Raw genomic sequence first — 57,671 nt, forward strand, 5'->3', positions numbered from 1 at the left:
CCGTTTTTGTAGGAGCGAGGCTTGCCCGCGATGACGACCTGGAGCACGCCCCGCAAGCCCGGCGATAAGGCCTTGGCGGGCCTCAGAACTGGTAGCTGAGGGCGGTCTGGACCTGGCCCTGATTCACTTCGCCGCGCTCGCGCACCAGGGTGCTGTCGGCCGCCGAACCCGTCAGGTGAATCCAGCTGGCGCTGGTCATCCACGACCAGTTGCCGCCCAGGGGCACCTGCAGGTTCTGGGTCAGGGTCAGGTTCTGCAAACCGCCGCCGGCGCTGTAGCGGCCGATGCCCGTGGCCTGGGCCTCGGCGTCGCTGATACCAAAGAAGGTCTGGGTCTGCCGGGCGTCGGCGAAATGCGCGGTGAGGTTGTTGCTGCCAATGATCCCCAAGCCCAGGGGATAACCGATTTCACCGCCGACCTTGCCCAGCAGGCCACCCTGGCCCTCGCCCGCAGCCACCGCGCTGCCGAGGGAGGCGAACAGGCGCCAAAAGTCGTCCGGCGCGTACTGGATGTAGCCGCCGACATCGGCCATGTTCGGCACGTCCCGCAGGCCGCGCAGCGAGCCGTTGGCGTTACGTCCCGGCAAATAGTTGATATAGGGCCCGGCGCTGAAACCCTTGCCCTTGAAGGCATCCCAGGTCAGGCCGTCGTCGGTGTCGAGGCTGACATCGCCCCACTCCAGATCGACATAGGGCAAGGGCACGGTGTCATGCCGGCTGCCGCTGGGGTCATGGGGTTGGTAGCCGATGCCCAGGCCCAGCGAACCGCCCAATCCATCCTGGCCCCCCTCCTCGGCGAAAGCCCCGCAGGCAGCCCCTAGCGACAGCAGGACGGCAAGCAGGGCGGAGCGTGTGAAGCTGAACATGGCGCGGGTTTCCTGGAGTGAAGATGCGCGCATCAATCACCACCCCGCCCCCTCCCTGCAAGCACTGATGTTGTTTGTAGCGAGCTACAAAATTTGTAGCTCCAGCCGCCCCACCGAACGCCTTTTTCCCGCGCAGAGCCCGGCCCGCCTGGGCCGAAGGCAGTTGGCACAGTCCCTGCTCCAGTGCCTGGCATGCGCAAAGTGCGCTCCTCTCCAACAGGTAACTGCAGATGATGCACTGGCATATCGTGTGTGACTTCGACGGGACCATCACCCGCACCGACGTGATCGACAACGTCCTCCAACGCTTCGCCGACCCGAGCTGGGAAGACATCGAGCAACAATGGCTGGATGGCCATATCGGCTCCCGGGAATGCCTCAGCCGCCAGCTGGCGCTGGTCAAGGCCTCGCCCGCCGAACTGCTCGCCTGTTTCGACAGCGTCGAGATCGATCCCGACTTCCCCGACTTCGTCGATCATGTGATCGGCCTGGGCGCTTCCCTGGAAGTGGTCAGCGACGGCATCGAGCAAGGCATCGCGCGGATCCTCGCGCGCCACTACGTGAGCCTGCTGCCGATCCTCGCCAACCGCCTGCGCCAGGTCGACCAGAACAGCTGGCGCATCGACTTCCCGCACGCCAGCGACGCCTGCCGCGCCGCATCCGGCAACTGCAAATGCAAATCCACGCCCAAGGGCAAGCGGGTGCTGGTGATCGGCGACGGCCAGTCCGACATGTGCGTGGCCGCCAGCGCCGACTTCGTGTTCGCCAAGGGCCGCCTGGCCGAGTACTGCCAACGCAATGCCATCCCCCACGCGACCTTCGATTCCTTCGCCGAACTGCCGGCACTGCTGGCCCTGTTGCCCAACGAAGCGGCCAATGCCGGCGCCTTCGCCCTCGACAACACCACCGAACATTGCGTCCCCACTCAGGAACTCTTCCACCATGTCTGACATTCGTATCGCAACCGCAGAAGACCAGGTGCTTCTGGAAAAAGAAGCCAAGTACTGCTCCTACGGCGACACCGTCCACTACATCGAGCCGCCACGGATTTTCAGCCGCTGCGAAGGCTCCTGCGTCTGGGACACCAGCGACCAGGCCTACCTCGACCTGCAGATGTGGTACTCGGCGGTGAACTTCGGTTATGCCAACCCGCGCCTGAACAATGCCCTCAAGCAACAGATCGACACCCTGCCGCAGATCGCCAGCCAGTACCTGCACAAGGGCAAGATCGAGCTCTCGGAAATGATCGCGGTGGATGCCAAGAAGAAGTTCGGCCTCGACGGCCGCGTGCACTTCAACGTCGGCGGCTCGCAGTCCATCGAGGACTCGCTGAAAGTCGTGCGCAACGCCACAAATGGCAAGAGCCTGATGTTCGCTTTCGAGGGCGGCTACCACGGCCGTACCCTCGGCGCTTCGTCGATCACCTCCAGCTACCGCTACCGTCGCCGCTACGGCCACTTCGGCGAGCGCGCCAACTTCATTCCTTTCCCCTACCACTTCCGCGGCCCCAAGGGCATGACCAAGGAAGAGTACGGCAGCCACTGCGTGCAGCAGTTCGCCCGGCTGTTCGAGACTGAATACAACGGCGTGTGGGACCCGAAAGTCGGCCAGAGCGAATACGCCGCCTTCTACGTCGAGCCGATCCAGGGCACCGGCGGCTACGTGATCCCGCCGATGAACTTCTACAGCGAGCTCAAGCATGTGCTCGACCAGCACGGCATCCTGATGGTGGTCGACGAGATCCAGATGGGCTTCTACCGCACCGGCAAGCTGTGGTCGATCGAGCACTTCGACGTCAAGCCGGACGTGATCGTCTTCGGCAAGGCCCTGACCAACGGCCTCAACCCCCTGGGCGGCATCTGGGCCCGCGAAGAGCTGATCAACCCCAAGGTGTTCCCGCCGGGTTCGACCCACTCCACCTTCGCCTCCAACCCGCTGGGCACCGCGGTGGGCCTGGAAATGTTCAAGATGACCAGCGAGATCGACTACGGCGCGATGGTCATGGAGAAGGGCAAGTATTTCCTGGCCGGCCTGCAGGACTTGCAAAAGCGCTACCCGATCATCGGCGACGTCGACGGCCTGGGCCTGGCGCTGCGCTGCGAGATCTGCACCAGCGACGGCTTCACACCGGACAAGGCGACCCTGGACTACATGGTCGAGGAAGGCATGAAGGGCGACATCGAGATCAATGGCCAGCGCCTGGGGCTGATTCTCGATGTCGGCGGCTACTACAAGAACGTCATCACCCTGGCCCCCTCGCTGGAAATCAGCTACGCGGAGATCGACCTCGGCATCGCCCTGCTCGACCGTCTGCTGGACCGGGCCATGAAACGATGACAGCACAGATCGATCCGGGCGCCGGCATCGACCTGGGCCAGGGCGACGCCGGCTTCATCCTCGGCAATGGCGAGGTCGCGGTGTTGTTGATCCACGGCCTCACCGGCACCCCGACGGAACTGCGTCGGGTGGCCGTCGGCCTGGCCCAGGCCGGGTGCACGGTGTACGTGCCGACCCTGGCCGGGCATTGCGGCAACAACGCCGACCTGCAGGCCACCGGCTGGCAGGACTGGTACGAGGGCGTGCGCCGGACCTTCGTCGGCATCCGTCAGCGTCACCGGCAGGTGTTCGTCGGCGGCCTGTCGATGGGCGCCGTCATGTCCATGTACCTGGCCTCGGAACACCCGGGGCAGGTCAGCGGCCTGCTGATGTATTCGACCACCCTCAAGTACGACGGCTGGAGCATCAACAAGCTGGCGTTCCTCACCCCGCTGCTGATGAAGATTCCGTTCGGCGTGCACATCTGCAGCTTCGAGGAGAAGCCGCCGTACGGCATCAAGAACAAGCGCCTGCGGGCGGTGGTCGAGCGACAGATGAAGGCCGGCGAAAGCAGCAGTGCCGGCCTGCTGACCATGGAAGGGGTGACCGTGCGCGAGTTGCACCGGATGAACGCTGTGGTGAAAAAACGCATGCCGTCGATCACCACCCCGGCCCTGGTGCTGCACTCCATCGAGGACGATATCACCAGCCGCTGGAACGCCGACTATGTCGAGCGCAAGCTCGGCGGCCCGGTGGTCAAGGTGCTGCTCGACAACTGCTACCACATGATCACCGTCGACCTGCAGTACCGCCGGGTGGTGGAGTTGAGCGCGGACTTCATCGAACGCCAGGCGGGCCCGCGGCCCGCGGTGTATGACGACCAGCGCCAGTTCGCCTGATTCAAGGACCGCACGTGATCACCAGCCAAGTCTTTTCGAGCATCCAGGCCATCGACCGCAGCGCCTGGAACGATTGTTTTCCCGGTGCCCTGGAGAATTGGGACTATTACCTGGCAGTACAGGACGCCGGCATCGAGGACTTCACCTGGCGCTACCTGGCGGTGTTCGAAGACGAGAAGCTGGTGGCCGCCGCCCCGGCCTTCATCACCCGTTATCGCCTGGACACCACCGTCTCGGGCCCGGCCAAGCGCCTGAGCGAACGCCTGCAACGCTGGTGGCCGGGGCTGCTGCAACTGCCGCTGTACGCCATCGGTTCGCCGGTGGCCGAACAGTGCCACGCCGGCACCGCCAGCCATATCCCCGCGGTGCGCCGCCAGGCCCTGCTCGGGCAACTGCTGCACCTGGCCCGGCGCGACGCCGACGCCCAGGGCATCGGCCTGCTGGCGGTCAAGGATGCCGCCAGCCAGGACCGGCAATGGGCCGCCAGCTGCCAGGCATTCGGCCTGCAAGCCATGCCCAGCCTGCCCAGCGCCCTGCTGCCGGTGCCCTTCGGCTCGCAGGATGCCTACCTCGGCACCCTGGGCAAATCCACGCGCAAGGACCTGCGCCGCAAGTTGCGTGCGCCCGGGCCGCGGATCGAATGGCGACGCAACATCGACGACGTCCTGCCCCAGGTCATGCGCCTGTATGAAGCCACCCTGCGGCGCAGCGACCTGCAATTCGAACGCTTACCCGCGCCCTACTTCACCGGTATCCTCCAGCACTTGGGAGAGCGTGCCGCCTGCGTGCTGTACTGGGTCGACCAACAACTGGTGGCCTTCAACCTGGTGCTGCTGGACGAGCACCGGTTGATCGACAAATTCTTCGCCCACGACCTGGAGATCAGCCGTGAGCACAACCTGTATTTGCGCAGTTGGATGGCCAATGTCGACTACTGTATCCAGCACCGGATCGCGCTCTACGAATGCGGCCAGGCCGGTTATGCCAGCAAGCTGCGCCTGGGTTGTAGCTTCAGCGGCAACAGCCTGTTCTTCCAGCATCGCAACCCGCTGCTCGACACCCTGCTCAAAGGGCTGAAATATGTTCTCCGGCCGGATCGCACCGACCCCGCCATGGCCGCTGCACTAAGCGAAAGTTCATGACCAGAAAAGACCGCCGCACCCCTCGCCCTTTCGCCATCTCCCGCTGGAGCCTGCAGCGCAAGCTGGTGCTGGCGTTCTGGATGGTCAGCGTGATCCCCACGATGATCGCCGCCGAGCTGGCGGCCACCACCCTGTCGCAGATCTTCGACAGCAACGTGCGCATCTGGCTGCAGGAATCGACCAAGATCGTCGAGGACGAAATCACCGAGACCCTGCGCGACAACGCGCGCATCGCCCAGCTGTTCCTGCGTTATGCCAGGCCGCCCACCGACCGCAACGCAGCCAGGCACGACAAGCTCACCGCCGACATCGCCGACTCCATGGGCATCGATGTGGTGGCGCTGATCCGCAAGCGCGACCACCAGGTGGTGTTCAGCACCGCCGCCGACGATATCGTCGGACAGATCAGCCTGGCCCATAACGCCGTGCTACAGACCCTGCAGGTCGGCGGCGTGGCCACCGGCGCGGTGGTCTCGACCTTCCAGACCACCCTCGACGGCATCGACTACCAGCTGCTGATCGCCACCTACCTGGACGCCAGCTTCCTCACCAGCGTGGCCGACGTGCACTCCCTCGACCTGCGCCTGTACCTGGCCAAGGCCAACGACTTCGCCGAGATCTTCGCCACCCAGCGTTTCGAGGACCACCCGACCCAGGTGCCGGAAAAGATCGAGAACATCCTGCGCGACACCCGCCAGCCCACGGAGCAGTTCACCAGCCGCTACAGCGGGCTGTACCGGCCGATCTTCAACGACAGCGGCGAACTGGTGGGGGTGATTTTCAGCGGCCTGCTGCGCCACAGCAGCCTGGTGGGGCTGGTCAACCAGAGCAACCTGTTCATCCTGATCTTCCTGCTCAGCTCGGCGGCGTCGCTGGCCGTCGGCTGGCTGGTGTCGAAACGCCTGACCATGCCCCTGCGCGGCTTGTCCAAGGGGGTCCAGGCGGTGATCGCCGGTGACTACCGGCAACGGGTGCCGGTGATTGGCGGCGACGAGCTGGCGGAGCTGAGCAGCACCTTCAACCACATGAGCGAACGCCTGGGCGAACTGCAGCACCTGGAAGCCCAGTTGCGCCGTCGCGACCGCCTGCACGCCCTGGGCGAAGTGGCCATGGGCCTGGCCCACGAGATCCGCAACCCCCTGGGCATCATCAAGACCGCCACCCAACTGCTGCACCGCCGTGCGGATCTGCCCGAAGGCGACAAGCGTCACCTGGAATACGTGATCAGCGAAGTCAGCCGGATCAACGACCTGATCACCGACTTCCTCGACTTCGCCAAGCCCAGCGCGCCGATCCGCTCGACCCTGCTGGCGCGGCCGCTGGTGGAGGAGCTGATCGGCTTCTGCGAGCCGGAACTGGCCAGCCACAAGATCGACGCGCAGATCGACGACCAGGCGCCGGGCGCGACCCTGTACGCCGACGCGCGCCAGCTCAAGCAGGCCTGCCTGAACCTGATCCTCAACGCCATCGACGCCATGCCCGCGGGCGGGCGCCTGACCCTGGGCATCGCCCAGGACGCCGAGCACACCATCCTGCGGGTCACCGACACCGGCCAGGGCATCGAGCCGGACATGCTCGAACGCATCTTCACCCCCTTCGTCACCACCAAGGCCTCGGGCACCGGGCTGGGCCTGGCCAAGGTGTTCTCGATCATGGAAAACCATGACGGGCACATCGAATGCAGCAGCGAAATAGATGCCGGCGCCACCTTCAGCCTGTACATTCCGGCCAAGGGTGAGGATGACGAAGAGGATGATGAAAATGAGCAAAAGGCCCAGCCATGACGCATAACCTGCTGGTGGTCGACGACGAGCCCAAACTCTGCGACCTGCTGTCCTCGGCGCTGAGCCAGGACGGCATCCAGGTGTTCACCGCCGGCAATGGCCTGCACGCGCTCAAGGTGCTGGAACAGGAAGAGATCGACCTGGTGATCAGCGACTGGCGCATGCCCGGCATGGACGGCCCGCAGCTGCTGGCCGAGGTCAAGCAGCGCTACCCGCAGATCCCGGTGATCGTCATGACCGCCTACAGCACGGTGAAAAACGCCGTGCAGTCGATGCGCAACGGCGCCTACGACTACATCGCCAAGCCCTTCGATATCGACGAACTGGACATCACCGTCAGCAAGGCCCTGCAGTTTCGCGACATCCTCAAGGACAACCAGCGCATGCGCGCCGAGCTCGACGAGCACCGGCAGATCGACAGCCTGGTGGGCGACAGCCCGACCTTCCGCCGGGTCCTGCAAGCGGTGGACTCGGTGCGCGAAAGCAACGCCACCATCCTGCTGACCGGCGAAAGCGGCACCGGCAAGGAGATGGTCGCCCGGGCCATCCACCAGCACGGCAACCGCGCCAACAAACCCTTTGTCGCGGTCAACTGCGCGGCGATCCCCGAAGGCCTGCTGGAAAGCGAAATGTTCGGCCATCGCAAGGGCGCCTTCACCGGCGCCGTGGCGGACCGGGTCGGGCGCTTTCAGCAGGCGGACAAGGGCACGCTGTTTCTCGATGAGGTCGGCGACATGCCGCTGGCCCTGCAGGCGAAGATCCTGCGCGCCTTGCAGGAACGGGTGATCGAACCGGTGGGCGACCCGCGCGAGCGCAAGGTCGACGTGCGGGTGATTGCCGCCACCAACAAGAACCTGCTGGAGGCGGTGGCCAACAAGGAGTTTCGCGAAGACCTGTATTACCGCCTCAATGTCTTCCCGATCCCGCTGCCCGCCCTGCGCGAGCGGGTCGAGGATATCGCGCCCCTGGCCCGGCACTTCGCCCACACCCTGGGCGCCACCGCCGGCAAACGCATCACCGGCTTCAGCCCCCAGGCCTTGCAGGCCATGGCCAACTACGCCTGGCCGGGGAATATCCGCGAACTGCAGAACTGCGTCGAACGCGCGACCATAGTCGCTGCGGGCGCGGTGATCGAGGAAAGCGACCTGCCGGGTTATCTGTTCAGCTCACCGCCGCTGAACGCCGGGGCCAGCGCCCTGCCCGGCGACAGCCTCAGCGTGCCCAGCGACCTGGACGCGGCCCTGGCCGAAGTGGAGAAGGCCTACATCCTCGCCGCCCTGCAACAGAGCAACGGCGTGCAGGCCGCCGCCGCGCAGTTGATCGGCATTTCCGAACGCAGCTTCTGGTACCGCCTGAAAAAACTCGGGATCCAGGTCGACAAGATCGTCCGCTGATACACGCCCATCCCCTAGAGCCAAGGCCACCACGGATCTGTAGGAGTGAGGCTTGCCCGCGATAGCGGTACCTCAGACACACCACATTGCCCCAATCGCCGGCAAGCCTGGCTCCTACAGAAGCCAAGGCCACCACGGACTTGTAGGAGCGAGGCTTGCCCGCGATAGCGGTGCATCAGACACACCGCATTGCCCCAATCGCCGGCAAGCCTGGCTCCTACAGAAGCCAAGGCCACCACGGACCTGTAGGAGCGAGGCTTGCCCGCGATAGCGGTACCTCAGACACACCGCATTGCCCCAATCGCCGGCAAGCCGGGCTCCTACAGAAGAAGGCCGCCACGGACTTGTAGGAGCGAGGCTTGCCCGCGATAGCGGTGCATCAGACACACCGCATTGCCCCAATCGCCGGCAAGCCTGGCTCCTACGCAAGCCTAGGTCAGAGCAGGTTCGGCGCGGGCAGCGGATCGATCTGCGCCCAGTGCGAGGTGTCTTCGCGATGGCTTTGCAGGTAGGGCAGCACCGCCGCCAGCAACGGCGCCTTGAAGGCTTCCTGGAAACGATGGGCCAGGCCCGGGATCAGCTTCAATTGGCTGCCCTGGATATGCGCGGCCAGGTGTACGCCGTGCATCACCGGCAACAGCGGATCGGCGGTGCCATGCACCACCAGGGTCGGTACGCGCAGTTGGTTGAGCAGGGCCACCCGGCTCGGTTCGGCGAGGATCGCCATGATCTGGCGCTTCACCCCTTCCGGGTTGAAGGCACGGTCATAGGCCTCCGCCGCCTGGTGCAGCAGCGCCTGCCGATCGTCGGTGACCTGCGGGCTGCCAAGGGCGGCCAGCAGGTCGGCCTGCTGCTCCAGCGCCACCTCACGGTTCGGCGCGCCGCGCCGCGACAACAGCTGCACCAGCGCCGCGTTGGGCGCCGGCAGGCCTTCGGCGCCGGAGCTGGTCATGATCAGGGTCAGGCTCTCGACCCGTTGCGGCGCCATGGCCGCCAGGTGCTGGGCGATCATCCCGCCCATGCTCGCACCCAGGACATGGAACTGCTCGACCTGCAGGGCATTCATCAGGCCCAGGGCGTCGTCGGCCATGTCGGTCAGGCTGTAGGGCGCGGCCACCGGCAGGCCGAGCTTGTAGCGCAGCACCTCGAACGTCAGGTTGGCGTTGGCCGGTGCCTGGCGCCAGGTGGACAGGCCAACATCGCGGTTGTCGTAACGGATCACCCGGAACCCCTGCTGGCACAGGGCAACGACCACTTCGTCCGGCCAGTGGATCAACTGCCCGCCCAGGCCCATCACCAGCAGCAGCGCCGGATCGGAGGCACGGCCGATGCTCTGGTAGGCCAGGCTCACCTGCTCCAGTTCGACCCTTTGGGTCGGTACGTTGACATCACAGCGAGACGCCGCCTGAGACGGCAGGCCGAGCAGCAGCGCGGCCAGGAAAACAGTCGTTGAAAAAAATCTTGCCCACATGAAGAAACACCGAAACGCAGAAGCCCAGTAGAGCGCGAGTCTGATGAACTTTGATCGAGCGCGCTGCCACAGTTACGTGACAGTTTGATGAAGATTGCCGAGTGGTCATAAAACCCTGTAGCCGCTGCCGAAGGCTGCGATCGGCCCGAAGGGACGCAGCGATCTTGAACCCGCTGAAGGCCTTCGGCCTTATCGCAGCCTGCGGCAGCGGCTACAAAAGCCCGCAGCATCGTGCCCCGGCCCACTGTAGGAGCGAAGCTTGCTCGCGATGGTCGTGAACGATGACGCGGTGTTCCTGAAGCAGCGCGGCGCCTGTGGGCTCATCGCGCGCAAGCTGCGCTCCTACAGGGATTGGCGTTGGCTGGGATCAGGCCTGTTGGTTACGCAACTGACGGGCGGCGGCGACCATGTTGACCAGGGCGGCTTCGGTTTCCGGCCAGGCGCGGGTCTTCAGGCCGCAGTCCGGATTGACCCACAAACGTTCGGCGGGGATGCGCCGGGCCGCCTTGCTCATCAGCTTGACCATCTCGGCGGTGTCCGGCACCCGCGGCGAGTGGATGTCATACACCCCCGGGCCGATGTCGTTCGGGTAGTCGAAGGCCTCGAACGCCTCCAGCAGCTCCATGTCCGAACGCGACGTCTCGATGGTGATCACGTCGGCATCCATGGCGGCGATGGCCTGGATCACGTCGTTGAACTCGCTGTAGCACATGTGGGTGTGGATCTGGGTGTCGTCGCGCACCCCAGAGGCGGTCAGGCGGAAGGCTTCCACCGCCCAGTCCAGGTACGGCTGCCAGTCCGCCCGGCGCAGCGGCAGGCCCTCGCGGAATGCCGCTTCGTCGATCTGCACGATCTTGATCCCGGCCTTCTCCAGGTCCACCACCTCATCGCGCAGGGCCAGCGCCAGTTGCCGGGCCTGCACCTCGCGGGACACGTCCTCGCGGGGGAAGGACCACATCAGCATGGTCACGGGCCCGGTGAGCATGCCCTTCATCACCTTGTCGGTCAGGCTCTGGGCGTAGCTGATCCAGTCCACCGTCATGGCCTGCGGGCGGCTCAGGTCGCCGTAGATCACCGCCGGTTTCACGCAGCGCGAACCGTAGCTCTGGACCCAGCCGAAACGGGTGAACAGGTAGCCGTCCAGTTGCTCGGCGAAGTACTCGACCATGTCGTTGCGCTCGGCCTCGCCATGCACCAGCACGTCCAGCCCCAGGCGCTCCTGGACCTGCACCGCATGGCGGATTTCGCAGCGCATGGCGTCGGTGTAATCGTTGTTCGACAGCTTGCCCTGCTTGAATGCCTGGCGCGCCAGGCGGATCGACGCGGTCTGCGGGAACGAACCGATGGTGGTGGTCGGGAACACCGGCAGCTTCAAGCGGGCGTGCTGCTGGGCAATGCGTTGGGCAAAGGGCGAGTGACGCTGGCTGTCGGCGGCGCTGACCGCCTTGAGCCGCGCCTGGACCTCGGCCTTGTGAATGCGCGGCGATTGCGCGCGGCTGGCCTGCACCTGGCGGCTTGCGGCCAGGGCCGCCTGCACCGCCGGGGCCTGGGGATCGTTCAGGGCGTCACGCAGCACCGAGATTTCGCCGCATTTCTGCACGGCGAAGGCCAGCCAGCTTTTCAGCTCGGCATCCAGCTGGTCTTCCCGGGCCAGGTCCACCGGGCTGTGCAGCAGCGAGCAGGAACTGCTGACCCACAGGTTGTCGCCAAAACGCTCCTGCGCCGCTTGCAGCTGCTGCAGCGCCTGCTCCAGTTCGCAACGCCAGACGTTGCGGCCGTTGACCAGGCCCACGGAAAGAATCTTGTAGGTCGGCAGGCGGTCGAGCACCTGGGTCAGTTGCTCCGGTGCCCGCACGGCGTCGATGTGCAGGCCGTCCACCGGCAGGCCGACGGCCAGCCCGAGGTTGTCCTGCAGGCCGCTGAAATAGGTGGCCACCAGTTTTTTCAGCGGCGAGTACTGGAGGATGTGGTAGGCCCGCTCGAAGGCGCCCTTCCATGCCTGCGGCAGGTCGAGGGTCAGGATCGGTTCGTCGATCTGCACCCACTCCACGCCCTGGGCCTTGAGGCGGTTGAGGATTTCACCGTAGACCGGCAGCAGGCGCTCCAGCAGCTCGAGCTTGTCGAAGTCATTGCCCTTGGCCTTGCCCAGCCACAGGTAGGTCAGCGGACCGATGATCACCGGCTTGACCCGATGGCCCAGGGCGTGGGCTTCGTCGACCTCGTCGAACAGCTGCTCCCAGCTCAGCTTGAACGACTGGTCGGCGCTGAATTCCGGGACCAGGTAGTGGTAGTTGGTGTCGAACCACTTGGTCAGTTCCTGGGCGTACTGGGTCTTGGCCTGATCGCCGCCACAGCAGCCAGCCGAGGCACCGCGGGCCATGGCGAACAGGGTGTCGAGGGTCGGCCGGCCCTGGGCGTCCTTGCTGCTGTCGAAGCGCTCGGGAACCACGCCGAAGGCCAGCGAGTGAGTCAGCACCTGGTCGTACCAGGCGAAGTCGCCCACCGGCAGCAGGTCGATGCCGGCGTCCTTTTGCAGCTGCCAGTGCCTGGCCCGCAGCTGGCGTCCGACGTCTTGCAGCGCCTGCCGGTCGAGGTCGCCCTTCCAGTAGGCTTCGAGGGCTTTTTTCAGTTCGCGGTCGGCGCCGATGCGCGGAAAACCAAGGGTGTGGGCCAAGGCCATGAGTGGGTTCCTCCCGGTAAAAGATGGCGCTATTGTCGACAGCCAAGCCAACATGAGACAAACTCAACCTTTTCGTGTTGATCACAAAATTCATTCATGGAGACCCTGGTGCTCGAAATCCGTCACCTGAAGACCCTGCACGCCCTGCGCGAAGCCGACAGCCTGGTCGAAGCCGCCGAACGCCTGCACCTGACCCAGTCCGCCCTGTCCCACCAGTTCAAGGAACTGGAAGAGCGCATGGGCATGCCGCTGTTCGTGCGCAAGACCAAGCCGGTGCGCTTCACCAGCGCCGGCCTGCGCCTGCTGCAACTGGCGGACGCCACCCTGCCGTTGCTGCGCGCCGCCGAGCGGGACATTTCCCGCCTGGCCGGCGGCACCGCGGGCCGCCTGCACATGGCCATCGAATGCCACAGCTGCTTCCAGTGGCTGATGCCGACCATCGACCAGTTCCGCGATGCCTGGCCGGAAGTCGAGCTGGACCTGGCCTCGGGTTTCTCCTTCGCCCCGCTGCCGGCCCTGGCCCGCGGCGACCTGGACCTGGTGGTGACCTCCGACCCGGTGGAACTGGCGGGCATCACCTACGTGCCGCTGTTCACCTACGAAGCCATGCTGGCAGTGGCCAACCAGCACCGCCTGGCCAGCAAGCCCTACATCGTTCCGGAAGACCTGCTCAGCGAAACCCTGATCACCTACCCGGTGGAGCGCGACCGCCTGGATATCTTCACCCGCTTCCTGGAACCGGCCGACATCGAGCCGGCCCAGGTCCGTACCTCGGAACTGACGGTGATGATGATGCAGCTGGTGGCCAGCGGCCGTGGTGTGTGCGGCATGCCTCACTGGGCGCTGCATGAATACAGCTCACGGGGTTATGTGAAGGCCAAGCGCCTGGGGGAAAAAGGCCTGTTCGCCACGCTGTACGCGGCGATCCGTGCCGACATGCTGGATGCGCCCTATATGCGCGACTTCCTGCTGACCGCCAAGGACACTTCGTTCTCGACCCTGGACGGGGTCAGCGCGGTACGTTGAAAAGCCGCATCAGCCTGGAGGAGTGGGGGAAATTCAGAGAGGGGAGACGACTTCACGCCACAGGTGGAGTTTGTCGAAGTACTCGACGCCCACCCGAACCGCCAGCGGCTCCAGGCCGAACTGGACGAAACCGCAGCGCTGGTACAGCGCCAGGGCTGCGTCGTTGCCAGCGGTGACGGTCAGTTGCACCAGCCGCACCCCGGGGCGTTGGCGTGCCTCCTGCAGCAGCGCCTGGACCAGCCGGTAGCCCAGGCCGCCGTGGCGATAAGGCTGCGCCACATACAGGCCGAACAGCGTGGCCTTGTGTCGGGCTTTCTCCCGGACCTCGAACGCCAGCCCGACGATGCCCACCAGCTCGCCACCCTCGAAGGCCCCCAGCAACAGGTCCAGCGGGCTGCTCAGCCGCGACTCCCACCAACTCAGGGGCATCGCCGCGCGTTCGGCGACGCTGGAGGTAAAAGCCTGCGGATGCCGTTCATAGGCTTCGAGCATCAGCGCGCGGTAGGCGGCGGCGTGACTGGCATCGAGGTGCTGGATGGACATGGTTGGTCGAGGCCCCGGGCTCGCGGGTGAATGAAAGGATCAGGCCGTCTGGCGTTGTTCCAGCAGCAGACGCACCGCCAGCCCGGCCAGCACGAAGCCCATGAAATAACGCTGGGTCGCCAGCCACAGCGGGTTGTGCACGAACCAGGCGGCGATTCCCGAAGCGAACAGCGCGATCAGCAGGTTGACGCTGAAGCTCACACTGATCTGGGTCAGGCCGAGGATGATGCTCTGGGTGAACACCGAACCGTGTTCCGGGCTGATGAACTGGGGAAAGACCGAGAGGTAGAACACCGCGATCTTCGGGTTCAGGGCGCTGGTGAGAAACCCCATCAGGATCAGCTTGCGCGACGAGTCCGGCGGCAGCTGCTGCGCCTCGAACGGCGAACGCGCGCCCGGCTTCAGGGCCTGCCAGGCCAGCCACATCAGGTACAGGGCGCCGACCCACTTGAGCACCTCATAGGCCACCGGCACCGCCATGAAGACCGCGGTCAGGCCGATCGCCGCGGCGAACAGGTGGACGAAGAAACCGGCCACCACGCCGACCAGCGAGGTCACGCCTGCCCGGCGGCCCTGGCAGATCGAACGGGAAATCAGGTAGATCATGTTGGGGCCGGGGGTCAGCACCATCAGCAAGGCTGCGGCGATGAAGATCAACATGTCGTGAAGGGGAATCATGATGGGCAATCCTTTGTCCTTGAAAAATCAGGCCGAGGCCAGTTGCGAGGCGCGATAGAACGGCAAGATCAGGTCGCGTGTCAATGGGGCCAGGGTGAGCTCGTCGCCAGCCTCCGGATCGATCCAGCGGACCTCCTCGATTTCCGCCGCGGGCCGGACCTCGTCGGTGTCCAGATCGAGGCGGAACAACTCGGCCTCGACCACAAAACCCGGCTCGTTGGCCGCCGGTGCGCAAAAACGTCCCAGGTAACGGGCGTCGGCCGGGTCGATACGCAGCCCGAGTTCCTCTTCCAGTTCACGGGCCAGGGCCTGGGCCGGCAACTCGCTCGGCTCGATCTTGCCGCCTGGCTGCATGAAGGCCTGGGTGCCGCGCTTGCGTACCAGCAGAGTACGGCCGTCGGGGCCGATCAACAGGGCCGCGGCGATACGGATAAGGGGGGGTGTGGTGCTTGAAAGAGTCATGAAAAACCTGGATCGGTTACGCGAGGCGGCAAGGATCCCATGACTGGCGAGTCGTCGTCACGACACAGTCGGCCGCTGTTTTTTCCATACACCCGGCGCCTCGGGCGGCGGGACGAAGCGCTGGCCTCCCAGGCCTTCCATGGACAGCCCGGAATAGAGAGGGGAATGGAAAAGTGGAACCGCCCGCTCCTGCAGCGATGCAGGAACGAGCGGGTACGCAGCAAGGGCCGAGGCCCTCAAGCGTTACCGGTCTTGCCGGACGAACCGAACGACGCGAAACGCTTGTTGAAGCCGGCGATCCGCCCTTCGGACTGGGTCTTGCGCTGCTGGCCGGTGTAGACCAGATGCGAGGCGCTGGAGACGTCGAGGGCGACATAGGGGTAAGTGTTGCCATCGCTGTGGCGCTGGGTGCGGTCGGTGTCCACGGTGGAACCGATCAGGAAGTACACGTCGGCGGCGGTGTCATGGAACAGCACGGTGCGGTAGGCAGGATGGATATTGGCTTTCATGGGAGTCTCCAGGGGATAGCTAAGGCTGAATTTCGTTATACAGTAACATTATCCAATCATGGAAACGAGAACCAGTTGCAATAAGGAAAGCTGTCAATCGTCTATCTCCCTCGGCAACGCCCGGCTCCAGGCGTTCACGCTTGCCCAAAGCGCTCAACGAACAGCCACGCGGGTGTTCGCCGAATGCCGGGGCAACTGGCGCAATCGCCTGGAAGATTCACTGCAACGCCTCAAGTGCATGCAATTGACCGCCCGCGAACTGGAGAGGTCGGGCACTTGATGCTCAGCGGTTGCTCCAGCAAGGAGATCGCTCGTAAGCTGCAAACCTCTGCCGAAACCGTGAAAGTCCATAAGAAACACATCTACGACAAGCTGGGCATCAAGTCCCGGTCCGAGCTGTTTTGGATTTTTCTCCAGGCGCAGAATGCCTGACGCCTGAAGCTGCCATGTGCGCACAGCTGCTGCGCCACGGCCGTTCTCTACAACAACAAGATCGTTGGCCACACAAGAAGAATGAGTACCCAAAAACGAAATCTATAGAGTCCGAACCAAGGAAACCGTATGAGCCTGTCCCTCCTGAGCCGCTACGCCTTCTTTGCTGCCTGCGTGATTTTCACCCTCGCCAGCTTGCCCTTTCTCGAACATGACTGGCTCTGGCCATTCACCCTGGTCACCTTCCTGCTCAGCCTGCTGGGCATTTTCGACCTGCTGCAAAGCCCCCACGCGGTGCGCCGCAACTACCCGATCCTGGGCAATATCCGCTATCTGGTGGAAGGTATCCGCCCGGAAATCCGCCAGTACCTGCTGGAGTCCGACAGCGACGCCCTGCCCTTCTCCCGGGCCCAGCGCTCGCTGGTCTATTCGCGGGCCAAGAACGAAAGCGCCGACAAGCCGTTCGGTACCCTGATCGACGTCTACCAGTCGGGTTTCGAATTCATCGGCCACTCCATGCGCCCGGCTCCCCTGAGCGACCCGAGCACCTTCCGCGTCACGGTCGGCGGCCCGCAGTGCAAGCAACCCTACTCGGCATCGGTGTTCAACATCTCGGCCATGAGCTTCGGCTCCCTCAGCGCCAACGCCATCCGCGCCCTCAACCAGGGCGCCAAGCTCGGCAACTTCGCCCATGACACCGGCGAAGGCAGCATCAGCCCCTATCACCGGGAAAACGGTGGCGACCTGACCTGGGAGCTGGGCAGCGGCTATTTCGGTTGCCGTACCAGCGACGGCCGTTTCGACCCGGAGCGCTTCGCCCAGCAGGCGCAGAACCCGCAGGTGCGGATGATCGAAATCAAGATGAGCCAGGGCGCCAAGCCCGGCCACGGCGGCATCCTGCCCAAGCACAAGGTGACCCAGGAAATCGCCGACACTCGTGGCATCCGCATGGGCGAGGACTGCATCTCGCCCTCGAGCCACAGCGCCTTTTCCACGCCGATCGAGATGATGCATTTCATCCAGCAGTTGCGTGAGCTGTCCGGCGGCAAGCCCGTGGGCTTCAAGTTCTGCCTCGGCCACCCGTGGGAGTTCATGGGCATCGCCAAGGCCATGCTGGAAACCGGCATCCTCCCCGACTTCATCGTGGTCGACGGCAAGGAAGGCGGCACCGGCGCGGCACCGGTGGAATTCACCGACCACATCGGCGCGCCGATGCGCGAAGGCCTGCTGTTCGTGCACAACACCCTGGTGGGCCTGAACCTGCGCGACAAGATCAAGCTCGGCGCCAGCGGCAAGATCGTCAGCGCCTTCGATATCGCCAGCGTGCTGGCCATCGGCGCCGACTGGGCCAACTCGGCGCGCGGCTTCATGTTCGCCATCGGCTGCATCCAGTCGCAAAGCTGCCACACCAACAAATGCCCGACCGGCGTCGCCACCCAGGACAACCTGCGCCAGCGCGCGCTGGTGGTGCCGGACAAGGCGCAACGAGTGTTCAGTTTCCACCGCAACACCCTCAAGGCCCTGGCCGAAATGCTTGCCGCCGCGGGCTTGAATCACCCGTCGCAACTGGAAGCCAGGCACCTGGTGCGACGCATGTCGGCCACCGAGATCAAGCTGTTCTCGCAGCTGCATGTGTTCCTCAAGCCCGGCGAACTGCTCACCGGCGCGGTCACGGGCGAGTTCTATTCGCGCATGTGGCAGCTGGCGCGCGCCGACAGCTTCGAGCCCAACAGCGAAGCCGCGGCCTGACCAGTCACACTCGACGCCCCGCCCGCGCGGCGGGGCGTTATTCATCGATAGGCAAAGGACGCAAACCCGTGCTCAAAGTCATCGCCGAAGACTTCATCAAACCCGAACACCTCGACACCGTGCGCCCCTGGTACGCCGAACTGCTGGAGAAAACCCGCCAGGAACCGGACTGCATCGCCTACGACCTGTTCGTCGACCAGCAAGACCCGGGGCACTTCATCTTTATCGAGCAATGGCCAGACCGCGCGGCGCTCAAGGCCCATTGCCAGACCGAGCACTTCACTCGCCTGGTGCCGCAGATCAATGCGTTCCAGGCCAGGGAATGCCGTGTGCTGCTGATGGACGAGTTCTGAAAAAACGCCCCCATGATGCTTGACCGGACCACCGAAAGCAGACCGCAGCCCCCCCTGACTTTTGGGAGTTCCACATGCCATTGCTGTCATTCGATTCGCTGTCCAGCCAGTTGCCCACCAGTTGGAAGTCCTCCGTGGTGGGCCAGGTCGGGCCGGCGCGCATCAAGGTGCTGCGCATGGACCAACAGGCCCACGCCGAAGAAAGCCACGACTACAACGAAGCCCTGCTGGTGACCCATGGCTGCCTGCGCCTGGGCATTGCCGGCAGTGAGGTGAGGGTGAACGCAGGCCAGATGTACCTGGTCGAAGCCGGGCTGCCTCATGCGGTGCTGCCCGGCAGCCACGGCACCCTGGTGATTATCGATATCTAGCCTGACTGGCGCTCACCAATGCAGCGTCTTGATCGGCGCCGGTTCCTTCATGACGATAAAACCGTAGTCCCCCAGCAGGTAGATCCGGTAATAGCGGCTGTCCACCAGCGGTGGATAGCCCTGGTAACCGGCCAGGGTCGCATTGCGCCGCTCCCTTTCCGCGACCACGTTGGCAATGCCCACCTTGGGCAGGTTCTCCGCCAGCATGAAGAAGTCGATATTCAGCAGGTAGTGCAGCACCGGCATCTGCTTGAACGAGCCCGCGGCCGCCAGCAGCCAGTGATCGGAATAGGTCACCGACATATAGATGCGCTTGGCCTCGCGCAACTGTGGGTGGCTGGTGATGTCGCGCTCAAGGCTCGACAGCGCGCTGGCCGCCAGGGTTTTCTGCACTGTCAGCACCCGGCCATAGGCGAACGACAGCGACAACATCGCCAGCAGCGGCACCATCAGCAGCAGCGGCAAGCGCTCATGGAGCGCCGCCAACGCCAGGTGGCTCAGATAGAACAGCAACACCAACAGCAGCACGAAGCCCATCAAGGTCCGGGCGCCTTCATTGAAGTCGCGGAAAAACAGCGCGATCCCCGACACCAGCACAATCACCAGCGGCAATGCCAGCAGGCAGACCAGCGCCATCACGACCTTTTTCAGGCCGCTGTCCGGCCGCTTGAACAGGTTCATCCCCAGCCGCACGCAACCGGCAAGGGCACACAGCGCCAGCGCGGCGAACACCCAGGCGAACCCGCCGTGAAACAGCAGCACGACTTTTTCCAGCACCCTGCCAATGTTGACCTGCAATTGCAGCAAGGGCTGCGCCGACCAGTTCAACAGCAAGGTGCGGGTCTGATCCATGAAGGGGTAGGCGGTGACGCAATAGATCATCCAGCCCAGGGCCGCCTGGGCGATCTTCCAGCCGATCATTTCCCACCAGCGCGGCCAGGCAGTCTTGTCATTGGCGCCGCGGATCACCTCCAGGCAGCACAGGCCCAGGAACACGTTGATGCTGATCTGATACAGCCCGATGGCCAGCGCGACCAGCAAGGCCGGCACCAGCCATTGCAGCACGCGGTACGGGTTGCGATAGGTGATGGCGAAGATCACCGCCACCAGGCTCAAGGCCATGGCCGGGCCGTCGTACTGATACGACAGGTTCTGCAGAAAGAACGGGTTGTACCAGAGCGGCAACAGCACCATGCAGCAGGCCGCCGTCGGTTGCGGGTAGTAATGGAAAGTCAGGCGGGTCAGTGCCGAGGCCATGGCGAGCGTGGCGATCAGCAGCGGCAAGGGAAAGATGTTCGGCGCAGCGCCGCTGAAGGTCAGGGCGTTGTAGAACAGTTCGGTAAACAGCCGCCCCTGCTCCGTCCAGGCGGTGCCGGCCGACAGCGAACGCCAGTTGTCATCGATATAGGGAAAGTCGGCGAGGATCAGCGGCAGCACATACAACATGGTGGCGAACAGAAAAAACAGCCAGACCTGGCGGCGTCCGAGTTCCCCGCTGAGCAAACTGCCCATTCTGTCCATGCTAGAGCCCCAGGCGGTCTTTGCCGCCGATGACGTCCTTGATCACGTAGCGCGGCCGATGCTTGGCCTCGATATAGATACGGCCGACGTACTCGCCGAGAATGCCGATGCCGATCAACTGCACGCCGCCGAGAAACAGAATGGCGGTCATCAACGAAGGGTAGCCGGGCACGCTGTTGCCGAAGAAGATCTTGTCCAGGACCATGTACACCGCGTAGAGCACGGCGAAAATCGAGATGCCGCCACCGACGTAGGTCCACAATCGCAACGGCACGGTGCTGAACGAGGTGATGCCTTCCAGCGCCAGGTTCCACAGCTTCCAGCCATTGAACTTGCTGTTGCCCGCCACCCGCCCGGCGCGCTCGTACTCCACCACCACCGTGGTGAAGCCGGCCCACGACAGCACGCCCTTCATGAACAGCTGGTGCTCGGGCAGGGTGCGGATCACATCGACCACCTTGCGATCCATCAGCCGGAAGTCGCCGACGTTTTCCTCGATCCGGGTGTAGGCGATCCGGTTCAGCAGGTGGTAGAACAGCGCCGCGCTGCAGCGCCTCAGGTAACTGTCGGCGGCGCGCCCGCGGCGTTTGGCGAGCACCACATCGGCGCCCTTCTGCCACTCCTCGATCAGCCGCGGGATAACGCTGATCGGGTCCTGCAGGTCGACGTCCATGGGAATCACTGCATCGCCAGTGGCGTGTTCCAGCCCGGCGAACAACGCCGGCTCCTTGCCGAAATTGCGCGAGAAGTTGATCAGCAGCACCTGCTCGTCCACCTGCGCCAGGGCCTTGACCTCCTCGGCTGTGCGGTCGGAACTGCCGTCGTTGATAAACACGATCTCGACTTCGCCCTGCTCGAAGCGCAACTCGCGACGCACCGCCTGGTAGAACAGGCCGATGGCCTGCTCTTCATTGAAGACCGGAACGATCAGCGAGATCTTCATGGCTCACACTCGCGGAACACCAGGTACTTGGCGAACAGAAACCCCGCCACCAGGCTCAGGGCGGAAAACACCAGCACCGTCAGCAAGCCGGGCAGCCGCCACACATCCCCGGCATGCCCGACACCCAGGCTCAGCGCGCCCATGCCGCCCAGGAACAGCAGATAACCGCCGATCGACCTCCTGGCGGCGAAGGTGAAGCGCGCGTTCATATAGAAAGAAAACGACGCCGCGACGCAAAAGGCCGCCAGGTTGCTGAGCGCCTGGCTGAGGCCCGCCACCAGGCTCAGCAAGAAGAACACCAGCCAGTGGATAAAGGTGTTGGCGATGCCGATCACCGTGTATCTGGAGATTCCCTTCCATAAGAGTCTCATGGGTGACTCTCCCGCGTTGAATATCGCTCAACTTGTATGGCAGGTTTTTCTGCCCATCGATTGGCGAAATCGCTGATCCAGCGCTCTTTCAGACGTGCGGCATCCAAGCCGGCCGGCATGGGCCGTTGTCATGCAAGCCGCCTCCCTGGCCTCTCCTCGCCTGTCTGCTTGCCCACAGCAAATTGCACCAATGCATAATTTTATTTGCACAAATGCATATTGCAACTAAGGTTACCCCTGAGCCCGACCGGAGCAGGCCATCGAGGATGGCGAACCCCACAGGCCGGTCACGGGCCTCAGAAAACCGCTTCATCGCAATACGCAACAACGACACAAGCTGGACGCTTGTTTTCACTCATGGAGGATGAAAATGTTAACCCTTGAAGACACACCCTTTACCCGCACAGGTCCTGCGCAAGCACTGCCACAGTGCCTGGTCGGCACCCTGCTCGATGCCGGACTGAGCGAAGTCGACGACAGCGCGGAACACGCCGCCCTGGCCGCCAGCCTCAACTTCAGCATTCAGCAGCAAACCCAGACCAACTGGTGCTGGGCCGCGCTGTCGGCCTCGGTCGGCAACTATTACCGCACCGGTTCCTGGACTCAATGCGGGGTCGCCAACGCGCAACTGGGGCGCAATACCTGCTGCAACCAGCCGGGGCCGTGCAACGTGTACGGCTACCTGGACTCGGCCCTGCAAACCACCCGCAGCTTTGGTGGCATGAGCCAGGGTTCGATCCAACTGTCGGCCATCGACAACCAGATCAACATGGGACGCCCCGTCGGCCTGCGCTGTGCCTGGTTTGGCGGCGGCGCGCACTTCCTGGCGATCTATGGCACCAACGGCAGCTACCTGCTGATTGCGGATTCCATCTACGGTTATTCGACCCGCGCCCTGAACACCTTCCCCCGTTCGTACAACGGCGGCGGCAACTGGACCACCACCTACTTCACTCGGAAAAACTAAGGAGGGCAGCATGCAACTGACTTATCCCAAGGCACCTGCCAACGGCGCTCAGGTACTGCGCCCGGCTCTCCAGGCCGCCCTGCAGAGCAAAGGTTTCGGCGTCAACCGCCAGTTCGCCCAGGCCACCGCCAGTAAAGTGAGCCTGTCCGAGCCCTACCGCGGCTACTCGCTGAGCCTGGAAGACCTGGCCCAAGGCAAAGGCCTGCAACAGGCGACGCTGGGGGACTGGCATTACCTGGTGTTCAGCGACGGGGTGTCGATTGCCGACGCCCAACTGGCCGAGATCGCTGGCCAGGTCGAGTTCTCGTCCCTGAACCACGGCGCCCTGGCGTCGGCCACGGTCAACGCGCTGAACCTGGCGGAACAGGCGCCGCACCTCAAAGGCCGGACCTTCGAGCTGCGGGTGTTGTTTGTCTCGGCGCTGCAGGTGGTGGCGATCTGGCTGCACGCCAGCGACGAAGACGTGCTGATCCCGATCGAGCCGACGCCCAAGCACCTGGCGAGCACCAAGCTGTACAGCGAGGCCGCGCTGCTGGCCTTGCTGGCGCCCGCCGCCCAGCGAGCGAAAGCGGCGTTCGATGCGGACACCACCGGGCTGTTGGGGAGCTGACCGCGCACCGGCGATCGGGCTGCGGTGAACGGAGGGTCACAACACTAAAACCTGGAACCGCAGCAATATCGCCCGCATAAAAAAGCCCCGGTCAATGACCGGGGCTTTTTGTGTTATCGCCTGATGGGGTTACGACGCCGAACGCACCGCACCCTGCTGGGCATTGTTCGGTTGCAGCTTGAACAGGTAGAACAGCACCGTCAGCAGCACCAGGAACGCCGGGCCCACATACAGCGCCACGCGGGTGTCCGGGAAGTAGGCCATCAGCCCCACCACCAGCACCAGGAACGCCAGGGCCAGGTAGGAACTGATCGGGTACAGCCACATGCGGTATTTCAGCCCGGCACGTTCCGAGGCGCTCAGGCCTTTGCGGAACTTGAGCTGGGCCAGGAGGATCATCACCCAGGTCCAGATCGCGCCGAAGGTGGCGATGGAGGTCACCCAGACGAACACCTTCTCCGGCACCAGGTAGTTGAGCAGCACACCCAGCAGCAAGGCGAAGATCGACAGCAGCAGCGCGCGACGCGGTACGCCGTTGTTCGAGGTCTTGGCGAAACCGGCCGGGGCCTGGCCATTCTGCGCCAGGCTGTAGAGCATGCGCCCGGTGCTGAAGATGCCGCCGTTGCAGGACGACAGCGCGGCGGTGATCACCACGAAGTTGATGATGCCGGCGGCGGTCTTGATGCCCAGGCGCTCGAAGGTCATCACGAACGGGCTGCCCTGGGTGCCGATTTCGTTCCAGGGGTAGATCGACAGGATCACGAACAGCGCGCCCACATAGAACAGCAGGATGCGCCAGAACACCGAGCCGATGGCGTTGGGAATGGTCTTCTGCGGGTTCTTCGCTTCACCGGCGGTGAGGCCGATCATCTCTACGCCCAGGTAGGCGAACATCACCATCTGCAGCGACATCAGCACACCGGTCACGCCGTTGGGCATGAAACCGCCGTGGGTCCACAGGTTGGAAATGCCCAGCGCCACGCCGTCATTGCCGAAACCGAAGGCGATGATGCCGATGCCACCGATGACCATGGCGATGATGGTGACGATCTTGATCAGGGCGAACCAGAACTCGAACTCACCGAAGGCCTTGACCGCGATCAGGTTGATCGAGCCCATGCTCACCAGGGCCGCCAGGGCCCAGATCCAGCGCGGCACATCGGGGAACCAGATGCCCATGTACACCGCCACCGCGGTGATTTCCGCGACGCAGGTCACCAGCCACAGGAACCAGTAGTTCCAGCCGGTGAGGAAGCCCGCCAGCGGGCCCAGGTAGTCTTGCGCGTAACGGCTGAAGGAACCCGCGACCGGGTTATGCACGGCCATCTCGCCGAGGGCGCGCATGATCACCAGGATCGCCAGGCCGCCGAGGATGTAGGACAGCATGATGGCCGGACCGGCCATTTCAATGGCCTTGGCCGAACCGAGGAACAGGCCGACACCGATACAGGCGCCGAGCGCCATCAAGCGAATATGCCGTTCGCCGAGTTCGCGTTTCAGCGGGCCGCCTTGAGCGGTCTCGCCTTGGGGCAGGTGGTTGCCAACTGGCATAGGGTACAACCTCATCTTGTTATTGGATGTGAGCCACCGAGTCTGTAAGGCGCGGACGGATAACCCGTACCCGCCAGATCGGATCGACCTTGTGGGCCGACACGTCTTGTAGGACAAATCCTGCAAGATCAGTGGGGCGTGCAGTATAAAAAGCTGACGGCAGGCTTTTTCACTCTATAAACAGCTAAATTCAGAGAGAAATCTCGGTATCTTCGGGTTTTGCGGAGTGGCATTACCTGGATTTTTTGCCGTTTGTCATTTTTGAACGGCGCCGAGTATTGCACAGCCATGGTGCAGCGTCATGCCCCTACCTAGGACCTATTTACCGGTCGTGATGGCTCTATCTCAGGCTTCTTTCGCCTTGCCCCCCCTGTAGGAGCGAGCTTGCTCGCGATGGTCGTCAACGATGACGCGGTGTATCCGAAGCATCGCGGCGCCCTCGGGTTTATCGCGAGCAAGCTCGCTCCTACAGGGGGAGGTGAATGCTTTCAGGTCGATCACAAATTTTTCACCATTGCCCACCACCGTCTAAGCTTCAGACAAGTCCGATCAATTTGCGTGAATGGATCAGTCGACTATGGGTGCTTTGCGACAGACCGATTCGAGTAAAAATGTAGTGCCAACTGATCGCGTGGAAGAAGCGCCTATCCCTGAAAAGTCCCATTCCAGCCGGCTTTGGTGGCGGCTGTTCTGGCTATTGCTGCTGATGGCGCTGGTCGCCCTCGGCTTTGCCGCGTCCAAGGAAATGCGCACCTCGAAACTGCAGGCGCGCGAACTCAGCAAGTTCGCCGCGGACCTGAACTACGCCATGGCGCCCGGGCCCAGCGATGCCATCGTCTACCCCGGCGCCGGCCCCTTCGACAAACGCCTGGGCTACAGCGCCCTGGATGATTTCCTCGCGCGCCTGCTCAAGCGCGGTTACGTGGTGGAGGCCCAGACCCGCTTCTCCCCCGCCTTGATGAACTACAGCGAAAACGGCTTCTTCGTACCCTATACCGAGAAGATTCAGGCCGGGCTGTCGATCACCGATTGCCGCGCCGCGCCGCTCTATCAATTCAAGTACCCGCAACAGCTCTACTCGAACTTTGCCGCCATCCCGCCGGTGATGGTGCGCAGCCTGCTGTTCATCGAGAACCGCGAATTGCTCGACCCCGACCAGCCCCTGGCCAACCCGGCGGTGGACTGGCCGCGCTTCGGCAAGGCTGCCTGGTCACAGGTGGCCAAGCTCCTGCACCTGCCCGGGCAGACGGCGGGCGGCAGCACCCTGGCGACCCAACTGGAAAAGTACCGGCACTCGCCAGACGGCTTGACCGTGTCCGGCGCGGAAAAGATCCGGCAGATGATTTCCGCCAGCGTGCGCGCCTACCAGGGCGGCCAGCAGACCCTCGAGGCGCGGCGACGCATCATCCGCGACTACCTCAACAGCGTGCCGCTGTCGGCGGTGCCCGGCCACGGTGAAGTGCACGGCATGGCCGAAGGGCTGCGGGTTTGGTATGGCGCCGACTTCGCCCAGGTCAACGAGCAGCTGGCGAGCACCGCCAGCGATCCGCAGAGCCTGGCGCAACGTGGCCTGGCCCTGCGCCAGGTGCTGTCGTTGATGATCGCCCAGCGCCGGCCTTCGCATTACCTGTCCAAGGGCCGCCGGGAACTGGCCGAACTCACCGACAGCCATATCCGCCTGCTGACCCAGAACGGTGTGATCGATACGCCGCTGTCGGCCGCCGCCCTGGCCAGCAAGGCCACCTTCCGCGACTGGGTGCAGGAACCGACGATCCAGCCGATCGAGACCAACAAGGGCATCAGCGTCGCCCGCAGCCGCCTGGCCGGCCTGCTCAACCGGCCGCTGTACGACCTCGACCGCCTCGATCTGTCGGCCACCAGTACCCTGCAAAGCGACCTGCAACGCCAGGCCACCGAGTACCTCAAGCACCTGGCCGACCCGGTGTTCGCCGGCGAGATCGGCCTGCTCGGCGAACGCCTGCTGACGCCGACCAGCACCACCCAGGTGCGCTACAGCTTCACCCTGCTCGAACTGACGCCGGACGGTTCGCGGGTGCGGGTCCAGACCGATAGCACCGACCAGCCCTTCGACATCAACGAAGGCAGCAAGCTGGAGCTGGGCTCCACGGCCAAGCTGCGGGTCCTGACCACCTACCTGCAAATCATTGCCGAACTGTACGAGCAGTACGGCGCCGAAACCCCGGCGGTGCTGAAGAAAGTCGAGATCGCCGAACAGGATCGCCTGAGCCGCTGGGCCGTGGACTACCTGATCCAGAACAACGATCGCAGCCTGCCGAAAATGCTCGAGGCGGCCCTGGACCGCAAATATTCGGCCAGCCCCGGCGAGAGCTTTTTCACCGGCGGCGGGCTGCACACCTTTCATAACTTCCGCAAGGAAGACAACGGCCGCATGCCGACCCTGCGCGACGCCCTGCGCGAGTCCATCAACCTGCCCTTCATCCGCCTGATGCGCGACCTGGTGCGCTACAGCACCTACGCCGGCCCGAGCAACAGCGCCAACCTGCTCAAGGATGACGGCGACCCGCGGCGCCAGGAATACCTGGCCAAGTTCGCCGACCGCGAGGGCACTTCCTTCCTCCTGCGGTTCTGGAAGAAGTACCGCAACAAGGACACCCAGGCGCGGCTGGACACCTTCCTCGACAGCATGCACCCGACGCCGATCCGCCTGGCCGCCGTGCACCGCTACCTGCTGCCGGAAGCCAGCCAGGAGAGTTTCAACAGTTTCATTCGCTCGCACCTCAAGGGCGCCAAGCTCACGGAAAAACTCACCGACGAACGCCTGGATAAGCTCTATTACAGCTACGGCCCCGGCTCCTACGACCTGCCCGACCAGGGCTATATCGCCAAGGTGCACCCGCTGGACCTGTGGCTGCTCGGCTACCTGCTGAACAACCCCGACGCCAAGTTCAGCGAGATCGTCAAAGCCAGCGAATTCGAGCGCCAGGAGGTCTACAGCTGGCTGTTCAAGAGCCGGCACAAGAGCGCGCGCGACAGCCGCATCCGCACCATGCTGGAGATCGAGGCGTTCCTCGACATTCACCAGCGCTGGCAGAAAGTCGGCTATCCCTTCGACCATCTGGTGCCCTCGCTGGCGACCGCCATCGGCAGCTCCGGCGACCGCCCCGCGGCGCTGGCCGAACTGGTCGGCACCATCCTCAACGACGGCGTGCGCATGCCGACCCTGCGCATCGACAGCCTGCATTTCGCCGCCGATACGCCTTATGAAACCAAGCTGGTCAACGACCCGGCCGAGGGCAAGCGGGTGATGCCTTCGCAAGTGGCCACCGCGCTGCGCGGCGCCTTGTCGCAAGTGGTGGATGCCGGTACCGCCAAGCGCCTCTCCGGCAGCTTCAAGCTGGCCGACGGCACCCCGCTGGCCATGGGCGGCAAGACCGGCACCGGCGACAACCGCATCGAGGCCGTCGGTTCCGGCGGACGGATTCTCAGTTCGAAATCCATCAACCGCACCGCCACCTTCGTGTTCTATATCGGCGAACACCACTTCGGCACCCTGACCGCCTATGTACCGGGCGCCTCGGCCCAAGGCTTCAAATTCACCTCGGCCCTGCCGGTCCAGGTGCTCAAGGGCATGGCGCCGATCCTCACGCCGTACCTGCAACCGGGCAGCAACACCCAATGCCTGGGCAGCCTGGCGCAACGCTGAATCCTCCCGCCGTCCAATAACCGCTGCCTGTAGCCGCTCTCCGCAGGAGGCGTGCTCTTGAGGCCCTCAAAAGGTCCTCCGGACCTTATCGCAGCCTTCGGCAGCGGCTACAAGAATGCTTCTCAACTCCATTCTCCGACAAACGGCAGGTCTGGCTGCCACGGAAGTACTTGCGCGGCATTTAAGATATATCTTAAGTTATGTCTTAACCAAACAGGAGAAAGAGAAAATGAGAGAACACCACCATCCCCACCGCGAGTACGGCGACGGCCACGACGGTTTCGAGAAACGCCCCGGGCGCGAACGCGGCGGCCGCGGCCCGCGGGTCTTCGCCCCCGGCGACCTGAAGCTGCTGTTGCTGGCGCTGATCGCCGAACAGCCGTGCCACGGCTATGACCTGATCCGCCAGATCGAAGGCATGTTCGATGGCGCCTACAGCCCCAGCCCGGGCGTGATCTACCCGACCCTGACCTTCCTCGAAGAAAGCGAACTGATCAGCGGCGATGCCGAAGGCGGGAAAAAACGCTACAGCGTGACCGAGGCCGGCCGTCTGTCATTACAGGACCAGGCGATTGCCCTGGACGGCGTGCGCATGCGCATCGACGTCAGCAAACGCTCGCTGCGCGGCCATGATCGCCCGGCGGAAATCCACGAGGCGGTGCACAACCTGCGCCACGCCCTGCAGATGCACCACGGCCGCTGGAACCCGCAAGAAATCGTGCGGGTCCGCGACCTGCTGAACAACACCGCCCGCGCCATCGTCGACGGCCCGGCCACCCCTTCTACCCAGGAGTCAGCTGAATGAGCGCAGACAATTCGCCATCGATTCATCGGGTCAGCCACGAGATCAAACGCCGCCGCCTGGAAGTGCTGCGGGTGGTCGACCTGACCCCGCGCATGCGCCGCATCACCCTGGGCGGGCCGGAACTCGCCGGCTTCATCAGCCTGGGCAGCGACGATCATGTGAAGCTGCTGTTCCCGCAGAACGCCGAACAGCAGGCCGCCCTGGAAACCCTGGTACTGGGCCCGGGCAAGGACAACGGCGTGATGCCGGCCATGCGCGACTACACGCCACGGCGCTACGACCTGGATATCGGCGAGCTGGATATCGATTTTGTCCTGCACGGCGACGGCCCCGCCTCGACCTGGGCCGAACAGGCCAAGCCCGGTCAGTTCCTGCATATCGGCGGCCCCCGCGGCTCGATGATCGTGCCGGACATGTTCGACAGCTACCTGCTGATCGGCGACGAAACCGCACTGCCGGCCATTGCCCGGCGCCTGGAAGAGTTGCCGGCCGGGCGCCGGGTGCTGGCGGTGATCGAGATCCAGGACGCGGCCGAGCGGCAGGTGCTGGAGAGCGCGGCGCAGGTCGAGGTGATCTGGGTCGAACGCGACGGCGGCCAGCAGGACCTGTTCAGCACCGTGCGCGGGCTACAGATGCCGAGCGGCAAGCTGTACGCCTGGGTGGCCACGGAAAGCAAAGTCTCGCGGCAGATTCGCCGGGTGCTGCTGGACGAGCACCGACTCGACGACGCGTTCGTGAAGGCCGCCGGTTATTGGCGCCTGGACAGTAGCGAAGAAGAGTGACGGACTGCCAAGCCTCGTTCCTACAGACCTGCCTCTGTAGGAGCGAGGCTTGCCCGCGATGACGCCCTTCCAGTCACCGCATACTCAAGCCCGGCGACGCCCCAACCAACGATCCAGCCCGACAATCCCCAGCGCCACCAGCACAAACCCCGCCAGAATCCCCAACGCATTCACGAACGCCTGCGCGCAGCCCAGCTTGTCCACGTCGACAAAAGGATAGGGATACAGCCCCAGCACATGCCCGCGCAGCAGGACATAAGCGAAATACAGCAGCGGGTAGAGCATCCACCCGGCGACATGCCGCAACCCCAGGCGGCCCTTGGGTACGCAGCACCACCAGTAGACGAGAAACAACAGCGGCATCACGTCGTGCAGCAACTCGTCCGCCACCCACTGCCAACCCTGGGGATGCCACAGATGACGCAGCAACAGGCTGTACGCCAGCCCCACCAGCAGAATGCTGACCGCGATACCGCTGCTGACCCAGGGTTGCAGGAAAAACCGCTGCCCCCGTGAGCTACGCAGGTTCAGGGCACAGGTCAGCACCACCGCCACCAGGGTGTTGGTGAGCACGGTGAAGAAACTGAAAAAGTTGATCAGCCCGCCCAGTAGGCTGGCGTCCACCGTCCAGCGCAGATGAAGAATCAGGTACAGCTGGATCGTCAGCCCCGCCCAGCCGAGCAACGCGGCCAGCGCAGTGAACAGCCGTTTGCCGCCTGAAGGAAAAACCGGCTCGACAGCCATCGAAGGTCCTTAGAGCGGGCGTTTGGTGCGCTGCAATTTCACGTACAGCTGCTCGACTTTCTCCCGCGCCCAGGGCGTCTTGCGCAAGAAGGTCAGGCTCGACTTGATGCTCGGGTCGCTCTTGAAGCAGCGGATATCGATGCGCTCGGCCAACCCCTGCCATTCGTAATGTTCCACCAGCGCCTTGAGGATCTGTTCCAGGGTGACGCCGTGCAGCGGGTCGTTGTTCGTTGCAGTCATGCCGGGCCTTTGAGCAAGAGAAAAAAGGAAGTCGCGCACCTTAGCCGAGGGTTCGATCCGGTGGAAGGGCGAACACTCATCAACTGTAGTCGCTGCCGCAGGCTGCGATAGCGCCGAAGGCGCTCATGCACCTGAGATCGCCGCGAGCGCTCCGCTCGATCGCAGCCTGCGGCAGCGGCTACATCGGAACGAATGCCCCCTCTCCTGGAAAAGTTCCTTCCTTTTCGCGCCAAGAGAGATGTTATATTGTATCAATACAAAACAACCCCCTGATCCAGACACCTCGCCGTGTCACGCCTGTTCTCTTTTGACTCAAAGCACACAGCCCCGCGCTTGCCAAGGAATGACCGATGTCCCTCTCTGCCCACCGCCCTTCTCGCTCTCTACTCTGGCGCCTGACGCCGCTGTCCGCCGCCTTGCTGCTCGCTTCCCAGGCCCACGCCCTAGAGCTGCAACCGCAGGTCATCACCGCCAACCCGCTGGGCAGCCAGCAAACGGCGGCGCCGAGCACGGTGCTGGAAGGCGACGACCTGACCCTGCAACAGCAAGGCAGCCTCGGCGAAACCCTGAATAGACAGCCGGGCGTGTCCTCGTCCTACTTCGGCCCGGGCGCCAGCCGGCCGATCATTCGCGGCCTGGATGGCGATCGCATTCGCCTGTTGCGCAACGGCGTCGGCGCCCTGGATGCGTCGTCGCTGTCCTACGACCACGCGGTGCCGCTGGACCCGGTCAACGTCGACCGTATCGAGATCGTCCGTGGCCCGGCTGCCCTGCTGTATGGCGGCAGCGCCATCGGCGGCGTGGTCAACACCTTCGACAACCGCATCCCCACCGAAGCCATCGAAGGCATCCACGGTGCCGGTGAATTGCGCTACGGCGGTGCCGACACCACCCGCAGCAGCGCGGGCAAACTGGAAACCGGCAACGGCACCTTCGCCCTGCACCTGGACGCCAACTCGCGGCAGTTCAACGACCTGAAAATCCCCGGCTACGCCCGCAGCCGCCACGCCCCGCCGAGTGAAGACGGCAACGGCAAGAAAGGTCGCCTGGGCAACAGCGACGGTCGTCAGGACGGCGGCGCCATCGGCGGTTCCTACACCTGGGACGACGGTTACGCCGGGCTGTCCTACAGCAACTACGACTCCAACTACGGCTCGCCCGCCGAAGAGGACGTGCGCATCCGCATGAAGCAGGACCACTATGCCTTCGCCTCGGAACTGCGCAACCTCGACGGCCCTTTCAGCGCGCTGAAATTCGATGCCGGCTACACCGATTACGAGCACCGCGAAATCGAAGGCGGCGAGACTGGCACAATCTTCAAGAACAAGGGTTACGAAGCCCGTGTCGAAGCCCGTCACCAGCCCCTCGGCCCGCTCAATGGGGTGATTGGCACCCAGGTCAGCCGCAGCGAGTTTTCCGCGCTCGGCGAAGAGGCCTTCGTGCCCCAGACCGACACCGACAGCGCCGCACTGTTCATCCTCGAAGAGCTGCAGGCCACCGAGCGCCTGAAACTCAGCCTCGGCGGACGCCTGGAACACACCCGCGTCGACCCGGACAGCAAAGGCAACGAGCGCTTCAGCCAGGCCGACAGCTCCAACAGCTTCACCGCCGGCAGCCTGTCGTCCGGCGCGGTCTATACCCTGACGCCGATCTGGTCCGTGGCCGCCACCCTGGGCTACACCGAACGCGCCCCGACCTTCTACGAGCTGTATGCCAACGGTGCCCACGTGGCCACCGGCACCTATGAAGTCGGCGACGCCAACCTGTCGAAGGAAAAAGCCGTGTCCAGCGACCTGGCCCTGCGTTTCGACAACGGCACCCACAAAGGCAGCGTCGGGGTGTTCTACAGCCACTTCTCCAACTACATCGGGCTGCTCGGTAGCGGCCGCACCCTCAACGATGAAGGCGAGGAAGACGCCGGCGGCATGCCGGAATACACCTACTCCGGGGTCCGCGCACGGTTTGCCGGTATCGAAGCGCAGGATCACTGGAAGCTCGGCGAAAGCGCCTACGGCAAGTTCGCCCTGGAACTGTCCGGCGACTACACCCGCGCCAAGAACCTGGACAACGGCGAAGCCCTGCCGCGCATCGCCCCGCTACGCCTGAACAGCGGCCTGCTGTGGGAACTGGATCGCTGGCAGGCGCGCATCGATGTCGAACACGCCGCCAGCCAGCGTCGCGTGCCGGACAACGAAAGCGGCACCGACGGCTACACCACCCTGGGCGCCAGCGCCGGCTACCACTTCGATATCGGCAGCAGCCAGTGGCTGGCCTTCGTCAAGGGCGAGAACCTGACCAACCAGACCGTGCGTTACGCCAGCTCGATCCTGCGCGACATCGCCCCGGCCCAGGGGCGCAGCATCGAGGTCGGTTTGCGCACCACCTTCTGAGTCCCCCCACAATCGCAGCCTTCGGGCTGCGATTTTCCTCTCCGCCCCCTCCCCCTCAGAACCTGACTCCCACGGCATTGCGCAATCCCCAGCCTGTACCGCCAGGCCGTGACCGGGCAAAATGCGCCGCTTTATCTTTCCAAGGTTGCGTACCTGTCATGACGGCCTGAAGCAGTGCCATCAACCCGTGACCTCCCGCAGAAACCGGATTTCCACCCAACAAAGGACTGACCCCTTGTTCAACCTCACACGCCCGTTCGCCGTGCTTTTGGCCCTCACCCTCTCGCTTGATGCTGTCGCACTGTCCCTTCATTCGGAAAAACGCGCAGATGGCACAACCGTGCTGCAGCTCACCAATGCCCCCGCGCCGGCACGACCACCGCAACTCAATGAAGACCCGGCGGTGCGCGCGGCCCTGATCGACTTCATCGGCTACGCCACCGGCAGCTTCACCAGCGACGGCTCCATGATCGTGACGCAAGTACTGGATTCCCTCGACTCAGAGTTCTCGACGTTCGAGAAAGGTGTACCTGCCGGACGCAAAATGCTCACGGCCATGGATCATGGTCACGGCTTTGAACGCGCCGCGCTGCTGTTGGACGACAAGGGGCAGTTGCTCACCGTTGGGCTGGTGAATGGGCACTGCACCGTCAAATCCAGGGACGAAACCTTGTCCTGCAATCCGGCACCGGAAACCGTGCTGACCATCTTCCAGGCCAAAGACGCCAAGAAGAGTGACGCCGAGCCGATCATTGCCTGGAGCAAAGAGTTGCCGCCAATGGTCGCGTCTTGGGCCGAAAGTGAAGATCCCGAAACCCGTGCCCGGGCGCAAAAGATCGCCACCGTTGAATACATCACCACTGCACCGGAAAAAGACTCCTGGAACGCCTCACAACTGCCTGCCGACTTCCCGAAGGCGATGCTCGGGTTGCTACCTAAAAACTCCCACTTGGTGGGCGCAGGCGTCGATGGTTTCTTCATCACACCAGGCCTGAAAGGCGCGCCGATTTACGGCGACTACGACGAGATAGCGGGCAGGCCCCGGCATGATTTCGAGGTGCTATTGAAAACCTACGCGCCGTTCCCCGAGGTCGTGAAGTTCTACCAGGAACAGGCAAAAGGCGCCGAGTTACGCGCAAACGATGAAAAAGCCCTGATTGACGGTGTGGCGGGCGGCGGTACTTACAAGATCGAGATCAAGGATGAAGAGGAAGAAGGAACATCCATCACGTTCTCCGGCTGGAGAAAAGAAGTCTGAAAGTCCTTAGTTGAACCCGCACAACAACAGGGGCGAGTTATTCAAAGTAGAACGACGTGCCCCCTGTTTGACCGAAAGAAGATTGACGGTAGTTTCGTGCCGAATACAAACGGCAGGAAAAAGCACACTGTTACCAAATCCGAAATGATTCATGTCACTAAAAGCGCTTTCTCTCCAAGAGGAGGCGCTTTATCCTTACGCCCCCAACGCTGAATCGTTTTTTTTCCTTAAAACAGTGGCTACCGCTTGCGACCCCTGAGGTTCGCAACGCGCGATACCCCCTGTTTTTCTGACCTCTTATAAAAAGCCCTTACCTGACAACTTATGCCTAATTTCAAGCCCCTCAAAGACAGCGCTGTCTTGCACCCTACTGCCAGCCAGAAAGCCATGACCCTGCTCAGCGCCTTCGGCCTGGCCACTTGCGCCCAGGCCGCGCCGGCCTTCGACAGCGAGTCCCCCTGGATGCTCGGCGACTGGAACGGCAACCGCACCGAGCTGGCGAAAAAAGGCTACGACTTCAAGATCGACTTCGTCGGCGAAATGGGCGCCAACCTGCATGGCGGTTACGACCATGACCGCACCGCGCGCTTCAGCGACCAGTTCGCCTTCGGCAGCCACCTGGACCTGGGCAAGATCCTCGGCTGGAACGATGCCGAATTCCAACTGACCATCACCAAGCGTGACGGCGACAACATCAGCAACGACCGCATCAACGACCCGCGGGTCGGTGGCTTCACCTCGGCCCAGGAAGTCTGGGGCCGCGGCCAGACCTGGCGCCTGACGCAGATGTGGTACCAGCAGAAATTCTTCGACCAGAAACTCGATATCAAGGTCGGCCGGTTCGGCCAGGGCGAAGACTTCAACAGCTTCCCCTGCGACTTCCAGAACCTGGCGTTCTGCGGCTCCCAGGTCGGCAACTGGGCCGGCAGCGTCTGGTACAACTGGCCGGTCAGCCAGTGGGCGCTGCGGGTCAAATATCACCTGACGCCTGAGCTCTACGCGCAGATCGGCGCCTATGAGCAGAACCCGTCCAACCTCGAACGCGGCAACGGCTTCAAGCTCAGCGGCAGCGGCACCCAGGGCACCCTGCTGCCGGTGGAGCTGGTGTGGACGCCGAAGCTCAACGGGCTGCCGGGTGAATACCGCGCCGGTTACTACTACAGCAGCGCCAAGGCCACTGACGTGTACAAGGACAGCAACGGTCAGCCGGCGGCCTTGAGCGGCGAGGCCTATCGCAGCAGTTCGAGCAAGCACGGCCTGTGGCTGGGCGCGCAACAGCAGATCACCAGCCTGGCCAGCGACCACTCGCGCGGCTTGAGCCTGTTCGCCAACGCGACGATGCACGACAAGAAGACCAACGCCATCGACAACTATGTCCAGGCCGGCCTGGTCTACAAGGGCCTGTTCGATGCGCGCGCCAAGGACGACATCGGTTTCGCCATGGCCCGGGTCCACGTCAACCCGGCCTACCGCAAGAACGCCGAAGCGACCAACCAGGCCAACCTCATCCAGGACTACGACAACCCGGCCTACCTGCCGCCCCAGGACACCGAATACAGCGCCGAGCTGTACTACGGCGTGCACGTCACCAACTGGCTGACCGTGCGCCCGAACCTGCAATACATCCGCCACCCGGGTGGCGTGGACAAGGTCGACGACGCACTGATCGGCGGGATCAAGATCCAGAGCTCGTTCTGATAAGCCCTGGGGCTCGCCCAATCTGAATAAAACTGTTTTTCCCAAACATTGCTGAACCATGCCCGCGCCTGATCGTCATCTACAGTGAACAAGCGCGGGACTACCTTAAACGTCACGGAGAACCACACTATGAGCACTGATGGTGCTTCAAGTCCGAGCCGCCTGCTGCCGAGCCTGCTCGGTATCTTGCTGCTGCTAATGGGCCTGGCCATGCTGGCCGGGGGGATCAAGCTGAGCATGCTCGGCGGCTCGCTGTACTACCTGTTGGCCGGTATCGGCCTGATCGTCAGCGGCGTGCTGCTGCTGGCGGGGCGTAGTTCCGCGCTGCTCGTCTACGGGGTGGTGCTGTTCTTAAGCTCCGTCTGGGCACTGTGGGAAGTCGGCCTGGACTGGTGGCAACTGGTGCCACGCCTGTCGCTGTTCTTTGCCCTGGGTGTGGTTCTGCTGCTGCCATGGTTCCGTCGTCCGCTGCTGCGCAACGGCCCGGCGCCGCTGGGTACCGCGGTACTGGGCGTGGCCGTGGTCCTGGCCGGCGGTGCCGCGATCAACAGCCAGTTCACCAACCCGGGCGAGATCTCGGGCGAACTGGGCCGTGAAAGCGCCGACACCACCAGCGCCGCGCCGACCATGCCCGAAGGCGACTGGCAGGCGTATGGCCGCACCGAGTTCGGCGACCGCTACTCGCCGCTGACCCAGATCACGCCGGCCAACATCGGCAAGCTGCAGGAAGCCTGGCGCATCCGCACCGGCGACATGCCGACCGCCAAGGACCCGGTGGAAATCACCAACCAGAACACCCCGCTGAAGGTCAACGGCATGCTCTATGCCTGCACCGCCCACAGCCAGGTGCTGGCGCTGGACCCGGACACCGGCAAGGAGATCTGGCGTTTCGACCCGAAAATCCAGGGCCCGAACGGCGACGACTTCCGTGGCTGGGCGCACATGACCTGCCGCGGCGTGTCGTACTACGACGAAGCCAACTTCAACAAGTCCGACGCCATCAGCACCCCGGCCAGCCTCTCGGCCGCCGGCCAGGCCATCGCCGCCAGCTGCCCGCGTCGCCTGTTCCTGCCGACCGCCGACGCACGCCTGATCGCGATCAACGCCGACACCGGCAAGGTCTGCGAAGACTTCGGCAACAAAGGCGCGGTGGACCTCAAGGCCGGTATCGGCCCGTTCACCCCGGGCGGCTACTACTCGACATCGCCGGCCGCCATCACCCGTAACCTGGTGATCATCGGCGGCCACGTGACCGACAACGAGTCGACCAACGAACCGTCCGGCGTGATCCGCGCCTTCGACGTGCACGACGGTCACCTGGTGTGGAACTGGGACGCCGGTAACCCCGACGTAACCACTCCGCTGCCGGAAGGCCAGACCTACACCCGCAACTCGCCGAACATGTGGTCCCTGGCCAGCGTCGACGAGAAGCTGGGCCTGGTCTATCTGCCGCTGGGCAACCAGATGCCTGACCAGTGGGGCGGCAACCGCACCGCGGGCGCCGAGAAATTCAGCGCCGGCACTGTGGCCCTGGACATCGACACCGGCAAGCTGCGCTGGAACTACCAGTTCACCCACCATGACCTGTGGGACATGGACGTGGGCAGCCAGCCGACCCTGGTGGACATGAAGACCGCGGACGGCATCAAGCCGGCGCTGATCCAGCCGACCAAGCAAGGCAGCCTGTACGTGCTGGACCGTCGCGACGGCACCCCGATCGTGCCGATCCAGGAAGTACCGGCGCCGGCCGGTGCGGTCGAAGGCGACCACACCGCACCGACCCAGGCCCGTTCGGACCTGAACCTGCTGCCACCGCCGCTGGAAGAAAAAGGCATGTGGGGCGCCACGCCGTTCGACCAGATGCTGTGCCGCATCCAGTTCAAGGAACTGCGCTACGAAGGCCAGTACACCCCGCCATCGATCCAGGGCAGCCTGATCTACCCGGGTAACGTCGGTGTGTTCAACTGGGGCAGCGTATCGATCGACCCGGTCCGTCACCTGCTGTTCACCAGCCCGAACTACATGGCCTTCGTTTCCAAGCTGGTGCCGCGCGCCGAAGTCGCCGCCGGCAGCAAGCGCGAAAGCGAAACCTCCGGTGTGCAACCCAACACCGGCGCGCCGTACGCGGTGATCATGCATCCGTTCATGTCGCCGTTCGGCGTACCTTGCCAGGCCCCGGCCTGGGGCTACGTGGCCGGTATCGACCTGACCACCAACAAAGTGGTGTGGAAGCACAAGAACGGCACCAGCCGCGACAGCTCGCCAGTACCGATCGGCCTGCCCATCGGCGTGCCGAGCATGGGCGGCTCGATGGTCACCGCCGGTGGCGTGGGCTTCCTCAGCGGCACCCTGGACCAGTACATCCGCGGTTATGACGTGAACAACGGCAAGGAACTGTGGAAATCCCGCCTGCCAGCGGGCGGCCAGGCCACGCCGATGAGCTACACCGGCAAGGATGGCAAGCAGTACGTGCTGGTGGTCGTGGGTGGCCACGGCTCGCTGGGCACCAAGATGGGCGACTACATCATCGCCTACAAACTGTCGGAATAAGCCTTACCGGCGGTGAATGAAAAGGCGGCTACCTGCGGGTAGCCGCCTTTTTTTGTGGATGGCGTTTGGGGGGAGTTTCTTCAGCCTTTCATTTTTGTGTTGCCTGGCCTGACGTCATCGCGAGCAAGCTTCGCTCCTACAGAAGCAGGATCGCCGCATTCCGCTTTACGCTTCCGTAGGAGCGAGGCTTGCCCGCGATAAGGCCCGCCAGGCAACAGAGATCCATGTAGCCGCTGCCGAGCCTGCGAGGCTGCGATCGTCTGCGCAGCAGACGCAAGGGCGGTATCCCCCATTTGCCTGATACACCGCGTTGCCTGGTTTGGCGTCCGCTTCGCGGCCGATCGCAGCCTCGCGGGCTCGGCAGCGGCTACAGGCCAATGTTGATCCGAGATCGGTATTGCCCCGGGCAGCAATCTCCTTCCGTAGGAGCGAGGCTTGCCCGCGATAGCCCCCCCTAATCACCACAAGGCCCCCGGACGATAACGATTCATGTAGCCGCTGCCGCAGGCTGCGATCGACCGGCACGGTCGCGGCGTTCTGGAAGCCTCTGGAAGTTCGGCGGGAGATCGGGAACCAAGGCCCTGCGGGCCTTATCGCAGCCTCGCGGGCTCGGCAGCGGCTACAGGGCCAGTGTCGATCCGAGATCGGTGGGGCAGCGGCTACAGCGAAAATTCCTACAACACGCGTCGACTCCCATCACCTTGTCCCACCGGGCCCCGGACTCTATGGTTTGGCCTGTCACTGCCAATTCAGTGACAGGGCGTAGGAACCCTTTTGATGACCCTCGGCGCGTACGCGTCCCGACTGATTGCGGCCCTTTTAAGGTGTCCGTAAGATCAGCCGCGGCGGCTGTGCGCGGGCACGTTTCGACGTGGCCGAGTCCCTGGGTATTCGGTTCCTACCCCGCGCACGGCTGCCACCCAAGCCCGTAGGAAGGCTGTTGGCGGCTCAGATCCCTACCCGGAGCCAGTTCAATGAAAAAAGTCGTTCCCGATCCGCCTACACTGCCCACCAAACCCCGCCGCTACATGGCCCTGACCAGCAACGACTGCACCATCCCCGCCTTGCTGATCGACACCGAGGCGCCGCTGGATGTGTTGCACGAAGCCGCCGCCCACCGCATCCGTGCGGCGATCCAGCTGCTGGAAAACATCGCCAGCGACGCCAACCTGCACAGCAACCCGGCGCTGCTCCAGGATTTCGCCCAGCTCTGCGTCATCCCCCTGCGCGACGGCTGCGACCTGCTGGACGTACTCGGCCGGCGCCTGCAGGAACAACTGCTGAGCTGAACCTCGATCTGGGGCCGGCGACCGCCAGCCGGCCCTGCGCCGACGCTATCCTCAACCCGGCCATTGCAAAGGGACATTAGCCCATCTGTGCTAATCGACCCTCCCCTACCCCGGCGATATAGTGCCAACCACTCACTCGCTCGCTCTTCTCAACACCGCCGCTCTGCGGTGTCGGGGTCGGCTGCGCCGTAGAAAACACAACAACGCCAAGGAAGAATCACCATGAACCTCCACCCCACTGCTCGCCCCCTCGCCCTGCTCAGCCTCCTGGCACTCGCCCTGGGCGGTTGCGCCATTGCCAAACCCAGCAATGACGACCTCAAGAACCGCGCCCAGACCACCCTCGGCAAACCCGTGACCACGGTCTCCAATGTGCGTAGCGACGCATCCCAGACCTACTTCACCGCCAGCACCAGCAACGGCGAATACAATTGCGTATTGCCCAGTGGCGGCATGGTCGCCTTCGCCTCCATGGGCGGCGTCGTAGCACTCCCCGCCGAGTGCACCAAGCAGTAAGCCGCGGCCCATCGTCGATGGTTCATGGCGACCACTTCACACCGTGAAGCAGGGCCTGCGGGCATCTGGCTGCAGCGCCCGGAGCGGCCACGCGGCGCTGCTCAGCTGGAAACCCGCGACTTCAACAGCCAGGCCTCGAAGGCCGCGGCGCTGAGCGGCCGGCTGATCAGGTAGCCCTGGGCCGTGTCGCAGTGCCAGCGCTCCAGCAGGCGCAGGCTGCGTTCCTGCTCCACCCCTTCGGCCACCACCTTGAGCCCCAGGTTGTGGCTCATCTCGATGGTGGAGCGCACGATCACCGCGTCGCCGCTGGTTTCGTCGAGGTTACGGATAAACGACTGGTCGATCTTCAGCTCCTGCACCGGCAGCCGCTGCAATTGCGCCAGCGACGAATAGCCGGTGCCGAAGTCGTCCACCGACAGGCTGATGCCGCAGTCGCGCAGGCTCTGCAACACCTCCAGCGCCTGCTCCGGGTGGCGCATGATGGCGCTCTCGGTGATCTCGAAAATCAGCTGCTCGGCGGACAGTCGATAACGTTGCAGCAACACGCTCACCCGCGCCGCCAGGTCGTGGCCATGCAGATCGTCCGCCGAGATGTTCAGCGACAACTGCAAATGCAGCCCACGCATGTTCCATTCGGCCAGTTGCCGCATGCCTTCCTCGATCACCCACAGGGTCAGGCTGTTCATGCTGCCGGTGCGCTCGGCCAGGGGGATGAACTCCGCCGGCGAGACCATGCCGAACTCCGGATGCTGCCAGCGCAGCAAGGCTTCGGCCTGGTGCACATGGCCATGGCGCAGGTCGAGCTTGGGCTGGTACAGCAAGAACAGCTCGCCTTCCGCCGCGGCCCGGCGCAGGTCGCGGATCAGCCCGATCTGGCGCTGATGGGCCAGGTCGCGATCCTGCTGGTAGATCTGCAGGTAACCGGGCTGGGCGGCCGCGTCGTGGCGGGCGATGGCGGCGCGGCTGATCAGTTCTTCCGCCGACTGCCCGTCGGTGGGATAGACCGCCACGCCGATGCACACCTGGCGCTGCACTTCATCGCCATGGATGGTCTGCGGCCGGCTCAATAGCGCGTGGAGCCGATCGGCCATGGCCACCGCGCCATCGATCTCGGTGTTTTCCAGCAGCAACAGGAACTCATTGGCGGTGATCCGTGCCGCGGTGTCCCCGGTGGACACCGTCTCCGACAGCCGCCGGCTGACTTCGCGCATCATCTGCTCCACCCCTTCCGGGCCCAGGCCTTCGTTGATCGCCCGATAGTCCTCGATACCCAGGTACAGCAGCACCACCTTGCGCCCGGCGCTGATGGCATTGCTCAGGCGCTCCATGGCCAGCGCCCGGTTGGGCAGGCCGGTCAAGGGATCGTGCAGGGCGTTGTGGGCCAGTTGCAACTCGCGGCTGGCAATCCCGCTCTGCATGGCGTTGATCGCCTCGGCCAGCAAACCGAACTCGTCGGTGCGCTTGAGCACCACCGGCACCTGGTAGTTGCCGGTGCCGATGCGTTGGGCAGCCTCGGCCAGCACATTCAGCGGCCGCGACACCCGCCGCGCCATGAACAGGGCGCCGGCCAGCGACACCACCAGTGCTGCCAGGGCGATCGCCAGGAATTCCCGGTCCAGCGGCGCGAAAGCCTGCAAGGCGTGATCCAGCGGGCTTTGCAGCAACGCCAGAACCTGGGGGTCGTCGGGATCGTCGGTGTTGGCCAGTTGCAAGGCCTGATTGAGGAAGCGCTTGCCGTGGGCATCGCTCAACTGCGGTAGCGCGCGCCAGGACGAGTTGCGCAGGGTGGTGATGATGGTGGCCCAGAAAATGTCCGGCTGAGTGCTGAACAGTTCCCCGGCGCGCCCGTCCTGCAGGGTGAGGAAAGACACTTCCAGGTTGCTCATGGAGCGCAGTTCGCTGGCGAACAGGTCGTCCATGCGAAACGCCATGACCACCCGGTTCATGTGCATCGGCGTCAGCACCTGCCCCTGGACCAGCAGATAAGGCTGGCCCTTGAGCGCGACGATCAACATGCTTTTGTTCTGCCGCAGGGCCATGCGCAGCGCGCGGTCGTAAGGGAAATGCTCGTGCTCGGTGATCGCCCCCAGGGTGCTGGCGATCACCGTGCCTTCGGCGCCGAGCACGAACAGCTCGCTGCCACGGGTGCCAGTGCCATGCTGGCGCAGCGCCTCGAGAATCTGCTGCGAGTCGCCGCTGATCACCGCCTGGCGAAACTGCGCATCCACCACCAGCCAGTCCACGCCATAACGCAAGCGCCGGCCGCGCAGTTCGAGCAGGCGTTCGAAGACCCGGGTGCCGGTTTGCAGCTGCACTTGCGCCTGGTTTTCCACTGCATGGTTGGTCGCGGCCTTGACGGCGAAGTACACCACCCCGATCACGATCAACAGCAACAACGCCAATACCCCAGTGATCCTTACCTGGAACGTATGGCGCCACTTCATGAGCCGGCTCTCGTCGCCGCGACCTCACTGTTGTCGACTCTGCACACCCACGGCGACACCCGCCGCTCCCCGCTGAAAAGTCCCTTGATCATTACGCGTCCCTCTGGGCAGCTAAAGATGCGTCAAATAAATGCCATTTCCCTGACAGCATTTAATCGGTCCAGATTAGACCGCCAAGACAAGAAGATCACGCAATAAAATCAGGGGGTTTACAATGTCATTTTTCTGTCGCCGCCAATTTACCAGCGTTCCTGCGCAGAAATGACAGCCTCGCCCTCGCCGTTTTGGAGGATGCACCGCGTCGCGGCGACAAGGACTGAAATAATTGATCCGGCCCGCCCGCCATTGAAACCGCTCGTCACCTGCCCCATCTAACCTGGCATACCCCATTGCGCAGGTGCCCCATGAGCGACCAGCAAGAACTTCCTGAAACCATGAGTGAATACGCCGACCCGGAAAACGCCGAACTCCATACATCCTCCGGCAAGGGTCTGGCCCTGCCCGGGCAGAATCTGCCGGACAAGGTCTACATCATCCCGATCCACAATCGGCCGTTCTTCCCCGCGCAAGTCTTGCCGGTGATCGTCAACGAAGAACCCTGGACCGAAACCCTGGAATTGGTGAGCAAGTCCGAACACCATTCGCTGGCGCTGTTCTTCATGGACACCCCACCGGAAGACCCACGGCATTTCGACACCTCGGCCCTGCCGCTGTACGGCACCCTGGTCAAGGTGCACCACGCCAGCCGCGAAAACGGCAAGTTGCAGTTCGTGGCCCAGGGCCTGACCCGCGTGCGCATCCGCACCTGGCTCAAGCACCATCGCCCGCCGTACCTGGTGGAGGTCGAGTACCCGCATCAGCCGAGCGAGCCGACCGACGAGGTCAAGGCCTACGGCATGGCGCTGATCAATGCGATCAAGGAACTGCTGCCGCTCAACCCGCTGTACAGCGAAGAGCTGAAGAACTACCTCAACCGCTTCAGCCCCAACGACCCGTCGCCGCTGACCGACTTCGCCGCCGCGCTGACCTCGGCCACCGGCAACGAACTGCAGGAAGTGCTGGACTGCGTACCGATGCTCAAGCGCATGGAAAAAGTCCTGCCGATGCTGCGCAAGGAAGTCGAGGTCGCGCGCCTGCAGAAAGAGATTTCCGCCGAGGTCAATCGCAAGATCGGCGAGCATCAGCGCGAGTTCTTCCTCAAGGAACAGCTCAAGGTCATCCAGCAGGAGCTGGGTCTGACCAAGGACGATCGCAGCGCCGACATCGAGCAGTTCGAGCAGCGCCTGGCAGGCAAGGTCCTGCCGCCCCAGGCCCAGAAGCGCATCGTGGAAGAGATGAACAAACTGTCGATCCTCGAGACCGGCTCGCCGGAGTACGCGGTCACCCGCAACTACCTGGAATGGGCCACCGCGGTGCCCTGGGGCGTGTACGGCGAGGACAAGCTCGACCTCAAGCATGCGCGCAAGGTGCTGGACCAGCATCACGCCGGGCTCGACGACATCAAGAGCCGGATCCTCGAATTCCTCGCGGTCGGCGCCTACAAGGGCGAGATCAGCGGTTCCATCGTACTGCTGGTGGGCCCGCCCGGCGTGGGCAAGACCAGCGTCGGCAAGTCCATCGCCGAGTCCCTGGGCCGGCCGTTCTACCGCTTCAGCGTCGGCGGCATGCGTGACGAGGCCGAGATCAAGGGCCACCGTCGCACCTACATCGGCGCCCTGCCGGGCAAGCTGGTGCAGGCGTTGAAAGACGTCGAAGTGATGAACCCGGTGATCATGCTCGACGAGATCGACAAGATGGGCCAGAGCTACCAGGGCGACCCGGCCTCGGCGCTGCTGGAAACCCTCGACCCGGAACAGAACGTGGAATTTCTCGACCACTACCTGGACCTGCGCCTGGACCTGTCGAAAGTGCTGTTCGTGTGCACCGCCAATACCCTGGATTCGATTCCCGGCCCGTTGCTGGACCGGATGGAAGTGATTCGCCTGTCGGGCTACATCACCGAGGAAAAGCTGGCCATCGCCAAGCGCCACCTGTGGCCCAAGCAGCTGGAAAAGGCCGGGGTGTCCAAGGCCCACCTGAGTATCAGCGACGCCGCCCTGCGCGCGGTGATCGATGGTTACGCCCGCGAGGCCGGGGTGCGCCAGCTGGAAAAACAGCTGGGCAAACTGGTGCGCAAGGCCGTGGTGCGGCTGCTGGAAGATCCGGATGCGGTGATCAAGCTCGGCACCAAGGACCTGGAAGCCTCCCTGGGCATGCCGGTGTTCCGCAACGAGCAGGTGCTCAGCGGCACCGGGGTGATCACCGGCCTGGCCTGGACCAGCCTGGGCGGCGCCACGCTGCCGATCGAAGCCACGCGGATTCATACCCTCAACCGTGGTTTCAAGCTCACCGGGCAACTGGGGGATGTGATGAAGGAGTCGGCGGAAATCGCCTACAGCTACGTCACCTCGCACCTCAAGCAGTTCGGTGGCGATGCGAAGTTCTTCGACGAGGCGTTCGTCCACCTGCACGTGCCGGAAGGCGCCACGCCGAAGGATGGCCCGAGCGCCGGGGTGACCATGGCCAGCGCCCTGCTGTCCCTGGCGCGTAACCAGCCGCCGAAAAAGGGCGTGGCCATGACCGGCGAGCTGACCCTGACCGGGCATGTCCTGCCCATCGGCGGGGTGCGCGAGAAAGTCATCGCGGCGCGCCGGCAGAAGCTCTACGAGCTGATCCTGCCGGAAGCCAACCGCGGCCACTTCGAAGAGCTGCCGGACTACCTCAAGGAAGGCATCACCGTGCACTTCGCCAAGCGTTTCGCCGATGTGGCGAAAGTGCTGTTCTAAACGCAGACCTGTAGGAGCGGAGCTTGCTCGCGATAGCCGCACAGCGGCGGTGTATCCGCCGCCCAGCGCTATCCTTGATGGCTTATCGCGAGCAAGCTCGCTCCTACAACGTCTCGCCTACCCCACCACAGATTCCCCCATCTTCGGTTATGCTCGCCCTTTGTCATGACCGGAGCTTTCTGACCCATGTCACCGATTCGTCTGTTGCTACCCCTCAGCCTTGCCCTGCTCGCCGCCTGCGCCAGCCAACCCAAGCAAAACGTCACGGTCGAGAACCAGAGCGAATGCCCAGTGCAACTGAGCAACGGGCAAAACCTGATCCTGACCCTGCCGAGCAACCCGACCACGGGTTATCGCTGGGCGATCCAGGACTCGGCCGGCGGCGTGCTGCGCAAAGTCAGCCCCGAGGTCTACAGCAATCCCGAAGACAGCGGCCTGGTGGGCAGCGCCGGCCAGTCCACCTGGCGCTTCCAGGCCTTCGCCGCCGGCACCGGGCGCCTGTTGCTGACCTATCAGCAACCCTGGGCCCCGGAAGTCGCACCGGTGAAAGCCTTCGACTGCGCCATTTCGGTCAAGTGACATGGGCTGGCTGATCCTGGCGCTGATGGGCGCGGCGACCTTCCTCTACGGCCTGAGCATCCACGCCACCCTGCTGTGCCTGCTGGTCAAGCCGCTGCCGGTGCTGGCCCTGCTCGGCTGGCTGCACGATGCACCTCCCGGCGACTATCGCCGCTGGATCAGCCTCGGCCTGTTGTTCTCCCTGCTCGGCGACGTGCTGCTGGCCTGGCCCGCCGACCTGTTCGTGTTCGGCCTCGGCGCCTTCCTGGTCGCGCACCTGGCCTATCTCAAGGCCTATACCAGCGATTGCCGGCGCCTGGCGCCCGTCCCCCTGCTGCTGGCCCTGGTCGCCGGCGCGGCGTTGCTGGGCCTTCTGATCAGCCATGGCCTGGGCCCGTTGCTGGTGCCGGTGATCGTCTACGGCCTGGTCATCAGTGCCATGCTCTGGCGCGCCCTGGCCCGCCTGGGCAGCGACGCGCCCAAGCGCTCGGCGCAACTGGCCGCCGCCGGCGCCGTGGCCTTCGTGTTCTCCGACAGCGTGATCGGCATCAGCCGTTTTGTGGTGGCCTTCGATGCCGCGCCCTACCTGATCATCCTCAGTTACTGGCTGGGGCAATGGGGGATCGCGGCCTCGGCCTTCAGCCAGAAGCCCCGCTGAGCCTATAGCCCTGTAGCCCTGTAGCCCTGTAGCCGCTGCCGAGCTTGCGAGGCTGCGATCGGTCTGGGCGGCATTCCGACGAAGCGGCCGTAAAACCGGCCACCGCGGTCCTTCAGATAAACTCCATGCACAGGCCTTGCGAGGACTGCGTCCTCATGCGCAGCCTCGCAAGCTCGGCAGCGGCTACAGGGTCACAGGCGGGCATCCACCTTGTGTCGCCCTTACGGCCCCAAAGGCCCTTCGGGCCTTATCGCAGCCTGCGGCAGCGGCTACAATGCCGGCCCTCTTTCTATCTCCACCGCTGGAACCGCCGTGAGCAAAGAACCCGACCGCCTTTTCGCCCAGCCCCTGGCCCAGGTGCCCGACTTCGCCTTCAACGAAGACGTGGTGCGGGTGTTCCCGGACATGATCAAGCGCTCGGTGCCGGGTTACCCGACCATTGTCGAGAACCTCGGCGTGCTCGCCGCCCAGTTCGCCCAACCCAACAGCGTGCTCTACGACCTGGGCTCGTCCCTCGGCGCCGTGACCCAGGCCCTGCGCCGCCATGTGCGCACCGACGGCTGCCGGGTGATCGCGGTGGATAACTCGGCGGCCATGGTCGAGCGCTGCCGCGAGTACCTCAACGGCCAGGACTCGATGTTCCAGGAGCTGCTGCCGGTCGAAGTGATCGAAGGCGACATCCTCGCCCTGGAGTTCCAGCCGGCCTCGGTGGTGGCGCTGAACTTCACCCTGCAATTCATCGCCCCCGAACAGCGCCTGGCCCTGCTCGGGCGCATTCGCCAGGCGCTGCTGCCCGGCGGCGCGCTGATCCTCTCGGAGAAGCTGCGCTTCAATGACCCCGAGGAGCATGCGCTGCTCACCGACCTGCACATCGCTTTCAAGCGCGCCAACGGCTACAGCGAACTGGAAATCGCCCAGAAACGCAGCGCCATCGAAAACGTCATGAAGCCCGACAGCCTCGAAGAACACCGCGAACGCCTGCTGGCCGCCGGGTTCTCGAAAGTCGTGCCGTGGTTCCAGTGTCTTAACTTTGCCTCGTTGATTGCCTTGCCATGATCGATCTGTCCCCCCTCGCCCGCCGCCTGGCCGGTACGCCGCTGGCCGACTGGGCCAACACCCTGCAAGCGCAACTCGACACCAAGATGGAAAAGGGCCACGGCGACCTGGAGCGCTGGCAGAGCGCGCTGGACGCGCTGCCGAAGATCCAGCCGAGCACCATCGACCTGCTCAATGGCCTGACCCTCGACACCGACTGCGACGACGCCACCCGCGCCCAGATGCGCAGCGCGCTGATGGGCCTGTCGCCCTGGCGCAAAGGCCCGTTCGACCTGTTCGGCGTGCACGTGGACACCGAATGGCGCTCGGACTGGAAGTGGTCGCGGGTAGCAAAGCACCTGAACCTGCAAGGCAAGCGCATCCTCGATGTCGGCTGCGGCAACGGCTACTACATGTGGCGCATGCTCGGCGCCGGCGCCCACAGCGTGATCGGTGTCGACCCGAACTGGCTGTTCTTCTGCCAGTTCCAGGCGGTGCAGCGTTACCTGTCGGAGCCCGCGGTGTGGCACTTGCCGTTCCCGTTCGAGGACCTGCCGGCCAACCTGGAAGGCTTCGACACGGTGTTTTCCATGGGCGTGTTCTACCACCGCCGCTCGCCGATCGAGCATCTGCTGGCGCTCAAGGACTGCCTGGTCAAGGGCGGCGAACTGGTGCTGGAAACCCTGGTGGTGGAAGGCGACCAGCATCAGGTGCTGGTGCCGGAAGACCGCTACGCGCAGATGCGTAACGTGTGGTTCCTGCCGTCGGTGCCGGCCCTGGAACTCTGGCTGCGCCGCGCCGGCTTCAGCGATGTGCGTTGCGTGGATGTGAGCGTGACCAGTGTCGAGGAACAGCGTGGCACCGAGTGGATGAAGTACCAGTCGCTGAGCGACTTCCTCGACCCGAACGACCACAGCAAGACCATCGAAGGCCTGCCGGCGCCGATGCGCGCCGTTATCGTCGCCAGGAAATAAATGCCCCACACCGTGTAGGAGCGAGGCTTGCCCGCGATAGCGATTTCAAGCGTCACGCCAGGTTCGAGGTATGCATGGCCCGGGCTGGCGTCATCGCGAGCAAGCTTCGCTCCTACAGAAGAGGAAGGTGCTCAGTTGCGGCTGGCGCGGCGTGCCTTGAAGAACTCGCTCAACACCGCGCCGCACTCTTCGGCCAGCACCCCGCCCTCGACCAGCACCCGATGGTTGAGAAACCCCTGGCTGAAGAACTGCCCCTGGCTCTGCACGATGCCCGCCTTGGGCTCCAGCGCGCCGTATACCACCCGGGCAATACGCGAGTGCACGATCAGCCCGGCGCACATGCTGCACGGTTCCAGGGTCACGTAGAGGGTGCTGCCGGGCAGGCGATAGTTGTCGACCGCCTGGGCCGCGGCGCGGATCGCGACCATTTCCGCGTGGGCGCTGGGATCGCTGCCGCTGATCGGGCAGTTGTAGCCGCGACCGATGATTTCCCCGTCCTGCACCAGCACCGCGCCCACCGGCACCTCGCCCAGGGCCGCGCCCTGGGCGGCCAGGGCCAGGGCTTCACGCATGAACTCCTGGTCGCGGCTGCGATCGATGATCCGGGCGGGGCGAATCTGCCGCATCAGGCCACCTCGATGGCGGCCATCAGGCCGGTTTCCATGTGGTCGATCACATGGCAATGGAACATCCACACCCCCGGGTTATCCGCCACCAGCGCCACCCGGGCACGCTCGTTCTTGCCCAGCAGGTAGGTGTCGGTGAAGTACGGGGTGATCTTCTTGCGGTTCGAGGCGATGACCTTGAAGCTCATGCCGTGCAAGTGGATCGGGTGTTGGTACTGAGTCATGTTCTTCAATTCGAAAATGTAGCTCTGGCCCTTCTTGAGCGTGGCGATCGGGCGGTCGGCGCAGGTCTTGTCGGTGATGTCCCAAGCCTTGCCGTTGATCTGCCAGAGGCTCGGTGGCTTGCCATTGTCCACGTTCACCGAGACCGAGCCAACCCACTCGAAGTTGAAGTTGAGCTTCTCGGCGTTATCCAGGTCCGGCTCGGCGATCGGGTTGGCTGGCAACGCCGGCGGCCACTCGGTCGGCGCGTCGCTGTTGGCCACCGAACGCAAGGTGCCCAGGCGCACCGGGCCGTTGCGCAGCGACAGCTCTTCGCCGGCCGGCGGCGCCTTGATCGCCAGGCAGATGCGCATGCCCGGCCCCAGCCAGTATTCCTTGCCCAACGGCCGCGGCTCGATGGGGTTGCCGTCCAGGGCATAGATCTGCGCTTCGACGCCGGGGATGTTGATGCGGTAGGTCAGGGTGTTGTCGAGGTTGAGCAGGCGCACGCGGGTGATCTGCCCGGCCGGGATTTCCACCACCGCCTGGGACACGCCGTTGATGGTCGACAGGCGCCCCGCCGTGCCACCACGTGCCGCCTCGCGGGGGATGCTGAACGGCACGAAGGCGCCGGCTTCATCCACATGCCAGCTTTTCAGGCTCAGGGTGCGTTCGTACTTGAAGCCGGTGGGCTCGCGCTCTTCGATGATCAGCGGGCCGACCAGGCCGCGGCCCAGTTCTTCGCTGCTGTTGACGTGGGGGTGGTACCAGTAGCTGCCGGCATCCGGCACGCGGAACTTGTAGTCGAAGTACTCGCCCGGCATGACCGGCAATTGCGAGACGTAAGGCACGCCGTCCATCTCCAGCGGCAGGCGGATGCCGTGCCAGTGGATGGTGGTGGCCACCGGCAGGTGGTTGATGAAGCGCACCCGCAGCCACTCGCCCTGGCGCACCCGCAGCTCGGTGCCCGGCGCGGAAGGGCCGAAGGCCCAGGCTTCGGTCTTGTGGCCCGGCACCAGCTCGACGTCCAGCGGCGCGGCGATCAGTTGATAATCGTGGCCTGCCTCGGCGTCGGCCATCTTGCCCAGCCAGTAACGCGACGCGCCACCGGCGCCCACGCCAACCACTGCAAGACCGGCCAGACCACCGAGTATCTGTCGACGGGTAAAGGACATGGACTCAACTACCTCACGTATCCGCGGCAGGCCGGGGCCCGCAAAAGGCGAATACGATACACCCGCAGTTGAGAAACAGTAAGGCCGGCGCGGCAAGCGGCCGCAGGTGGGTGGGGCCATGACATGTGAAGAAAAAAAGGCGCTGATCATTCGGACGCTATCACGAGCAAGCTCGCTCCTACAGGGGAATATGCAGTCCTGTAGGAGCGAGCTTGCTCGCGATCGATTGCGCAGCACTCGCATAAACCCAGGCTCGACAGCGGCTACGCAGATAACCCGACAAGCAGATGCACCACGCCTCCCGCCAGCGCCATCGTCCCGAGCACGCCAGCGCTGCGTAAGGCCACAACATCGAGCAAGGTCGGATCATGCAATTCCACCCGCACCCGGGTCAGGGCCACGCGCTGCTGGGTCTTGAGGTTATTCGCCCCGCCCAGGGCTGCCAAAAGCTCTGGGCTCAGGACGGCATCGCCGGTGGGGCGGGCTGTGGCTTTCGGCTGGTCAGGCACCAGGTCCGGGGTCAGGGCCTTCCAGAACGCCCGCTGCAATTTCTCGAACATGTTCAGTTCTCCAGAACCAGTGAAGGGGCCAGCGTCGACTGTTGATGCTGGTGCAAGGCGTCGCGTACCTGTTCGGCGCTTTCCAGGCCGAGAATGCGTCCGGCAAGGGCCTGGCACTGGCTCAGCTCGACCTCGCGCACGCGGGCCTTGATCGCCGGAATCAACGGCACACTGACCGACAGTTCGTCCACCCCCAGCCCCAGCAGCAGCGGCACCGCCAGGGGTTCCGAAGCCAGCGCCCCGCAGACGCCGACCCACTTGCCGTGGGCATGGGCAGCCTTGACCGTGGAGGCGATCAGACGCAGCACCGCCGGATTGAAACTGTCGGCCTGGCTGGCCAGGCGCGGATGATCGCGGTCCATGGCCAGGGTGTACTGGGTCAGGTCGTTGGTGCCGATGGAGAAGAAATCCACCTCCGGCGCGAACAGGTCGGCCAGCAGCGCCGCCGACGGCACTTCGATCATGATCCCCAGCTTCGGCAACTCCTTGAGCCCCAGGGCCAGGGCTTCGTCCTCCAGCATCTGCCGCGCCTGCCGCAATTCCGCCAGCTGGGTGACCATCGGCAGCATGATGTGCAGGCGGGCCAGCCCCGCGCTGGCGAGGATCGCCCGGAACTGTTCGCGCAACAGCTGCGGGCGCTCCAGGCACAGGCGGATCCCGCGCATGCCGAGGAAGGGGTTGGCTTCAGGCTCCATCGGCACATAGGCCAGCGGTTTATCGCCACCGACATCCAGGGTCCGCACCACCAGGTTGCGCTCCGGCCCCAGGGCCCGGGCGATGGCACTGTAGGTCGCGGCCTGTTCTTCATGGCTCGGGGCGACGCTGCGGTCCTGGTAAAGAAACTCCGAGCGCAGCAGGCCGACGCCCTCCCCGCCCAGGTTCATGGCTTGCTCGGCCTCGGCCAGCGAAGCGACGTTGGCCGTCACCTCGACATGATGGCCGTCGCGGGTCACCGCGGCCTCGGCGGCCTGTTCCAGCTCCTGGCGCTGGCGCTGCTGTTGCTGCTGACGCCGGGCCTGCAACTGCTCGATCACCGCCGGCTGCGGCTCCAGGTGCAATTCACCCTGGTCGGCATCCAGCAGCACCGGCGTGCCGCTGGCCAACGCCAGCACCTGTACCGGCAGGCCGCAGACCGCCGGCAAACCCAGGGCCCGGGCCAGAATCGCCACATGGCTGGTGGCCCCGCCGCCGACCGTGGCAAACCCCAGCACCTTACTGGTATCGAGGCCGGCGGTCTGGGACGGGGTGAGCTGCTCGGCAATCAGGATCGCCTGCTCCGGCAGGACCCAGGCGCTGTCCTGCACGCCCAGCAGTAACTTGAGCACCCGCTGCCCGACATCCATCAGGTCAAGGGCGCGCTCGGCCAGCAACGGATTGCCCAGGCCCTTGAACAGCTCGGCGGTGGCCTCGGTGGCGCTGTTCCAGGCGAATGCCGCGCTTTTGCCGTCGGCGATCAGGGCATGGGCCTGCTCCAGCAGGCTCGGGTCTTCCAGCAGTTCCTGGTGAGCCTTGAAGATCTCGCCCTGGGCGGTGCTGGCGGCCTTGTCCCGCAGGACTTGCAAGGCCTCGGTGGCCTGCGCCAGCGCCCGCTCCAGCAGCTCGCGTTGCACCGCCTGATCGCTGGCGAGTTCGATAATCTCGAGCTTCTGCTCGGCCACCTGCACCACCTGCCCGAAGGCCGATCCCGTCGAGGCGCAGACGCCCCGCAGCAACTTGCCCGATGGCGCGGCAACCGGCGCCACGGGTTCGGTGGCGATCACCGCGGTCACCGCCTCGCCACAACCACTCGCCAGCAATTCGGCCAGGGCCTTGATCGCCGCCTCGGCATCCTCGCCCGCCGCGCTGACTTGCAGGGCATCGCCCTGCGCGGTCTGCAACGCCATGATCGCCACCAGGGACTTGGCGTTGGCGCTGGCCTGCTGCTTGTGCAGGCAGATGCTCGCCTTGAAGCCCTTGGCCGCCTGGGCGAACACCGCCGCCGGGCGCGCATGCAGGCCATTGGGATTAGGCAGCGTCACGGGTTTGGAGAACAGCGCCTCGCCCTCCTCCTCGGGCTCCGCGCTTGGCGCAGGCTCGCACAGGCCCAACTGCAACAGCGGCTGGCCGCTGTCCACCAGCGCACTGTCCGCGATCAGCCAGGTGAACGGCTCGCCACTGACCACCAGCATCAGCGTCAACAGGCTGCGGGCATGCACGGCGATGTAGTCAGCATCGAACTCGATCAGCGGCTGCCCGGCCTCGACCCGTTGGCCCTCCTGCACCAGGCGGCTAAAGCCCTTGCCCGCCAGGTTCACCGTGTCCAGGCCGATGTGCATCAGCACCTGCACGCCGTTGTCGTCAGTGATGCTCACCGCATGGCCACTGTCCTGCACGTTGCTGACCACTCCGGCCAGCGGCGCGCGCAGGGTCTGCGAGGTCGGGTCGATGCACAGGCCGTCACCGATGACCCGGCTGGAGAACACCGGGTCCGGCACTTGCTCCAGGGGCATCAGAAGCCCGGACAGCGGCGCGAGCAGTTGCAATTGTTGGGTTGTAGCCATGACTTCACCTGCTGTTTGTTCTTGTAAGTGCCGATGGAGCGCGAGCCCCGACAGCATCGCTTATTTCCACCAGTACTCGACCTGCAATCCGACGTTCGCACCATGCCTGGCCGTGCCGAAGGCGCCGGTATCGGACAACGCCGAGCCCGCCGCCAGCTCATTCGCCGCGCGCTTGGCGGCCTGGTTCCAGCTGGCATAGGTGTAGTACAGGCGCACCTCGGGGCGCGCCCAGAATTCCGGGCCCTTGGGCGACCAGGTCGGGGCGAAGGTGAACTTGCTGAGCTTGCGCGTGCCGCCGGGGGCCTCGACCTGGTCGTGGCCCAGCTCGGTGACCAGCTTGAACTGCTCGCTGATCGCATAGGCCGGGCGGATACCCAGGGAGATCCAGTTCTGGTCGTTACCGTCGGGGCGGATGTCTTTCTGGTAGATCGCTTCGACCTGCCCGCCAAAGCGCGGGGTCAGTTGCCAGTCGAAGAACTCCACCAGCCGGTAGCTCTTGTTGCTGTCGTCCAGTTGCACATTGCCGGTGTAACCCAGCCCGGTACCCGGGCCTTCGCCGTACTGCAACGCCAGCTTGTTCTTGCCGCCCAGGAAGTCCTTCTGCACGTGCTGGGCGGTGATCGCCCAACCCCGATGGGCGTCGCGGCTGTCGGGCTTGTCGATGTAGCTCAGGCCCAGCTCCAGCTCGCCGCCGGGGTTGGTCTTGAAACCGGCGACGTTGAAATCGTGCCGGTTGATGTAGTCCTTCTGGTACAGGTTGTCCTTGCGCGAGAAGGCGTAGCTGTATTTCAGGTCGCCGATCAGCACGTCCTCGATACCGCCGCCGGTGGCGCTCTGGTTCCAGTAGTAGAAGTCGGAGATATGGATGTCGTTACGCTTGTAGTAACGCCGGCCAGCCCACAGCGAGCCGCCATTGAGGCTGGGCATGTTCGACCACTGGGCATACATCTGCGGCATGCGCGCCGAGCCGTTGTCGCCCTGGAAAGTCAGGCTGCGGTCGTACTGGTTATAGAGCGACGCCATGGCGTCGACGCTGAATACCGAGCCGTCGTCCAGGGTGTAGAGGTCCTGGCGCAGCTCCAGCTCGGCGTACTGTTCGCACTCGTTGCCCAGGCGGTATTTGGACTGGGCGCCGGGCAGTTGGAAACACGACTGCGAGCTGCTGTTGACCGAGGTCCCGAGACCGCTGCGCAGGTAACCGGCGAACTCCAGGGCCTGGGCCGGGAACGGCAAGGCCAGGCAGACGCAAGAGGCTGCAAGGCCGCGATTTATTGTTGTTTTCATAAGCCACCCCATTATTTTTATTCTGTGTGTGCCCCGCAGGCGCCGCCCTACCGGCGAGCGAAAGCTCGCGGTGTGCCGGGCACGCCGCGCTCATGCGGGGAAGGTTGTCAGCGGTCGATCAGGTGCAGGACAAAGGACTCGTAAGGCCGCAGGAACAGCTGGCGGCTGCGGGTTTCATGGTCCGCGTAGTTACTGATGACCAGGCGCTGCTCCGTGCGCTCGGTCATCACTCCCTCCGGCAACTGCACTTCGCAGGCGCTGCCGTAGAAATTGTTCACCACCAGCAGGCGCTCGCCCTGCCCTTCGCGCAGATAGGCCCAGACCTGCGGGTGCTCGGCCAGCAGCGGGCGATACTCGCCGTCCTGGATCAGCGGCTCGCGACGGCGCAGGGCAATCAGCTGACGGTAGTGGTGCAACACCGAATCCGGGTCTTCCAGTTGCTGCTCAACGTTGATTTGCGCGGCATTGGCCGGCACGCCGATCCAGGGTTCGACGCTGCTGAAACCGGCATGGGCCCCGGCCTTCCATTGCATTGGCGTGCGCCCGTTGTCCCGGGACTTCTGCATGATCGCCGCCATGTTGTCCGCCTCGCTGTCGCCGGCTTCGCGCTTGAGGCGGTAGATGTTCAGGGTCTCGACATCGCGGTATTGGTCGATGTGGGTAAAACCGGGGTTGGTCATGCCCAGCTCTTCGCCCTGGTAGACGAACGGCGTGCCCTGGAGGAAGTGCAGCGCGGTAGCGAGCATCTTCGCCGAAACCACCCGGTATTCGCCGTCGTCGCCAAAACGCGACACCACCCGCGGCTGGTCGTGGTTACACCAGAACAACGCGTTCCAGCCACCACCGGCCTGCATGCCGCTCTGCCAGTCGGAGAGGATGCGCTTGAGCTGGAGGAAGTCGAAATCGGCGCGAATCCACTTCTGCAGGTTCGGGTAATCGACCTTCAGGTGGTGGAAGTTGAAGGTCATCGACAGCTCTTTCGACTCGGGCTGCGAGTAACGAATGCAGTGCTCGAGGCTGGTGGAGGACATCTCGCCGACGTTGATCAGGTCAAAGCCCTCGAAGACCTCGCGATGCATCTGCTGCAGGTACGGGTGCACGTTCGGGCCGTCGGTATAGAAGCGCCGGCCATCGCTGGCGTCTTCCGGGAAATCGGCCGGCTTGGAAATCAGGTTGATCACGTCCAGGCGGAAGCCGCCCACGCCTTTGTCGCGCCAGAAACGCATCATCTTGAACACTTCGGTGCGCACCTGGGGGTTGTCCCAGTTGAGGTCGGCCTGGGTATGGTCGAACAGGTGCAGGTAGTACTGGCCGGTCTGCGCTTCGTACTCCCAGGCGGAGCCGCCGAACTTGGACTCCCAGTTGTTCGGCTGGTCGCGCCAGATGTAGAAGTCGCGGTACGGGTTGTCGAGGCTGCTGCGGGCCTGCTGGAACCACTCATGTTCGATGGAGGTGTGGTTGACCACGATGTCCAGCATCAGCTTGATGCCGCGCTTGCCGGCCTCGGCGATCAGCAGCTCGCAATCGGCCATGGTCCCGTAGCTCGGGTCGATGGCGTAGTAGTCGCTGATGTCATAGCCGTTGTCACGTTGCGGCGAGCGCAGGAACGGAGTGAGCCACAGGCAATCGACACCCAGCCAGTGCAGGTAGTCGAGCTTGTCGACCACCCCCAGCAGGTCGCCGGTGGCCTGGCCGCTGTGGCTGTAGAAACTCTTCGGGTAGATCTGGTAGATCACCGAACGCTGCCAGTCTTGCATGGCGGGCTCCTTCAATGGGTTGGGTACTGGCCTTGGGGGCCTTATCGCGATCTGTCAGGCGACGCGATACCCCGGCCGGATGATCTTCATGCTCAAGCCGCAGGTCAGTACGAACGGCACCACCAGGGCGACGACCATGCCGACCACGAACATCGGGATGTACTGGGGAATGATCGAGATGAACCCCGGCAGCCCGCCGACGCCGATGGCCGAGGCCTGGACCTTGTTCAGCGAGAGGAAAATGCAGCCCAGCGCCGAGCCGATCAGCGCGGCGTAGAACGGGAATTTGTAGCGCAGGTTGACCCCGAACATGGCCGGCTCGGTGATGCCGAAATAGGCGGAGATCGCCGAGGTCGAGGCCATGCTGCGGTCCCGTGCGTTGCGGCTCATGCTGAACACCGCCAGCGCCGCACTGCCCTGGGCCAGGTTGGACATGACGA

Annotated in this window: 47 protein-coding genes and 1 pseudogene (1 of these 48 running past the window's edge); 27 read left to right on the top strand and 21 right to left on the bottom strand. The window is 64.2% G+C overall.

The genetic code is table 11. From position 1 onward, the window contains the following. Positions 1-82: 82 nt before the first annotated feature. Positions 83-865, bottom strand: coding sequence for a MipA/OmpV family protein (locus J4D28_RS19935; protein ID WP_009050575.1), 783 nt, complete (start codon positions 863-865; stop codon positions 83-85). A 230-nt stretch (positions 866-1,095) separates the two neighbouring features. On the opposite strand from J4D28_RS19935, the gene J4D28_RS19940 reads away from it, so the two are divergent. Genes J4D28_RS19940 through J4D28_RS19965 form a run of 6 tightly spaced genes read left to right on the top strand, consistent with a single transcriptional unit; the run spans position 1,096 to position 8,400 of the window. Then, on the top strand, positions 1,096-1,815 hold the full coding sequence (locus J4D28_RS19940) for an MtnX-like HAD-IB family phosphatase (RefSeq protein ID WP_009050576.1): 720 nt from the start codon (positions 1,096-1,098) through the stop codon (positions 1,813-1,815). Further along, positions 1,808-3,202 (top strand): aspartate aminotransferase family protein, encoded by a 1,395-nt coding sequence (locus J4D28_RS19945; protein ID WP_103331146.1) that lies wholly within the window; start codon positions 1,808-1,810, stop codon positions 3,200-3,202. The genes J4D28_RS19940 and J4D28_RS19945 overlap by 8 nt, the downstream gene beginning before the upstream one ends. Next, a complete protein-coding gene (locus tag J4D28_RS19950) occupies positions 3,199-4,080 on the top strand; it encodes a carboxylesterase (protein WP_009050578.1) in 882 nt (293 codons plus the stop codon). The genes J4D28_RS19945 and J4D28_RS19950 overlap by 4 nt, the downstream gene beginning before the upstream one ends. Before the next feature lie 14 nt (positions 4,081-4,094). After that, complete coding sequence (locus tag J4D28_RS19955) at positions 4,095-5,222, top strand: GNAT family N-acetyltransferase (RefSeq protein WP_103331147.1); 1,128 nt, start codon at positions 4,095-4,097, stop codon at positions 5,220-5,222. After that, positions 5,219-7,006, top strand: coding sequence for an ATP-binding protein (locus J4D28_RS19960; RefSeq protein ID WP_028683286.1), 1,788 nt, complete (start codon positions 5,219-5,221; stop codon positions 7,004-7,006). The genes J4D28_RS19955 and J4D28_RS19960 overlap by 4 nt, the downstream gene beginning before the upstream one ends. Next, positions 7,003-8,400, top strand: a complete 1,398-nt coding sequence (locus J4D28_RS19965; RefSeq protein ID WP_009050581.1) for a sigma-54 dependent transcriptional regulator — start codon at positions 7,003-7,005, stop codon at positions 8,398-8,400. The genes J4D28_RS19960 and J4D28_RS19965 overlap by 4 nt, the downstream gene beginning before the upstream one ends. Before the next feature lie 436 nt (positions 8,401-8,836). On the opposite strand, the gene J4D28_RS19970 is transcribed toward J4D28_RS19965, so the two are convergent. Then, complete coding sequence (locus J4D28_RS19970; RefSeq protein ID WP_009050582.1) at positions 8,837-9,871, bottom strand: alpha/beta fold hydrolase; 1,035 nt, start codon at positions 9,869-9,871, stop codon at positions 8,837-8,839. Between the two features lie 367 nt (positions 9,872-10,238). Next, a complete protein-coding gene (metE, locus tag J4D28_RS19975; RefSeq protein WP_009050583.1) occupies positions 10,239-12,551 on the bottom strand; it encodes a 5-methyltetrahydropteroyltriglutamate--homocysteine S-methyltransferase in 2,313 nt (770 codons plus the stop codon). Between the two features lie 108 nt (positions 12,552-12,659). On the opposite strand from metE, the gene metR reads away from it, so the two are divergent. Then, the gene (gene metR / locus J4D28_RS19980) at positions 12,660-13,577 is read left to right on the top strand and encodes a transcriptional regulator MetR (protein WP_009050584.1); all 918 of its coding nucleotides are present in this window, start codon (positions 12,660-12,662) and stop codon (positions 13,575-13,577) included. Positions 13,578-13,610: 33 nt separating this feature from the next. Here the strand turns inward: metR and J4D28_RS19985 are convergent, their stop codons facing one another. The 4 genes from J4D28_RS19985 to J4D28_RS20000 form a co-directional block, all read right to left on the bottom strand. Further along, positions 13,611-14,120, bottom strand: a complete 510-nt coding sequence (locus J4D28_RS19985) for a GNAT family N-acetyltransferase (RefSeq protein WP_028683288.1) — start codon at positions 14,118-14,120, stop codon at positions 13,611-13,613. Positions 14,121-14,159: 39 nt separating this feature from the next. Beyond that, on the bottom strand, positions 14,160-14,798 hold the full coding sequence (locus J4D28_RS19990; RefSeq protein WP_009050586.1) for a LysE family translocator: 639 nt from the start codon (positions 14,796-14,798) through the stop codon (positions 14,160-14,162). A 27-nt stretch (positions 14,799-14,825) separates the two neighbouring features. Beyond that, entirely contained in the window at positions 14,826-15,260 is a 435-nt protein-coding gene (locus J4D28_RS19995) for an NUDIX domain-containing protein (protein ID WP_103331148.1), read from the bottom strand. Positions 15,261-15,496: 236 nt separating this feature from the next. Continuing rightward, complete coding sequence (locus J4D28_RS20000; RefSeq protein ID WP_103331149.1) at positions 15,497-15,769, bottom strand: type B 50S ribosomal protein L31; 273 nt, start codon at positions 15,767-15,769, stop codon at positions 15,497-15,499. Positions 15,770-16,010: 241 nt separating this feature from the next. Here J4D28_RS20000 and J4D28_RS20005 point away from each other — a divergent pair. From J4D28_RS20005 to J4D28_RS20020, 4 genes and pseudogenes are all read left to right on the top strand, one after another. Continuing rightward, positions 16,011-16,201, top strand: a pseudogene (locus J4D28_RS20005) (response regulator transcription factor); the annotation flags it as partial. 129 nt (positions 16,202-16,330) lie between these two features. Then, a complete protein-coding gene (locus tag J4D28_RS20010; protein WP_028683290.1) occupies positions 16,331-17,950 on the top strand; it encodes an FMN-binding glutamate synthase family protein in 1,620 nt (539 codons plus the stop codon). Between the two features lie 68 nt (positions 17,951-18,018). Beyond that, entirely contained in the window at positions 18,019-18,303 is a 285-nt protein-coding gene (locus J4D28_RS20015; RefSeq protein ID WP_016703457.1) for a putative quinol monooxygenase, read from the top strand. A gap of 74 nt (positions 18,304-18,377) precedes the next feature. Next, the gene (locus J4D28_RS20020) at positions 18,378-18,674 is read left to right on the top strand and encodes a cupin domain-containing protein (RefSeq protein ID WP_016703458.1); all 297 of its coding nucleotides are present in this window, start codon (positions 18,378-18,380) and stop codon (positions 18,672-18,674) included. 12 nt (positions 18,675-18,686) lie between these two features. Here the strand turns inward: J4D28_RS20020 and J4D28_RS20025 are convergent, their stop codons facing one another. Genes J4D28_RS20025 through J4D28_RS20035 form a run of 3 tightly spaced genes read right to left on the bottom strand, consistent with a single transcriptional unit; the run spans position 18,687 to position 21,509 of the window. After that, the gene (locus J4D28_RS20025) at positions 18,687-20,195 is read right to left on the bottom strand and encodes a glucosyltransferase domain-containing protein (protein WP_103331150.1); all 1,509 of its coding nucleotides are present in this window, start codon (positions 20,193-20,195) and stop codon (positions 18,687-18,689) included. Between the two features lies 1 nt (position 20,196). Next, positions 20,197-21,138, bottom strand: a complete 942-nt coding sequence (locus J4D28_RS20030) for a glycosyltransferase family 2 protein (RefSeq protein WP_009050594.1) — start codon at positions 21,136-21,138, stop codon at positions 20,197-20,199. Beyond that, the gene (locus J4D28_RS20035) at positions 21,135-21,509 is read right to left on the bottom strand and encodes a GtrA family protein (protein WP_009050595.1); all 375 of its coding nucleotides are present in this window, start codon (positions 21,507-21,509) and stop codon (positions 21,135-21,137) included. The genes J4D28_RS20030 and J4D28_RS20035 overlap by 4 nt, the downstream gene beginning before the upstream one ends. Positions 21,510-21,879: 370 nt before the next feature. Here J4D28_RS20035 and J4D28_RS20040 point away from each other — a divergent pair, with 370 nt between their 5' ends. Beyond that, the gene (locus J4D28_RS20040; protein WP_009050596.1) at positions 21,880-22,476 is read left to right on the top strand and encodes a papain-like cysteine protease family protein; all 597 of its coding nucleotides are present in this window, start codon (positions 21,880-21,882) and stop codon (positions 22,474-22,476) included. Between the two features lie 10 nt (positions 22,477-22,486). Then, a complete protein-coding gene (locus tag J4D28_RS20045) occupies positions 22,487-23,086 on the top strand; it encodes a hypothetical protein (protein ID WP_009050597.1) in 600 nt (199 codons plus the stop codon). A 129-nt stretch (positions 23,087-23,215) separates the two neighbouring features. Here the strand turns inward: J4D28_RS20045 and J4D28_RS20050 are convergent, their stop codons facing one another. Beyond that, positions 23,216-24,637: an amino acid permease gene (locus J4D28_RS20050; protein WP_038634833.1), complete on the bottom strand. Its 1,422-nt coding sequence runs from the start codon at positions 24,635-24,637 to the stop codon at positions 23,216-23,218. A 577-nt stretch (positions 24,638-25,214) separates the two neighbouring features. Here J4D28_RS20050 and J4D28_RS20055 point away from each other — a divergent pair. From J4D28_RS20055 to J4D28_RS20065, 3 genes are all read left to right on the top strand, one after another. Further along, positions 25,215-28,322, top strand: a complete 3,108-nt coding sequence (locus tag J4D28_RS20055; RefSeq protein WP_009050599.1) for a transglycosylase domain-containing protein — start codon at positions 25,215-25,217, stop codon at positions 28,320-28,322. Between the two features lie 229 nt (positions 28,323-28,551). Next, complete coding sequence (locus J4D28_RS20060) at positions 28,552-29,127, top strand: PadR family transcriptional regulator (RefSeq protein ID WP_028683298.1); 576 nt, start codon at positions 28,552-28,554, stop codon at positions 29,125-29,127. Further along, a complete protein-coding gene (locus tag J4D28_RS20065; RefSeq protein ID WP_103331151.1) occupies positions 29,124-29,909 on the top strand; it encodes a siderophore-interacting protein in 786 nt (261 codons plus the stop codon). The genes J4D28_RS20060 and J4D28_RS20065 overlap by 4 nt, the downstream gene beginning before the upstream one ends. A gap of 84 nt (positions 29,910-29,993) precedes the next feature. Here J4D28_RS20065 and J4D28_RS20070 read toward each other — a convergent pair whose 3' ends face one another. Beyond that, positions 29,994-30,653, bottom strand: a complete 660-nt coding sequence (locus J4D28_RS20070; protein ID WP_103331152.1) for a Pr6Pr family membrane protein — start codon at positions 30,651-30,653, stop codon at positions 29,994-29,996. A gap of 9 nt (positions 30,654-30,662) precedes the next feature. Then, on the bottom strand, positions 30,663-30,893 hold the full coding sequence (locus J4D28_RS20075) for a VF530 family DNA-binding protein (RefSeq protein WP_007923118.1): 231 nt from the start codon (positions 30,891-30,893) through the stop codon (positions 30,663-30,665). Between the two features lie 350 nt (positions 30,894-31,243). Here J4D28_RS20075 and J4D28_RS20080 point away from each other — a divergent pair, with 350 nt between their 5' ends. The 6 genes from J4D28_RS20080 (at position 31,244) to J4D28_RS20105 (ending at position 40,594) form a co-directional block, all read left to right on the top strand. Continuing rightward, the gene (locus J4D28_RS20080) at positions 31,244-33,283 is read left to right on the top strand and encodes a TonB-dependent receptor (protein WP_103331153.1); all 2,040 of its coding nucleotides are present in this window, start codon (positions 31,244-31,246) and stop codon (positions 33,281-33,283) included. 235 nt (positions 33,284-33,518) lie between these two features. Beyond that, the gene (locus J4D28_RS20085) at positions 33,519-34,541 is read left to right on the top strand and encodes a hypothetical protein (protein ID WP_016703465.1); all 1,023 of its coding nucleotides are present in this window, start codon (positions 33,519-33,521) and stop codon (positions 34,539-34,541) included. A gap of 324 nt (positions 34,542-34,865) precedes the next feature. Further along, complete coding sequence (locus J4D28_RS20090; protein ID WP_009050605.1) at positions 34,866-36,239, top strand: carbohydrate porin; 1,374 nt, start codon at positions 34,866-34,868, stop codon at positions 36,237-36,239. Between the two features lie 129 nt (positions 36,240-36,368). After that, entirely contained in the window at positions 36,369-38,789 is a 2,421-nt protein-coding gene (locus tag J4D28_RS20095) for a glucose/quinate/shikimate family membrane-bound PQQ-dependent dehydrogenase (protein WP_016703467.1), read from the top strand. Positions 38,790-39,763: 974 nt separating this feature from the next. Next, the gene (locus tag J4D28_RS20100; protein WP_028683304.1) at positions 39,764-40,078 is read left to right on the top strand and encodes a hypothetical protein; all 315 of its coding nucleotides are present in this window, start codon (positions 39,764-39,766) and stop codon (positions 40,076-40,078) included. 222 nt (positions 40,079-40,300) lie between these two features. Next, the gene (locus J4D28_RS20105; RefSeq protein ID WP_009050608.1) at positions 40,301-40,594 is read left to right on the top strand and encodes a hypothetical protein; all 294 of its coding nucleotides are present in this window, start codon (positions 40,301-40,303) and stop codon (positions 40,592-40,594) included. A 101-nt stretch (positions 40,595-40,695) separates the two neighbouring features. On the opposite strand, the gene J4D28_RS20110 is transcribed toward J4D28_RS20105, so the two are convergent. Further along, a complete protein-coding gene (locus J4D28_RS20110) occupies positions 40,696-43,038 on the bottom strand; it encodes a bifunctional diguanylate cyclase/phosphodiesterase (protein WP_053269825.1) in 2,343 nt (780 codons plus the stop codon). 404 nt (positions 43,039-43,442) lie between these two features. Here J4D28_RS20110 and lon point away from each other — a divergent pair, with 404 nt between their 5' ends. The 5 genes from lon (at position 43,443) to cmoB (ending at position 49,088) form a co-directional block, all read left to right on the top strand. Continuing rightward, positions 43,443-45,863: an endopeptidase La gene (gene lon, locus J4D28_RS20115; protein ID WP_103331154.1), complete on the top strand. Its 2,421-nt coding sequence runs from the start codon at positions 43,443-43,445 to the stop codon at positions 45,861-45,863. Positions 45,864-46,049: 186 nt separating this feature from the next. After that, positions 46,050-46,442, top strand: coding sequence for a protease inhibitor I42 family protein (locus J4D28_RS20120; RefSeq protein WP_009050611.1), 393 nt, complete (start codon positions 46,050-46,052; stop codon positions 46,440-46,442). 1 nt (position 46,443) lies between these two features. Continuing rightward, the gene (locus J4D28_RS20125) at positions 46,444-47,079 is read left to right on the top strand and encodes a lysoplasmalogenase (protein ID WP_101283388.1); all 636 of its coding nucleotides are present in this window, start codon (positions 46,444-46,446) and stop codon (positions 47,077-47,079) included. A gap of 312 nt (positions 47,080-47,391) precedes the next feature. Further along, complete coding sequence (gene cmoA, locus J4D28_RS20130) at positions 47,392-48,135, top strand: carboxy-S-adenosyl-L-methionine synthase CmoA (RefSeq protein ID WP_009050613.1); 744 nt, start codon at positions 47,392-47,394, stop codon at positions 48,133-48,135. Further along, on the top strand, positions 48,132-49,088 hold the full coding sequence (cmoB, locus tag J4D28_RS20135; protein WP_101283390.1) for a tRNA 5-methoxyuridine(34)/uridine 5-oxyacetic acid(34) synthase CmoB: 957 nt from the start codon (positions 48,132-48,134) through the stop codon (positions 49,086-49,088). The genes cmoA and cmoB overlap by 4 nt, the downstream gene beginning before the upstream one ends. A 131-nt stretch (positions 49,089-49,219) precedes the next feature. Here the strand turns inward: cmoB and tadA are convergent, their stop codons facing one another. The 7 genes from tadA to treP form a co-directional block, all read right to left on the bottom strand. Next, a complete protein-coding gene (tadA, locus tag J4D28_RS20140; protein ID WP_009050615.1) occupies positions 49,220-49,714 on the bottom strand; it encodes a tRNA adenosine(34) deaminase TadA in 495 nt (164 codons plus the stop codon). Further along, entirely contained in the window at positions 49,714-51,090 is a 1,377-nt protein-coding gene (locus J4D28_RS20145; protein ID WP_053269829.1) for a multicopper oxidase family protein, read from the bottom strand. The genes tadA and J4D28_RS20145 overlap by 1 nt, the downstream gene beginning before the upstream one ends. 263 nt (positions 51,091-51,353) lie before the next feature. Continuing rightward, the gene (locus J4D28_RS20150; protein WP_103331155.1) at positions 51,354-51,650 is read right to left on the bottom strand and encodes a PTS transporter subunit EIIB; all 297 of its coding nucleotides are present in this window, start codon (positions 51,648-51,650) and stop codon (positions 51,354-51,356) included. Positions 51,651-51,652: 2 nt separating this feature from the next. Further along, positions 51,653-54,190 (bottom strand): phosphoenolpyruvate--protein phosphotransferase, encoded by a 2,538-nt coding sequence (gene ptsP, locus J4D28_RS20155; protein WP_103331156.1) that lies wholly within the window; start codon positions 54,188-54,190, stop codon positions 51,653-51,655. A gap of 60 nt (positions 54,191-54,250) precedes the next feature. Beyond that, a complete protein-coding gene (locus tag J4D28_RS20160; protein ID WP_028683311.1) occupies positions 54,251-55,474 on the bottom strand; it encodes a carbohydrate porin in 1,224 nt (407 codons plus the stop codon). A gap of 107 nt (positions 55,475-55,581) precedes the next feature. Next, entirely contained in the window at positions 55,582-57,231 is a 1,650-nt protein-coding gene (gene treC / locus J4D28_RS20165; RefSeq protein ID WP_009050620.1) for an alpha,alpha-phosphotrehalase, read from the bottom strand. Between the two features lie 54 nt (positions 57,232-57,285). Then, a protein-coding gene (gene treP, locus J4D28_RS20170) for a PTS system trehalose-specific EIIBC component (protein ID WP_009050621.1) crosses the window boundary here: on the bottom strand, positions 57,286-57,671 show its 3' end. The gene runs 1,057 nt beyond the window's last position; 386 of the gene's 1,443 nt are visible here — the last part of the coding sequence; the start codon falls outside the window, past its right edge — the gene reads right to left on this strand; the stop codon is at positions 57,286-57,288.

The sequence above is a fragment of the Pseudomonas sp. GW531-T4 genome (assembly GCF_017349615.1).
Taxonomy (GTDB): domain Bacteria; phylum Pseudomonadota; class Gammaproteobacteria; order Pseudomonadales; family Pseudomonadaceae; genus Aquipseudomonas; species Aquipseudomonas chlororaphis_I.

Coding starts and splice junctions, on each gene's coding strand:
- J4D28_RS19935 (WP_009050575.1), bottom strand. CDS start 865: ATGTTCAGCTTCACACGCTCCGCCCTGCTTGCCGTCCTGCTGTCGCTA.
- J4D28_RS19940 (WP_009050576.1), top strand. CDS start 1,096: ATGATGCACTGGCATATCGTGTGTGACTTCGACGGGACCATCACCCGC.
- J4D28_RS19945 (WP_103331146.1), top strand. CDS start 1,808: ATGTCTGACATTCGTATCGCAACCGCAGAAGACCAGGTGCTTCTGGAA.
- J4D28_RS19950 (WP_009050578.1), top strand. CDS start 3,199: ATGACAGCACAGATCGATCCGGGCGCCGGCATCGACCTGGGCCAGGGC.
- J4D28_RS19960 (WP_028683286.1), top strand. CDS start 5,219: ATGACCAGAAAAGACCGCCGCACCCCTCGCCCTTTCGCCATCTCCCGC.
- J4D28_RS19965 (WP_009050581.1), top strand. CDS start 7,003: ATGACGCATAACCTGCTGGTGGTCGACGACGAGCCCAAACTCTGCGAC.
- J4D28_RS19970 (WP_009050582.1), bottom strand. CDS start 9,871: ATGTGGGCAAGATTTTTTTCAACGACTGTTTTCCTGGCCGCGCTGCTG.
- metE (WP_009050583.1), bottom strand. CDS start 12,551: ATGGCCTTGGCCCACACCCTTGGTTTTCCGCGCATCGGCGCCGACCGC.
- J4D28_RS19985 (WP_028683288.1), bottom strand. CDS start 14,120: ATGTCCATCCAGCACCTCGATGCCAGTCACGCCGCCGCCTACCGCGCG.
- J4D28_RS19990 (WP_009050586.1), bottom strand. CDS start 14,798: ATGATTCCCCTTCACGACATGTTGATCTTCATCGCCGCAGCCTTGCTG.
- J4D28_RS19995 (WP_103331148.1), bottom strand. CDS start 15,260: ATGACTCTTTCAAGCACCACACCCCCCCTTATCCGTATCGCCGCGGCC.
- J4D28_RS20000 (WP_103331149.1), bottom strand. CDS start 15,769: ATGAAAGCCAATATCCATCCTGCCTACCGCACCGTGCTGTTCCATGAC.
- J4D28_RS20010 (WP_028683290.1), top strand. CDS start 16,331: ATGAGCCTGTCCCTCCTGAGCCGCTACGCCTTCTTTGCTGCCTGCGTG.
- J4D28_RS20020 (WP_016703458.1), top strand. CDS start 18,378: ATGCCATTGCTGTCATTCGATTCGCTGTCCAGCCAGTTGCCCACCAGT.
- J4D28_RS20025 (WP_103331150.1), bottom strand. CDS start 20,195: ATGGACAGAATGGGCAGTTTGCTCAGCGGGGAACTCGGACGCCGCCAG.
- J4D28_RS20030 (WP_009050594.1), bottom strand. CDS start 21,138: ATGAAGATCTCGCTGATCGTTCCGGTCTTCAATGAAGAGCAGGCCATC.
- J4D28_RS20035 (WP_009050595.1), bottom strand. CDS start 21,509: ATGAGACTCTTATGGAAGGGAATCTCCAGATACACGGTGATCGGCATC.
- J4D28_RS20040 (WP_009050596.1), top strand. CDS start 21,880: ATGTTAACCCTTGAAGACACACCCTTTACCCGCACAGGTCCTGCGCAA.
- J4D28_RS20045 (WP_009050597.1), top strand. CDS start 22,487: ATGCAACTGACTTATCCCAAGGCACCTGCCAACGGCGCTCAGGTACTG.
- J4D28_RS20050 (WP_038634833.1), bottom strand. CDS start 24,637: ATGCCAGTTGGCAACCACCTGCCCCAAGGCGAGACCGCTCAAGGCGGC.
- J4D28_RS20055 (WP_009050599.1), top strand. CDS start 25,215: ATGGGTGCTTTGCGACAGACCGATTCGAGTAAAAATGTAGTGCCAACT.
- J4D28_RS20060 (WP_028683298.1), top strand. CDS start 28,552: ATGAGAGAACACCACCATCCCCACCGCGAGTACGGCGACGGCCACGAC.
- J4D28_RS20065 (WP_103331151.1), top strand. CDS start 29,124: ATGAGCGCAGACAATTCGCCATCGATTCATCGGGTCAGCCACGAGATC.
- J4D28_RS20070 (WP_103331152.1), bottom strand. CDS start 30,653: ATGGCTGTCGAGCCGGTTTTTCCTTCAGGCGGCAAACGGCTGTTCACT.
- J4D28_RS20075 (WP_007923118.1), bottom strand. CDS start 30,893: ATGACTGCAACGAACAACGACCCGCTGCACGGCGTCACCCTGGAACAG.
- J4D28_RS20080 (WP_103331153.1), top strand. CDS start 31,244: ATGTCCCTCTCTGCCCACCGCCCTTCTCGCTCTCTACTCTGGCGCCTG.
- J4D28_RS20090 (WP_009050605.1), top strand. CDS start 34,866: ATGCCTAATTTCAAGCCCCTCAAAGACAGCGCTGTCTTGCACCCTACT.
- J4D28_RS20095 (WP_016703467.1), top strand. CDS start 36,369: ATGAGCACTGATGGTGCTTCAAGTCCGAGCCGCCTGCTGCCGAGCCTG.
- J4D28_RS20100 (WP_028683304.1), top strand. CDS start 39,764: ATGAAAAAAGTCGTTCCCGATCCGCCTACACTGCCCACCAAACCCCGC.
- J4D28_RS20105 (WP_009050608.1), top strand. CDS start 40,301: ATGAACCTCCACCCCACTGCTCGCCCCCTCGCCCTGCTCAGCCTCCTG.
- J4D28_RS20110 (WP_053269825.1), bottom strand. CDS start 43,038: ATGAAGTGGCGCCATACGTTCCAGGTAAGGATCACTGGGGTATTGGCG.
- lon (WP_103331154.1), top strand. CDS start 43,443: ATGAGCGACCAGCAAGAACTTCCTGAAACCATGAGTGAATACGCCGAC.
- J4D28_RS20120 (WP_009050611.1), top strand. CDS start 46,050: ATGTCACCGATTCGTCTGTTGCTACCCCTCAGCCTTGCCCTGCTCGCC.
- J4D28_RS20125 (WP_101283388.1), top strand. CDS start 46,444: ATGGGCTGGCTGATCCTGGCGCTGATGGGCGCGGCGACCTTCCTCTAC.
- cmoB (WP_101283390.1), top strand. CDS start 48,132: ATGATCGATCTGTCCCCCCTCGCCCGCCGCCTGGCCGGTACGCCGCTG.
- tadA (WP_009050615.1), bottom strand. CDS start 49,714: ATGCGGCAGATTCGCCCCGCCCGGATCATCGATCGCAGCCGCGACCAG.
- J4D28_RS20145 (WP_053269829.1), bottom strand. CDS start 51,090: ATGTCCTTTACCCGTCGACAGATACTCGGTGGTCTGGCCGGTCTTGCA.
- J4D28_RS20150 (WP_103331155.1), bottom strand. CDS start 51,650: ATGTTCGAGAAATTGCAGCGGGCGTTCTGGAAGGCCCTGACCCCGGAC.
- ptsP (WP_103331156.1), bottom strand. CDS start 54,190: ATGGCTACAACCCAACAATTGCAACTGCTCGCGCCGCTGTCCGGGCTT.
- J4D28_RS20160 (WP_028683311.1), bottom strand. CDS start 55,474: ATGAAAACAACAATAAATCGCGGCCTTGCAGCCTCTTGCGTCTGCCTG.
- treC (WP_009050620.1), bottom strand. CDS start 57,231: ATGCAAGACTGGCAGCGTTCGGTGATCTACCAGATCTACCCGAAGAGT.